The sequence below is a fragment of the Niameybacter sp. genome, assembly GCF_036655075.1.
Lineage (GTDB): Bacteria > Bacillota > Clostridia > Lachnospirales > Cellulosilyticaceae > Holtiella.
On the sequence record NZ_JAVVQU010000012.1, the window covers coordinates 8,644 to 65,408 of the forward strand.

The following is a 56,765-nucleotide window of genomic DNA, read 5'->3' on the forward strand; positions in this document are numbered from 1 at the left end:
CTTTTATCAACTACTATAAGCATTTTATTTATTCCCCATAGATATAAAGATACTGTTGGTACCAATCTTCACACAATGCCTCACTTAAATAATCCGCTGTCGTATAAAAGATTTCCTCTAAGCCATCCCGTTCCGCTATCACTTTTGTCTTTCCAAAGATCTGCTTGTCCTCTTCCATACAAAAGTACCAGCCACGCCATTCTAACTCTATCAAATACATACTGTTTGTCTCCTTTATATTCAAACCTATTTCCCTAGCAAACTCAACTGATTTACCACCGCAAAGTTTTGAACATTATAAAGCATCAATGCATCTTCAATACCATTTTCACGCATATATGTGCCAATCGGCATATTTAAAAATCTTAAATCTAGTACATGAATCTCTTCGAACTGTTCTGTTAAGAAAGGAATCATAGCATTGGCATAAGAATCTTTAATAACTGCTAACTTCTTCCCATTGTTGACATCAGATTTAATGGTAATAATCGGATGGTTTCCACCTAAGAATACGGTGTACTTATCCTTTTTCTCAAGTTGCTCCATTTCATATACCGTATCTGTTGTCTTGTTGTCTGCCATGTAGAAGACTTCTAGCTTTTCTGGGTCTTTAGGCACAAAGAGTTCCACTGTATCTGGCCTCGCAAAAGTGAAGTTTCCTTTTGAGAAGAGTGACCCATAGAAAGCATCACTTCCTATAACACGATCAAAGTCTTCCATTGGAAGTGGTTCTATACCGTATGCTTCACAAAAAGCAGTATAACCATAGTAGGCACCTAACGTACTCCAGTGGTGGTCTGTCTTATAGTATAGGTCCTCTGCTTCATGCGCTTCTAACTTATCTAAGACATCCACCTTATGGATTTTATCATTTAACCCATTGACTACTTTATCGATGAAGAATTTTTCCTCATAAGGCGTTGCATAGTTTGGGAGCTTATCTTCATATACTTTGGTTGCAGTAGGTGCCAACATAAAGTATAAATTGAAGTTCTCACCAAACTTATTGATATAATCAATATTTTTCTTCATTAATTCTAGATCAGGTGTTTCAAATTTTTGTAGGAAATAGTCATCCTTTCCAATGTACACCCCATTGTTTTCTTTCTTTTGCAAAAGGCGTTCCGTATTAGACTTGATAGCAATAAACTCATCTCTTACGGGGAACTGATCTGCTATATATGTCTCTACCTCTCTACCATAAGTTCCATCAAAGAATTTTTGGGTGGTAAACTTTGGTTTAGTGGCTAATGTTCTATTTTCAAGCTCAGAAAAAGTTTTGTCTTTGGTAATCAACTGAAGGGCAAAGAAGCCTCCAATATAGGTGACAAAACTCAGTGTCATAACAATTTGAAAGCTACGTCTCAAAGTGTCACCTCCTAAAATCTAAAATATAAAAATGGATTAAATGTAGAATCCACGAGATAAGCTGTACTTAATAGTATCACACCTACATAGAAAATGTATAACATCCAAGGCTTAAACTTACCTTGTATATGTTTCATAAGAGGTGTGGCAAAAATAACGCCTATTCCTATCACTAAGGCATAGTTTGAAAGTTGGTAAAGCGCTGTAGTATTGACCATACCTGCTTCGCCTAAGCCAAACATAGCTTTCAGGTAGGCTATAATATGACTACTTTCCTCTAAGGCAAAAAGTACCCAACTGATAAGCACTACACCAAGCAAATATAGATGACTTACAAAACGTGGCAATCTCTCTAAGATTTTAAGCAGTCCTGTACGTTCAACAATAATGAGAACACCAAAGAAAAGTCCCCAAATCACAAAGTTCCATCCTGCGCCATGCCAAAAGCCTGTTAAGAACCATACCACCATCAAGTTTCGATAGAACTTTGGCTTACTCACACGATTGCCACCTAGTGGAATGTATAGATACTCACGGAACCAGCTTCCAAGTGTCATATGCCATCTACGCCAAAACTCCGTCACGTTTTTAGAAAGGTAAGGGTAGTTGAAGTTTTCTGGGAACTTAAAGCCCATCATCTTCCCAAGCCCTATAGCCATATCTGAATACCCACTAAAGTCAAAATATAATTGAAGGGCAAAAGCAATAATCCCAAACCAAGCTCCTACAAAAGTAAGTTCTGGAGTCGGCAATGTGCGTGCCGCTTCCCATGCCATTCCAATGTTATTAGCAAGTAATACTTTCTTCCCAAATCCTTCAATAAATCGCATAATCCCTTCACTAAACTGGTCTAGTGTTTCTACTCTATGATTGAGCTCATGCTCAACAGTCTCATAAGTTACAATAGGCCCTGCAATCAACTGAGGGAACATGGCTACATAGGCTCCAAAGGAGATAATGTTTTTCTGTACTCCAATTTTTCCACGATATAAGTCAATGGTATAGGACATCGTCTGGAAAGTATAGAAAGAAATTCCGATTGGAAGTGCAATTTGCAAAAACTGAATGTCCAAGTTCAAGAAGTTATTGACATTATCAATAAAGAAGTTGGCATATTTGAAGAATCCCAACATCCCTAAGTTTCCTAGCATAGACACCCCAAGTGCCACTTTAGGAATGACCGAATGGTTGCGATTTGCATCAATCACACGCCCTACCGTATAATCCAGTACAGTTGAGAAAATCATAATGAGCACATAGACTGGCTCACCCCATGCATAAAAAATCAAACTCGCCATAAACAAAATGAAATTACGTAGTCCTCTTGGCGCTATATAATAAATCATTAAGAATATCGGTAAAAAAATAAACAGAAAAAGTAAACTGCTAAATACCATTTTTTATCCCTACTTTACTTGTGCATTGAAATTATTAATCATTGTATCTGCATAATCACTTATTGCAAGAATTACATAATTGCCTTTTGTTGCTGTTTTATAGTTTTGAACCAATTCAAATTGGTCTGGTAAGTAAGATTGCCATTGATTTTTAAGGCCTTCAACACGTTTTTCAATACCTGCTATGACCTTTTGGGCATCGGTTGCATTGTTCAGTTCAAAGATTGCTACTTCTGTTGCGTGAACCATCATCATAGGCATACGGACTTCATAGCTTTTAAGAAGTGAAGTCTCAATATCATATGTATCTTTGAAGAATGTTTCATCCATATTCGTTAACCCTGGAATATCCATACTACTTGTAAACACTTTACCCATAAGCTCTGTTGCAGTCATAGCTGTCTCTTCTGGCTTAACCTCTGGCTTTTCTTCTGGTTTAGGTTGTTCTGGCTTTGGTTGCTCTGGTTTTACCTCTGGCTTAGACATTTCTGGTTTTGGTTGCTCTGGTTTTGGTTGCTCTGGCTTCACTTCTGGTTTAGAAGTTTCTGGCTTTGTAGCTGGTTTATTGGGTTCTGGTTTGTTCTCAGGCTTTACTTCTGGTTTTGTTACTTCGGGTTTTACTTCCGGTTTTGTCTCTTCTTTTTTGTCTTCTTCTGGCTTTTCTTCCTCTTTTGGTGTTTCTTCTGTATCTTTGCCTTCTTCTGGTGTCTCTATCTCTTCTTCTAGTTTCTCTGTCTCTTCTTTTGGTGTTTCTATTACTGTATCGTCTGCTTGTAGTTGGTTGCTACTGCATCCAACAAGTGCCCCTCCTACTGTTAATGCAAGCATAAGTCCCATAAGTTTTTTATTAAGTTTCATTTTTAGTGTCTCCTTTTTCAGTCATCTTATTGATCATTTGTTTATTCAGACGTAAGTGCATAACAAAAAGTTCCGCTCTCTTATTTGGTATATATTACCATACTTAATCTAGTAGTAGTTACCTCACCCAAAGAGTAGATTTGCCACACTTTAACATCAAAAGTCTTAAGCCAATAACCTTATAAGCTATTATCGACTTAAGACTTTTAGTTTTTCTATGAGATAGTGGAACTTACACGCTTACTTAATCCAAGTACTAGGCCGTACTAACCTACTTGGTAGCTGTGTTTCTTGGTCTCCCTGGGCAGTATTTACTTGTCCTTGGGTGAGGAAAAGACTTTCTGATAGATTGGCACCACATATATTGGCATCTCTTAAATCTGTGCCAATCATTGTTGCACCTGTTAAGTCCACACCTTTTAAGTTGGCCGCTATTAATAGACTGCCTGACAAATTTGCACCAATTAAGTACGTCCCTGTTAAGTTGGCACCTATAAACTCATAGCCTGCCTTTAATGCCCTTTGCTTACCCGTACGACCCTTCCTTGCTTGTGCTTGCTTTCCAACTTCTTGACAGACCTGTCTTAAAAGAAGATTCACCTTTAATCTATGGTTTTCTAAATCTAACTTGAGTATCTCTTGTTGTGAAAGTTGTGTAAGTGCTGAAGTCTCGCTAACCATAGTCTCAAGTTCCTTTTTAAGCTCAGGCCTACTGAGCCGTGCTATACCTTCTGTCAAGTACCACAGCATTTCATGGAGTTTACGCATCTGCAAAAAGACTTCATACATTTCTTTTCCATGAGGCGTCCCTTTCCAACTTTCCCCTTGATAGGTCACTTGGGCTACTTGTTGTCCTGCCCCAAAACAATCATAAGCCATACACCCTTTTAAGCCTTTTGCTCCAAGTTCTTGGTGGATGGCACAATGAAATCCCTCTTCCAGGTTCCTACAAGGCACGCCTGCCTTTTTATCTTCTGGAAACCCGTCTGACGTTGAAAAATATAAAGCTACACAACATAAACCAAAACACTTCCCACAATCTATCTGTAAATGTGTATGCATGTTTATCCCTTTCTTTCTCTGCTATTTACGCCCTTTTTCTCTACGTTCTTGGGCTATATCTCTCGATGTGCCATGTAACATCTTAGCATATTTCTAAGCAGAACAAAATGAAAAGGTGATTTACATCTGATGGACTTCAACTTCCTTTCCAATGGCTACAAGTATGTTGACCACATCTTTGACTACCGTATTTTTCAAGTTAAAGTTAGCAGGAAAATCTGGATTTTGATGGGCTGGGTTAATGGCTTGCCCTACCCAAAATGTAATGTGGGTACTGTCTTCTACAAGCATCTTAGCCAGCCTAGATGCACCATCTAAACCACCTATCCGCACAACGCTAAGTCCTTTTTCTTTATCCTCTAAATATCTAGAAAGGATCTCTTTAGTAGCATTCAAAGTCAAAAGTCCTTCCGTCACTAAATCAATCCCTTCCATGTACCCCATCGGTGGCACTTTGGCATTGTAGTTCTTCAAATCAATTGTAATCGTCTCTTCTATCTCACGGGCTACAATATTCGCTGTTGTACCTCCACATAAGATAACTTTGCCACGGGCTTCTTGAATCTTCTCTATCATAACATGATCACTAGTCTTATTCTTAGGTGGCCCTGTAAACAAATCTAAGTAAGTCCTTTCCTGAAGCTTAATTGCCACAACCGTTGTATCGTCTCCAGGCCTTGAGTCATATAAATTTTCACAGACACCAAGTAAATCTCTTGCAATCATAGGCGCTTCTTGCTCAATCCTCACTAAGTCTTTTAGATACTGGTCAATATGCTCCCACTGCCAACCTAAGTTTAGCGTCATGCCCACGCCTGCATGGACAACACCATCACTAATCATGACTAATGTATCCCCTACACGCATCTTAAAATTACTTTCATAAATCACTTTATTATTAATCGTACGCTTTGTCTTGCGTAAAGGGAATGCCTCCCCTTTTCTGTAATAAAAGACAGGTGGATTGTCGTATTCCACCATATAGACTTCTCCCGTCTCTTTAATTTCTACAATAGTAAAGGTAGAGTAAGCCAACTTTCTTACCTGACACTCTGGAAGTGTATTGGCAATAGTAGAAATGGTCTCCTCAATGCTCGCCCCTTCCTTTAACATGGTGATGGCAATTTTAGAAGTAAGTGTAGCCAAAATATTAGCCTTTACGCCACTTCCTAGTCCATCAGACAAGACAACAATCATCCCCTCTTTTGTCTTAATGGTTTCGACATGGTCACCACAAAGTTCTTCTTGGTATTTATTCATACTATACTTTCCTATATCAATTGAATACCTCACTAGCGGTCACCTTCCTCACTTAATACCTTCTTAAGTTTCATAATGGCTACTTTCGTTTCGGCGGTTGTTTCACCCAATAAGCTCGCAATTTCTTGAGCCACTCGCATTTGCTTATCAATAATAGACTGGGTTACGTCCAAAGTACTTTCTTTCAAGCTAAGTACCTCTTTTTTACGTTTTTCTTCGTCCGTTATATCTGTAAAAATGACTAAAAGAGCTTTTTGCTTTTCTAAATAAATCATATGACGATAAGCAATAAAATCGTAGGTAGGCAATTCTACCTTCTCTTTTTGCGAAGAAGTCTTCGTTTTAAGGGCTACCTCAAAAGGTGTTTTGTCCATAATAATGCTCATGCTCTTACCCTTCATCAGATCCCCTTTATAGCCCAAACGTTGTTGGGCACTTGGATTCATATCTATAAGTTTACAATGTTTATCTAAGATTAAAATACAGTTAGGGGAATTGCAGAAAATTTCATTACTTAGACGCTCTGCTATACTTCTGGTATAAGGCAAGCACATATCAATCTGAGACATACCATGTAAAACAGCAATAGCTTTATCCCTACAGGTCTCATACCCACAAGCACCACAGTTTAACTCATCACTTTTTTCATTTTTTCCCATACTTTCTAAGACTTGTCGGATTTCTTCTTTAGTAGCAGTATAAATTTCTACTTGCTTGTTCTTAAAGTTACGTTCAAAAGAAACTTTTGGATCATAGCATTTCACCATTTCTTTTTCCATATAGGGCTTACGCATAAACTTTTGAATCGCACTAAGCCTTGTAAAGACACTGCCCTCTTGGTTGTGTCCACCAGGTCCTGCGATGCAGCTTTCACTACAAATATTCATTTCAATACAGACGTCTTTGAGCTTGCCTGCTCGTAAGTCGTTTAAAACCTCTTTGCAGTTTTCCATGCCATGGACACGTAGTACCTCTAAATGCTTTTGTTCAATCACTTCTCGAATTCCATTTAGGACACCCCCAACGACAGGGTACTTACTTCCTCTTAAAGTCCCTACTACATTAGGTTCATCTGGCTCCAAACTTTTATAGTCTATAGCTTGTTCTTGAAAGTAGTTGATGATTTCATCAAAGGTAAGCACCGCATCAATGTCACCTTCTACTTCTTCACTTAAGGCTTCACATATTTTAGAGATGCAAGGTCCAATAAAAACGGTATAGGCCTCCTTAGAAACTTCTTTAATCATTCGCCCATGGGCAACCATTGGGGATACAATGGGCATCATGTTTGGAATTAAGTCGGAGTAGTAACGCTCAATCAGTCTAACGGTAGATGGACAACACGTTGTAATAAGCTCTTGCCTCGTGGTTTCTTGTATGTACGTTTCATAAGCTTTAGAGACGACTTCTGCACCTACAGCAGTCTCCTCTATTTGTGTAAAGCCAAGCATGCGTAAACCTGCTATAACCTTACCACTTTCTTCAAAGTAAGCACGATACGAAGGGGCTAGAGACACGACTACCTCTCTCTTTTCTAAAAGGGCATGCTTTACTTGCTCTAGGCTAGACTTGACATCCCTTGCATTTTGAGGACATACAACAAGACAATGTCCACATGCTACACATCTTTCAGTTATAATATGCGCTCGGTCATCTTTGACTTCAATCGCCTTAACTGCACATGTTCTAACACATTTATAACAATTTTTGCAATTTGTACTTGAAAAATTCATTACTTGCATGGTCTCACGCTCCTATAGATTTGTTGGTCAAAAAAGTCCTTTACACCCTCTTTAGGTACACCATAAACCGTTCCATCAATTTCAACTGAAACAGCCTCTGTACAATGGCCTAGGCAAAATGCAGCCTTCAGTACAACTTGCTTTTCTAGATGATACATCTTAATAAATTCTTGAAGTGCTTCTATCACTTCATGAGATCCTTTTACATAACAAGCACTACCTACACATACTTTGACTTCCATAGACTCACCCCTGAATAGTCTAAATTTTAACAAACACTATGAATTCATTATAATCTTTCTTTCAAATCCAATCAACCCTTCTACCAATATTAGCCCATGTTATTTTTACATACTAAATAAGGGATATTACGCAACTTCAACCAAGTGTAACATCCCTTATTTCTATATGCTTTTATACTTTTTATTTAATGTTCAACCATATTATGAATCCATTTGTTAGACTTAAAGCGCCACATACAAAGGATTGATTTTACGACTTCTTCCATCACCAACATCATCACGACAAATTCTAATTGTAAGTTGAAGACATATACCCCTAAGAAAGAAAGGGGTACACCTATTCCCCACATAGTACAAGCCTCAAGAATAAGAGAGCACTTTGTATCCCCACCTGCTCTAAAGATCCCTACAATCATAACCACTGCATAAATTCTTGGAATGATGATAACTGCATTAATACGTAGGATATTCATAGTAACACTTGCCACTTCTGGTGTTACGTTAAAGCAACTTACAACAAGCGGTGCCGTTACCGCTATACTTAACGCAATAAATAATCCAAGACCGGTAGATAAAATCATAATACGTTTGGCATAGAGCTTCGCCTTTTCTATCTCACCTTCTCCAATGGCATTTCCTACTATAGTCAGTACTGCAGCTGCAATAGCAAAGATAACAACTAAGAAAAAGTTGGTAATCGTATTTACAATTTGAATACTTGTTACTGCTGCAGACCCAATATGTCCATAAGCCTTTGTATAGATAATTGTTCCAAGTCCCCAACATAACTCATTTACAGTAATGGTTAACATGAGTTGTGATGCTTTAGTAACCAAATCCTTTGGTATACTAAAAAGTTCTTTAAGTGTTGCTGCTAACTCATACTTTCTCACATAGACAGTCCCTACAATGATGACTGTTTCTACAATACGTGCAAGTAATGTAGCAAGTGCTGCTCCTGCTACACCCATAGGTTCTACAATGCCAAAACCAAAAATGAAAATGGCATTAAAGATAATATTGATAACTACTGCTACTGCACTTGCAGCCATGGGTAGCTTTGTACGTCCTATACATCTTAACCCATAGCTATAGGCAAAGGTTATGGCTGTGAGCACATAACTAAAAGATACTATTTTAATGTAGCTTGTTCCAAGCTCTAAAATTCTAGGCTCTTTGTTAAAGAAGCCTATCATTTGAGTCGGGAAGCTTTGTACCACCCATGTAATGGCTAAAGCATAAACTGCACCTACGCCAAGTGCTAGCCCTAACATACGCTTAATATTCGTTATATCTTTTTTACCCCAATATTGAGAGATAAAAACACCTGCACCTGCACAAATCCCTGTAAGTCCTACCATAATCAACAAGAAAATTTGATTAGCGAGTCCTACTGCCGCAATTTCTCCTTCACCCAATCTTCCTATCATTAGTGTATCTATCATATTCAATGATGAGCTAATAAGATTTTGAATCATAATCGGTATCGCAATGGTAAATAATAATTTAAAGAATTCCTTATCTTTGGTCATATCTTTTATAAGTCGTATCATCTTGTCTTCCGTCCCCCTTCATAGCCTCTTTCATATCAAACTCATTCTATATTAACCTAAATATGTATTACCGTCTAGTTTTTTCACTTTCTAAGTATACTTGTCTCTTTCTTTTATTGCTCTAGCCTATTGGAATTCACTTATCAGACCTAAAGTGCCCTATACACAATAGAACCTTAACTTCTTCTTGCAGCATCCTAACTAAAAAGGACCAGATACTTTATGTACCTGATCCCTTCAACACCCTATAGTACGGTAATGTCTTAACTTAATGACGGCGTCCTACATGGGTCATCTTTCTTTTACTTATTTAGTTGTAAGCCAAGACATTACTTTTGCTTTAATAGCAATTCGAAGCATTTTTCCTTCTTCTTTGGTAATTTGTTTATTTTTAACACCTTCATCAATGGCGTTGTAGTATTGTTTCAATAAAGCTTTTTTGAAGCGTGGCACTTTTATATTACGCATTTCAAGAACTTCTGGAAGCTTCTTACCTTCTTTAATCATGACTTCTAGCTCGTCATTTGGAATACCTAATTTGCAAAGTGCATTTTGAATCACCTTGAAGTTATCAATGACAAAAGGTGTTTGTTCGTTGCTTCTTGCTTCTTCTTTCTTAACTTCTTCTGGTGCTTGTTGTGCAGGTACTATCACTTTAGCTGGTACTGTTCTAGTATGTTTGTCTTCTTGTGGTGTTGGAACAGCTTCACTTATTTCTAGATTTATATAAGTAGTAGGTTTTGGAGCTGGTTTAGGCTTACTCACATTTGCCCTTGGTGTTGCTGTACAAGCCATTACTGAATTGATACACATAATCCATACAAAGGCCATACTTACGATTTTTAATGCAAATTTCTTCATCTTTTGCTTCACTCCTTTAGACTTAATATAGAGATAGGATATGGAAATTTATACTTTTTATCCTCCCAAAATCTAGAAATGTATATTTTACTAAATATTGGGCAATCTATATTTAAATCATTTACTTCTAATCGAGGTGTACGCTTATGCAAAACTATTTACGTTGTAAAAGTTGTGGCTATGATATGTATGGCCCTGAGTACCTTTCCAACACCATTGATCCCTTTGCTTACAGTAGTGACAGTTATTACCCACCCACTGCATTACTCAATCTTTCTACTAAGCCTGACAACCAAATAGAGTGTCCTTACTGTCATACTACAGGCAATTGGAGCCATTAAAATAAACTCACTTTAGAAGTTTCTTCTAAAGTGAGTTTATTTTAATGGGCTGATTTATAATTTAAAATAAGGCAATCATATTTATAGTAGCTAGAATAGTAAATTTCATTATTCTCTAGCTTTACTATTTCTTGCAAAATTTTATCTAGTGACCATTTATGGGTGCTTAAATTATAAAAGATAATATTCTTACTTAAACCTTTTTCCTGACTGAGCTGCCTCTTGAGGCTCGTCCACTCTGACTTAGAATCTACCTTATATACTCCTGCTAATTTGAGTGGGAGATTAATAGATAAATACTGATCACTTGTTGTCTTTGGATACTTAGCTTTCTCCCAAGTGTGTGTCAGTGCCATGTATTCATCCTTTTCATTGATATAATTATAGTAATTTCCTATATTATTTTGGTCTTGGTCCGCCCAAGTAACATCCACATGATAATAGGCACCATTAATTTTTACCAAGTTCCATGCATGAGGCTGATCTATATTTCCGCCATTTTCATCTATTCCTCTTGCCGTGCCTGTTACCATCTTCGTTGGAACACCCACACTATTTAAAAGGTACATCAGACTTTTGGCATAACCATCACATACTGCAACTTTGTCAACCAATCCTCCAAACATCATATGCTCCACTTCTTTTATACCTTTTCCATAGGATACATTGTTTACCAGGTAGTCAACAAATTTCCATTCTCTTTCATAGTCTTTCATATCGGTGCTTATCAACGTATTGATTAGTTTCTTCACTTGTTCATCTACTTGTTTAGAATACTGTAACAGCTTCTTTCTATCTTCTACTGCATACTTAAACGTGAGCATGACTTTGGGATTACGTTGACCATATACGGTCAATTTATATTGGTTATAGTAGATTTTGGGATACTCCATTACAAGGGCATCTAGCTCTGTACGAATCATCTGATTAAGCTGGTCAAGGGTATACGTACTGTTTTCAAAGTAGAGGGTAATTTCTTCTTGATAGGTTTGAAGGGCATTTTTCAAGACTTCTTTTAACTGACTAGGCTTTTGAATATGCCATTCTGTTGTAGATTCAATAGCCGGTATTGTAAAACACCTCATGTTGATTTCTCCTGCAAGCGTTGTTTGAGTCAAAAAATAAGTTCCTGGTAAAGTAATCATTGTCTTTGCCAAAACAGGTTCTGCTAAACTTCCATCTCTCGAAACAAGTGTTTGCTTACCTACACTTTCTACTACGTATGCTCGCACTGTCCCTAAGTCCTCAAAGCTCTTAGCTCCAGTTGTAATAGATATACTGCATACAAGTAGGAGCAGTACACCTATAAACTTAAACCGATACGCTTTTTTCACTAGTTTGCCTCCTATGGTGAGACATTCAAGTCCCTTAATCCTTTAGCGCCTTACTCTTATACGTCCTTTGACATCTGCTTGTCCACCTTTAACAGGATATGTCTCACCTTCTACTGTTATGACAACATATGTAGCATTGTAATAATCCCCTAATGTTTGAACCAAGCTCATCAATACCCCTTTTTGTTCTTGCTCATTATAAAGGGCATCCATAAATTCTCCACTTAAATCTACATATAAACACTTTTCATCATCTATAAAAATCTTTTCAATAATAACGCCGTTAGAAAGTGTGGTCACATACTCTGGTCCCATTACCTTTTTAAGTAAATCCGTTAAGAAGTGCTTAGGTTCCTCATTCGTCATAACAACAACTTTCTCTTTCACATTCTTTAACTTTCCTGTATTTTTTTCAGCTAAATACAACGAAACCTCTTCTTCTTGTGCCTTATTATTTTCAACTTCATAAAGCTCGAGTGTCTTTGCCGTTTTGTCATCCTCATAGGTAATTTCTACAAGTCCAACTTTTTCAGCATAGACTTCTATTACCTTATAATCATCATGCAAGGTAGTTACTTCTAAACTCCTTTGTTCACCTATAAGGGTATCATAGGGTCTATTCACCTGAGTAATCGTACGAATACTCCCATCTGACATCACCCAACTACTTCCTACTGTTAAAGGAAGCTTCAACACTACATCTTTATATTGTCTTAATGTCGTATAATTTTCTTTAATAGATACATCCTCTACAGTTGCTACTTCATAAATAGCATCTTCCTCTTCCATATATATTTTAACAAAACTTTCTTTTCCATCAAAAAATCTTATTTGCATGACATCGTTATTAATAAACTCTACCCAACTGACCATTTGCTCAAATTGATTTTTGCCTTCATAATGCCATACGGTATCTTTAATAATAGGGATATATGTATCTAAGGAAACACTAGGTTTTTGTGGTAAGTCTACTATTTCCTCTTCGACAAGAATATCTTTTTCCACTTGCCTTCTTGCAAATCCAAATTTAAATCCAATGCCTATGACTAGAACTGCACATATTATAGGAATGACTAATTGTTTTTTAAGTTTCATGTCTACACTCCTTTCCTTAAAACTAATTTCTTTCTTCCATATTACCTAAAAGTAAGCCTAAAAGCTAGTTTTTTATTGTATAATACCATCTTGCCCTACAATATGAAATCGGCCTTTTTCATCCATTGCAATTTTATACGACATTTCTATTAAGTAATCCTTAATCCATTCTGTACCATATACTCGTAGTTTTCCTGTAACAATAACAGTATTTTCTTCCTGCATATCTTTATTTTTAATCTCACGGATTGTAAAATCTAGTAAATCTCTTTTTACATGCTCTCCACCAATTTTCAAAAAGGCTTCTTCCTCATTGGTATAAATATACTCATTAACAAAGCACATTAAACTCTGGAGATAATATAAGTTGTTAATATCCAAGGTCACTTGTTTGAGATTATTGTAGTACTCCCCTTCCATATTATTGCGCCATTTATCCAGTACTTCTTCTTGACTCATTTCCCATCCATTAGTAAGCTTAAGCATACTGATTAAAATATCTTCTTCTATTTTGTCTACTTCACCCTTTAGCACTTCTAAGCCAAAAGGCATCATGTACAGCTCATCTTGGGTGGTTCTTTGCAAAATCATATAATAATGGTAAATATCTACCTTTTGTTGCTCATTAATCCCTACACCTTCAACTTTAACAAAATAACGGTCATGTCCATCTTGGCTAATTAAGTCCATCTGATGGTCTACCAATGCTACCTTACCTTTAAAAGTTTCTTCTAAGATACTATTTGCAAATTGAAATAAACGCTCTTTTTCTATGTCTCCTTCTAGATCCACATGGCTTGTCTCTTCTATAATTTTATGTTCTATAGATGTCAAGTCAGTTGAGGGTTGTTTCAAACAACCTATAATAAAAAATAGCCCCATAAGGCTTAAACAACCTATAATAAGCAAGCATTTTATACGCTTCACCGTGTGTCTCCTTTCTGGTTTTTTTACTTTTATGATTTTCCGAGTGCTTCTTCTATAGCAAGTTTCATGGCCCTAATTTCACTACGTTTAAAGACATTTACTAGTCCAAGTCCTACTAATATTCCTATAATACCAATGTCGCTTACCAATCCCCCTACAAAAAACATAAGTAATAGAACTGTTACAATGCCTCCTATTAAATAAGGTTTTTTAGAGTCTGACCACATGACTGGTACGGTATACCTGTTCTTTTTAAGTTTGATGACATAAACATACCAATCTGTCTCTACAAATGTTTCTCCTTTTGCACTGTGTGCGATTTTTATAATATGCTCATCTTCTAATCCTTTTTTTAAACGTCTTAAAATTTCTATCTGAGTTAATTTTTCCGTAAGATAGTAATTAATCATTTACGTCCCCTCTTCATTTGTCTAATTGTCTCTATTATGCCTAATAAATTTTAACACAATATTAATTTTTAGCAGATTATATGAAAAAAGAGGTAGCTCTGCATAGGCATGGCTACCTCTTTCTATTCGCTATTTATACACCAGCTCTAATAAGATGTGGATGGTCTAGCTGAAATTTATTTAAGTTGTGATTATTTACCACTTGTTCTAGCTCTAGCCCTACTTTTTCATACTCCAATACACTTTGATCATATTGGAGTTGTGAAATCATACCTTTTTCAAGATAAACTTTGTTCACACCTAGCTCTTTTTCTTTAAGCGCTAATTCAGAAGTAAGGGCATTATATTTTTGTTCAAGTTGTTTTGTATTTACATAGATTTCTCGAATTGCTTTTTCTAAGTTTTCTTCTGTCATCTTCTTAGAGTCTGCTGCAATTTCACGATTGGCACGCATAGTTACCACTTGAATATAATCAGAAGTCATAATGGGTGTTTCTAATGCCACCCTTAAGTCCTCTGTTGCTTTCCAAAGGTCAATATGCTTTTGTGCTTTACTACTTGCAAAGGCATTAAGATTTGCTACATCTTTATAGGGCTCAAATAGCGCCTCTGGTTCTTCAAGGGTATATCTACTCATTGTTACCCCTACCATATCCCCAAGTTGTGTATACTTTAAGTTTATCTTTTGTTCTAAGTCTGTTTTACTTTGTAAAGTTTGCATATAGGTCAAATCCTGTTGTTGTATAGCAAGGTCACTTTTCAACCCTCTATCTTTTTCAATTTGACTTTTTAAGTTTTGTTTCTGTAAAAGTGCTAAGTTACTATTCATCATCTCAAGTTGCTTTTCACTGAGCAAAATATCTTCATAAAGTGATGTCACACTAAGTGTAATTTGGTCTTTAATCACTTCTTCTTGTTTTTTCGTATATGTAGCTTGCACATTTTTTGCATCATATGCATAGTAACCACCTTGTAAGTAGGCCATATCTGCATTTTCTTTATCTAAGTTACTTTTTTTCTCAGTAATTTTAAGTTGTAAGCTTTTTGCTTGAGCTTGCTTAATGGCTGTATCTAAAGAGAGTATCTTTGTTTCTACCTCTTTGGCATAGGTCATGCTCCCTGCTTGCACCATCAAAGTTGCACCTAACAAACAGGCCAACATTTTCTTTGTATCCATCTTCTCACTCCCTTTGCTTCAATTTCTGTGATTCTTATTATTCGTATCGTAGTGCTTCAACTGGATCTAATTTTGCCGCCTGTCTTGCAGGATATACCCCAAAGATAATTCCAATAGCACTAGATGTACCTACTGCAAAAGTAATCATACTTGGTGTGAGTATAATGTTAAGTCCAAAGGCACTTCCAATCGCTGCTGCACCTACATAACCTAGTATCATTCCTATTATACCACCAAGTACTGTTAAGATCACAGCTTCAACCAAGAATTGTCGCATAATTTCTCCATTACTTGCACCTACCGCTTTACGAATCCCAATTTCCCTTGTACGTTCTTTAACCGTTACAAGCATAATATTCATAATACCAATACCGCCTACTAAAAGTGAGATAGCTGCTACAAAGCTAATAAATCCTGTTACAATACTCATTATAGTATCTAGCTGACCAATCATACTTGTTGCACTTTGTGTTCCATAGCCATTTTGTGTATTATGGCGCTTGTCTAAAAGACGCCCCACTTGATAGGCTGTTTCGTTTGGATCGTAGCCCTCTTCTGTCATAAATGCACCTGCATAACTACGTAAGTCTCCAAAGTTAGTAATTTGATCCATAGTGGTAAATGGGATATAGATAATAATAGGCATAAATTCTTCTGGCATTCCAGGGAAAGTCATTTGTTCTGCTAATCCAATGATTTCAAAGCTGTGCTTTTCCCCGGCAATATCTAGTTCTACCATTTCACCAATTGCACTTTTTCTGTCTGTTGAACCCATGATAGCCTTAGCATAAGTCTCAGAAACGACACATACATTCGCTTTTGCAAGTTCTTCTTTTTCAGAATACATACGTCCTTCTACAATGGTAAGTTTTTGTACAACATCCATATTATAAGGTGTACCCATAAAGACAATCATTTTATCTTCATCTTTATAATCTTTTAAGTTTCCATACCATTGTTCTGAGAACAAAATAGCTTCTTGAACTTCTTTCATACTATCTATAGCTGCTAAATCATCTTGGTTAATCATATACTCAGGAGACCAGTTATTGCTTTGAATAGTTACTGCACCTTTTCCAACATCTTTAAAGGTGCTCATCATCATCTCTTTAATCCCTGACCCAACGCCTAAAACCATAATAACAGAACCAATTCCAATAAACATTCCGAGCATAGTTAAGAAGGTACGCATTTTATTTCCAAGTAACTGGGCAATTGCACTTTTAATACATTCTATGAGATTCATCGTGTGCCTCCCATATTCAGTCTTTGTTGCTCAAGTTGTTTATCTTGAATAATTTTCCCATCTTTAAATACAACTGTTCTTTTGGTATAAGCCGCAATTTCTGGCTCATGTGTAACCATAACAATGGTTGCACCTTCATCATTTAACTGTTGGAAAATACGCATAATCTCTAAGCTTGATTTACTATCTAAGTTTCCTGTTGGCTCATCGGCAAATAAGATAGAAGGTCTATTTACAAGTGCACGAGCTATTGCTACTCTTTGCTTTTGTCCCCCTGAAATCTCATTAGGTTTATGCTTGATACGGTCTCCTAACCCTACACGATCTAAGGCTTCAAAGGCACGTTCACGTCTTTCTTTAGGTTTAACCCCTCCATACATAAGTGGTACTTCTACATTTTCTAAGATTGTAAGTTTTGGAAGTAGGTTGAATGCTTGGAAGACAAATCCTATTTTTTGGTTACGTAGTTTAGAGAAATCTTTATCTTGCAGTTCAGATACATTGACACCATCTAAAATGTATCCGCCTTCCGTTGCTTGGTCTAGACATCCAAGTATAGAAAGAAAAGTAGTTTTTCCTGAACCAGAAGGACCCATAATAGATACAAACTCTCCTGGTTTTACTTTAAAGTCTACATCAAATAAGGCTTGTAACTCTAAATGACCATTTTTATAGACCTTGTTCATCTTGTCAATTTGAATCATGCTTATTCACCTACCTCTTCAAGCAGCATATAGCTTACACTCATACCTGCTTCAAGTGCTTCAGTTGGATTCGTAACAACGATATCGCCATCTTCTATATCACTTACTTGTACAAGATGGTTATCTGCAGCACCTTGTTTCACCATGCGTTTTGAAAGGGTATTACCTGCTTCTACTACAAATAAGTAATTATTATCTTCTTTGTCTGTCATGGTTGCAAGAAGTGGTACTGCCACAACCCCTTTAACCTCTGATGTAACCACCTTAAGGTCTACTGTAAGCCCTTCTTTCAAGCCTTGGCTATTATCTATCGCAACTTTTACTGGAATAGCTGTACTTACAGCGCCTTTATCTTGTGCTGCCTTTTGGACTGCTACTGGAGATACCATAGAAATAGTTCCCTCTGTCTCTACAGTTGTAGAACCATTGTATTTCACTTTAACTGTAAGTCCTGTTTCAAGTTGTGCCGCGTAGTATGGTGAAATCTCCGCTTCTACCACCAACTTTTCTGGATTAATAATAGTCATAAGTTCTGCTCCAGGTGCAACAAAACTACCTTCTTTAGCACCTACGCGAGATACAACCCCATCTATTGGTGCGAGTACTTTTTCTTCTACTTTATCTAGTTGTTCTAACACACTTTCTTTTTGAAGCACTAAAGATGCAATTTCATTTTGTTTCATTGCAATATTTTGTGCCTTCGTTTCATCTTGCACCTTGTTTTGAAGTAAGTCTAAGTTATACTGTGCATTTGACTTTTGCATTGTAATAGTTTCAATATTCTTTTTAGAAGAAGCTACTTGAGTTTCTAAAGAACTTACTTGGTCTTTCGTTTTCATCACAGCTTTTTCAGCATCATCTAACTCTTTTTCGGCAGCTAAGCCTTCGTCAAATAATGTTTTTGTAACATCATAAGTTTTTTCTACTTGCTCTAAATCTTTTTGAGCAATCACCAAGGAAGTTTCAAGTTGACGAATCCCATCTTCTACGTCTAAAAGGTTCTTATCGATAGAAGCAATTTCTGTTTGTACTTGCATAATAGATTGTTTACTACCAGCTTGAAGTTGGCTTAAAGCAATACGTGCTGTTTCCATTTGAAGGTCTAATTTTTCTAAATCTCTTTGGAGTCCTTCTTTTGTCTCTACATCATAAGTTAAAAGGACATCACCCTTTTTAACCGGGTCGCCTACTTCTACTAAAAATGTTTCAACTTTAGTATTTGCCTCAGCAAATACTATTTCGCTTTCTTCAGCTTTAACTGTTCCTGTAGCTGAAATTTTTGTTTGAATATCTGTTGTAACCGCTTTACCTACATTTACAAACGTACCTTTTGGATCCCCTACTAATCCTTCTACAGTACTTTTCCCTTTTAACATTCCCGATATTAAAAAGATACCCATCATAACTGCTATAACAATTAGAATTATTTTCTTCTTATTTTTCATAATTTCCTCCCTGGATTTAACCAATATTATACTTTGTATAATATCTAATATAGAATGAGACTGGATATATTGTCAAATAATTTTCATTCATCATTTAGACAATAATCTAATTTTGTAAATGTTATCAAATTCTTGTTAATATAATATGAATGTTACTTTTTCAATAAAATGCTTTACCTACATAATATACATGACTTACTACCTCTATCTTCTATTATAAGGAATATTTTTTTCTTTTATCATTCCCTACTCATTCTTTCTATCTCTATTTCATATCTATTATTAAGCAGTAAAGCTCTATTTTCTTAAATATTTTAATATTTTTATAATATAATTTAATTATTAATACTAATTATATCAAATTATTATTTTTTTAATATTTATATTTATGCTTATATAAATAAATACGTTAAAAAAAGTACAAAGTTGGTTAAAATTATTTATTTGTATATTTTAATGGTTTGCCGTATAATATAATCCATAAGTTTTTATTTTGAAATGAGGTGCCCTTATGTATGCAAAGTTAGTTCAAGATGCTCGTGAAAATATAAAAGATGTCGTCTTAAAAACGCCCTTACTCCATAGCCCTATTTTCTCTCAACTCAGTGGCAATGACATCTATTTGAAATGTGAAAACCTACAAATAACAGGTGCTTATAAAATTCGTGGTGCCCTTAATAAAATTAGAAGCCTTTCTGAAGCAGAAAAAGAAAAAGGTGTTGTATGTTCTTCTGCTGGTAACCACGCTCAAGGCGTAGCTTATGCGGCTACTTTAAGTCATGTAGATGCTACAATCGTTATGCCAGAGACTACTCCTTACTTAAAAGTACAGTCTACAAAAGACTTTGGTGGCAACGTAGTCCTTCATGGAAGTTGCTATGATGATGCTTTCCAAGAAGCTTCTCGTATTGAAAAAGAAGAGGGTTCAACATTCCTTCATCCTTTCAACGATCCAGATGTTATTTACGGACAAGGTACTGTAGGCCTTGAAATTTTAGAAGATATGCCTAACTTAGATGTTATTGTTTGCCCTATCGGTGGTGGTGGACTTATTAGCGGCGTTGCCCTTTATGCCAAGTCTATCAACCCAAACATCAAAGTTATTGGTGTACAAGCTGAAGGTGCCAATGCGATGTACCGTAGTTTTAAATCTGGCACTTTAACTGCTCTTGACAAAGTAGATACTATTGCTGAAGGGATTGCAGTAAAAACACCAGGTTCTCTTACTTTCTCCTATATTAAAGACTATGTAGATGAGATTATTACAGTTAAAGATAGCACAATTGTAGATAGCTTACTTCTCTTAACAGAAAAACATAAGCTTTTAGCTGAAACATCAGGTGCTGCTTCACTTGCTGCGCTTAAAAGGCTTGACTTTAAAGGCAAAAAAGTAGCTGCAATTATCAGTGGTGGAAATATTGACATGCTTACACTTTCTGCGCTTATTCGCAGTGGCCTTGTATCTCGTGGTCGTCTTTTCTGCTTCACTATAGAACTTCCTAACACACCAGGTGAGCTTCTTGAAGTATCTAAGATTTTAAGCCGCATTAATGCAAACATCGTAAATCTTGACCACAACCAATTCAAAGCACGTAACCGTTTTAAAAATGTACTCTTAGAAGTAACCGTTGAGACAAATGGACCAGAGCATATCCACCTTATTAAAAATACTTTTGAAGAATGTGGATACTTCATTACACAACTTTATTAAACACAAAAACACATGTAATCAGTTAGTTCCCACCATCTGATTACATGTGTTTTTATTATTACTTATTTTTTTCGCTCAGCTTAAGCTTCGTAAACGACTGATTGATTGGGTTTCACATCGAGTGCATTAGCTTCATCTGTATCAATGTGTAATTCAAGCGTAAAGCTTGCATCTACACGTACTAATACATTGTTTAAAGTAGCACTTCTTTCACCTTCAAAATCAAGTGAGATAAGATCTTTATCTTTGAGTTCAAAGTTCATAGCGTCTTCTGTTGACATATGTACGTGGCGTTTTGCTACAATACATCCTTTTTCTAAGGTTACTTGTCCCTTTGGACCTACAAGTGTCACACCTGGTGTGCCTTCAATATCACCTGAATCTCTAAGAGGTGCTTGAAGCTTTAAGAACATTGTATCTGTCTTAGAAAGCTCTACTTGTGTATCACCTCTAAGTGGTCCTAAAACACGTACTGCTTCTATTTGACGGCCATTTCCACCTACAATAGTTACACGCTCATCTGCTGCGTATTGTCCACCCATTAAAGTTTTGATTGGATGAAGTGTGGCACCTTCACCAAAAAGTACTTCTAAGTCAGCAAGACATAGATGAATATGTCTTGCTGAAATACCCACTGGAATCTCAAATCTTTTCATGTTATATACCTCCGGATGTCAATAAAGGCTTATACATGATAAGCCTTCATTTATTTATCTATTTATTTATTAGTATCTCGTTTACTAATGCTTTGTTTAATCTTATGCTACAAAACTTTTAAGAACGGTTAAGTTACCTTTGATTTCGTAAGTCCCTGCTGTAGCTGGAATTAAGAAGCTATCACCAAGTTTAATTTCTGCTTCAAAGTCTTGGGCAACTAATGTGCCTTCTCCTTCTACACATGTGTAGATAAAGAATTTTTCTTCATTACTTGTATCTTGCATGCTGCCTTCGATTACGTGTTTTTCTACTGCGAAGAATTCGCCTTCACAAAGTAAGTTTTCACTGATTGCACCTTCTGGTTGAAGTGTGAAATCTGTTACTTCCATCGCTTTATCAAGGTGCATTTCACGTCCACGGTTGTAGTCATATACACGGTATGTGATATCACTACTTTGTTGGATTTCTGCAATGATTACGCCAGGCCCAATAGCATGGATTAAACCACTTGGGATGTAGAAGAAGTCACCTTTTTTAACTGGAATCGTGTTAAGGTGTGCATCAAGTGTACCTTCTAATGCTGCATTTTTGAAAGCATCTTTGTCAGTTGTTTTTGTACCAATAACTAAAGCTGCGCCTTCTTTTGCATCCATAACATACCAACATTCTGTTTTACCAAATTGGTTTTCTACACGTCTTGCATAGTCATCACCTGGGTGTACTTGAACTGAAAGACTGTCACATGAGTTGATAAGTTTTACAAGAAGAGGGAACTCTTTGCCTGCACATTTTGTTCCTACTAATTCAGCACCTAATGTGCTGGTAAGTTCTAACAAAGTTTTTCCTTGGTATTCGCCAAGTTTAACAACGCTCATACCTGCTGAATGTGCAGATACATCCCAACTTTCACCGATTACGCCTTCTGGCATATCATTTCTGTAGTTTTCAAAATCACGTCCACCCCAAATACGTTCTACGTATACTGGATTAAATACTAATGGTTTCATTGTGTTGTCTCCTTTTATGTCTTCATATAATCACTAAGCACTAGTGTTACTATAAGTTTTTTCTACACATGCTAAAAGCTCTATTTCTTACACGTATTCACTAATGTGCAAGAGCGGCTATAGCTGTTCCAATTAAGTTAAGGTCTTCACCTTGGATAAATTCATAGTAATGACCATAGTTTTTGCTTAAGTAAGCTTTCATGTAGTAATCTAACTTTTCTTTGTAATCTTTTAATTTGTAAAAGGTTGTGCCTTCACCTACAATAGCTACTGGTCTAGCTTGGTCACGACCTGCACCTGTTTTTAAGATACATGCAGAAAGCTTGATTGCTGAAATCTTAGCTGCACGTTCAATCATCGCATCGATTAATTCATACATTAATGTTGTATCAGTTGGCTCTTGTACGCATTTTACAAGCACATTTTCAGTGTTGTGTGGATGTGCTACAAATAAGCTTACATCAATAAGCTCTAAATTTTCTAAGCTCATAAGTTTTTCATTACATGTTGCTGAGAAGAGGCCTTCTTTAGCCGCACCTTTTAAAACAGCTTCTACAAGTGGTCCTAGGTATCTACCACTAATCATTTTTTCTAATTGGTAGTCTCCAGGGTTGTTAGAAGCCTCATCTAACGCTTTGTCCATCATACCACGAGGAAGTTTGTTGTAAGCACCTGACTCTGTATTGATGATCATTGTATCATCTTGAGCATCTGTGATTTTTGTAATTTTATTTGCATCTTCTATGTAACAAAGATTTGTTCCAGTTCCAAAAATAAAACCAATATAACCATCAAATTCACGCTCACTTGTAATCCCTTTACCACCAAGTAAAGTAGCTACAGTATCATTAAGAATTGCTACGTTACGGTCTTTGCCATCTACTGCTTTAAGACCACTTACTAAATTGGCACCAATCATTTCGCCCACTACTTCTGGTGCTTTAACTTCTTTAGACCATCTTAAAAGCAAGCCATCTTTATCTTTATTGATTTGTGTTGGGTAAGAGAAGCAGAAGCCAATCTCACTAGATTTTGCTGCAACCTCTTTTGTATAATCAACTAACGTGCCAAAGAATTCTTGTTTGCTAAGTTCACGTTCAATACCTGGCATTCTTGTTTTTGAAAAGTCATTAACGCTTGCTTTCATGTTGTCATCAAAGCTTACTAGCCCTACTCTAAAGTTTGTTCCTCCTGCATCGATAACAACAGCTGGTACATTTGTATCAATGTTGTTTTTTACAGAAAGGTATGTTGGAATCATATCAAGGCTACTACCCTCTGGGGATAACCCTTTTTCCATTTCAGCAATAAACTTTTGGCATTCTGTTTCAAAGTTAAGGTCGCCATAGTACATGCCTTGTTCACTTAAAAATTGTGTAATGATTGTCTTTGACATAGTCGTTCCCTTTCTTTCATGAAATCTACATTTATATTGTCTACTTTATCATATCATGTCCAGGCCTTATCGTTAAGTCCAAATTCGTATAAAATCCTGTATTTTATTTCCCTATTTATTTTATATCTTCTTTTATTGCTTTTTGAGATTCAAAAATGTATAATTGACACGTTGATAAATTCTGTAAACATTCAACTACTACATATTATATAACCAAAATAATGGAGACTTAAGGTGATGAATAGTAAGATTAAAAATGTATTATCAATTTTGTTTGGAACACTTCTCATGTCTATTGCAGTCAATGGGCTACTTGTTCCAAATCACATGCTCAGTGGAGGCATTAGTGGACTCTCTCTGTTTCTACATTTTCTTTTTGACTGGAATTTAAGTATCTTGAACGTCCTTTTTAACATTCCACTTTTTATACTTGCTTTTATTTTTTTAAAGAAACAATTTATTTATTTTAGTTTGCTTGGTATGATGAGTTTTTCTTTTTGGCTCGAGGTCACTCGTGGCATCATCATTCCTACTACTAGCCCTCTTACAATCATTCTAGTAGCTGGACTTCTCTATGGTATTGGCATGGGCATCATCTTTAGAAGTGAAGCTTCTGTAGGTGGTACCGACATTATTGCTAAAATCGTAAATAAGTTTTTCTCTATTAGTATGGGGAATGTCATTTTTGCCATCAATATGATCATTATGCTTACTTCTATTTTTGTATTTGGTCTTGATATTGCTATTTTAACCGCAGCTAGTATGTTTATAAGCAGCCAGACAACCAACTACGTTGTTGACGGACTCAACCGTAGACGTACCGTTTCCATTATTACTTCACCTGACACCGGACAAGATATTGCACGTGCCATTATGGATGGTATGCACAGAGGTGTTACCATTGTCCCTGCAATAGGCGGTTACACCCATCAAAATAAATACATTCTTTATGCTAATGTTAACTTACGCGAAGTGGCAAAAATCAAAAATATTGTTTCTACTTATGACCCTCATGCCTTTGTAACAGTTTCTGACGTTGCACAAGTTATTGGTAATGGACGTGGATTCTTACCACTTGAACAAAATGGCTGATTTTCTATATTAATAGATTGACATAAAAAAAGAGGCGCTCCCTCACCACTAGGTGTTGGCAGCTTCTCTTTTTTATCCTACTTATGATTTACAGTTTAAGCGCTATTTAAAACTCTAAAAGTGCTTTTGTAAATACTTCTGGTTGATCCATCATGGTTCCATGCCCTGCATTTGGTATACTAATAAACTGTTTAAATGATGTTTGAATCTTTTCAAAATACGCTTTCTAATAGCTACATTAACTCAAATTTAATGGTACTGACTTCTTCATACAAACTCATCTTGCTGACTACCTTATACTCTTCACTAAAAATAATATCTTTTTCAGACTTAGCACCCATTACAAAAGGCACCCCCATGGCACGAAGAACATACACTCTTGCGCTTTCACTTGTAAGTTGCTCGAAGTTATTGTGTATAAAACGCATGAGGCTTTGACATTCTGGGAGTGTCAGTTCCCCTCCTGCTAATTTATCTTTTAAAATCTTTGCACTTACAACTTGTTGCATTTGGTCAAGTTCCTTAAGTATCATCATTTCTTTATACATTTGTATCGCCTGCTCTGTTAAAACATTCTTTTTCACAAGACGGTCAAGATCAATACTACTATGCTCAATCTCTACACTAAACATCTTAGCTAAGTCATCTAATGAGGCCTCATCTTTCATATTGACAATCATTTCAATACGTTCTAGTATCTTGTGTTTAGGAAAGAATGTTTCTTGTCCTGTTGAAACTGATTTTTTAATAAACCACTCTTCGGGAATAATATTTTTTCTCTTCCATCTGTAAAGCTGCCCATAGGAAATACCTGTTTCAATGAGTAAATCTTTCTTTGAAATAAGTTCTTCTTCCATTGTCATCACCCTTTTCTTTCTGCTGTTATTTGTATAATCTCCCCGACTTTTGAGCCTTTATCAATAGAAATAGACTCTGTATATTCTACTTTATCAATACTACAATCTGGCCCTATTTCTACGTATTCCCCTCTTATGACCTCAACTTGCGCAGTATCTACATAAATGCGGTCACCTTCTATGACTTTGGCAATGAGGCTTCCCTCTGTATCGCCAAAGTTCATATTAATATTGTTATTAAACCATTTTCTAATACCGGTTTCATCACTTATAATAACCTTCTTACCTATTTCTACTTCACTTGCCCCAATCTCTTCTACCTGGCAAGCTCCCAATAATTGAATAAGTACCTTCTCACTATTAATGCGCCCAGCACCTTCTATAGCCCCTCTGACTAAAAAGTGCTCGGTCTCCACATCTTCTTGTAAATGAATCATACCATATGCTTTACAAGAGTCTGCTTTAATGCTTCCTCTAATTTCAGCTGCCCCTGCTGTTCTAATGGTTTTGCCTTCTAAACTTCCATCAATTTCAAAAAATCCTGCCGTTTTTAATTCATCGAAGTAAATATTTCCCTTAGCAGATGCTGAACCTGCACTACTTAGTTTATGACATGTAATGTTGCCCTCTAACTCTCCACTTCCTACTATACGGATTTTGTTATACTTACCTTCTATACATTTTCCATCTCCCATAATAAGTACATCACCTGTAGCCATCTTCTCAACCTCCTTAAAGTTTTATTACTTCGATTACTTCAGCCTGGTCACTTATTTGAATTGTCTCATGATATTCTAATTTTTCAATTCTACAATTTGGTCCTATGACCACGCGTTCTCCTCGTACAACTTTAATATGAGCATTTTCTACGTAAATGTCATCACCCTCTACTAAGTTGCCATTTATTGTACTGGTACCTCCTGTAAACATTCCAAAGATTTTATACAGGTAAGGTCTAGAACTTTCAGTATAACCATTAATAGAAATTTTACTTGCACCCATTTCATTAAAGGTACAACTTCCATTTCCAGCTCTACATTCTATACGAATCTTTTCTGCATTAATAATTCCAGAGTTTTTAATGCCTCCATCTATATTCACTTCTTCTGCTTCAATGTTTTTACCTACATTTAACATTCCTGAAGCCGATACCTTCTCACATTTAATATCTCCTCCAATGTTTGTAGCACCAGAACTGGCTAGTGTCCCACCTTTCATGTCTCCATCAATTCTACAAGATCCACTTACTCTTAGCTCTTTAGCTTCTACACTGCCAGTGACTTTACCAGATCCTGAACAGCCAAATCGGTCACATACTACACTTCCATTGACTCTTGCTGAGCCTGATCCTGAAAATCTAATGCATTTTAAGTCTCCATTAATTTTTCCTGCTCCACTGATTGATACTACATCAAATTCCCCTCCTGGATAACTCCCTGCGCCACTAATGTGCAAATCTCTATTTCCCATTTCATATACCCTCTTCTCTTTTAATTATTCTAAAATATATAGTCAAATTTATAATCTTTTTATTTATACTTATATAGTAGCACAACATTGTTTTGTTGTAAATATATTTTTGCAACATTGTTTTACTATATAAAAAGTCTTGTAGAACACGGTGTATTCTACAAGACTTTTGTATAGTTATTTTCTTTTTACTTTTCTATTTCTATTTGAAGTTCGCCTACTTGGTAATCCACTACGAATGTTGAGAATGGTTCCACTTCATTAGCAATGAGCATGCGTCCAATAAGAGTCTCTACTTTACGTTGTAAGAAGCGCTTAAGTGGTCTTGCACCAAACACTGGGTCAAATCCTTGGTCTGCAAGGTAAGTTTTCGCTTCCTGTGTCAGCCTTACAGTCAATTGTCTATCTACTAGACGTTTGTTAAGGTCTTTGATAAGAAGGTCCACGATTTGAATGATTTGTTCTTTCATAAGTGGTTTGTAGATTACAATATCATCTAGACGATTCAAGAACTCTGGTCTAAAATGCATCTTAAGTCTATTATTTACTCCTTCTTCTACAGTTGGTGTAATCTCACCTGTTTCTGTAATCCCTTCTAGAATCAGGTCAGAACCTATATTAGAAGTTAAGATGATAATAGTGTTTTTAAAATCTACAGTACGTCCTTTAGAGTCTGTAATACGTCCATCATCTAAGACTTGAAGGAGTACATTAAACACATCCGGATGGGCCTTTTCTACTTCATCAAAAAGAATAACAGCATAAGGCTTACGTCTTACAGCTTCTGTAAGCTGCCCGCCTTCTTCATAGCCTACATAGCCTGGAGGTGCTCCAATAAGTCTTGCCACTGCGTGTTTTTCCATATACTCACTCATATCAATACGAATCATTGCACTTTCATCATCGAAGAGTGCTTCAGCTAACGCTTTGGCAAGTTCTGTTTTCCCTACACCTGTTGGCCCAAGGAAAAGGAAGGAACCGATAGGTCTACGTGGGTCCTTTATTCCTGCACGTGCACGAATGATGGCATCACTTACTTTAGATACTGCTTCTTCTTGACCAATGACACGTTTGTGAATAATTTCTTCTAATCTAAGTAGTTTGTGACGTTCACCTTCCATGAGTTTCGTTACAGGAATTTGAGTCCATCTAGAGATAATTTTTGCAATCTCTTCTTCATTGACTTTGTCACGGAGCAAGCCTGCTTCACCAAGTGCATGCACCTTACCTTCTACTTCTTTTAGCTTTCTTTCAAGTCCTGGAATAATACCATATTTGTATTCCGCTACTTTATTTAAGTCATATTCTCTTTCATACTTTTGCATCATAGCCGTAGCTTGCTCTATCTCTTCTTTTGCATTTCTTACAGAAGTAATAAGTTCTTTTTCATTTTCCCATTTGACGCGCATAGCATTGAATACATCTTTAAGTTCTGCTAATTCTTTTCTTGTTTCTTTTAAGCTTTCTTTAGAGACTGCGTCATCTTCTTTTTTGAGTGCCGCCTCGGCAATTTCTAGTTGCATGACCTTACGCGCAATTTCATCTAACTCTGTTGGCATAGAATCCATTTCAGTACGGAGCATTGCACAAGCTTCATCTACTAAGTCAATGGCTTTGTCTGGCAAGAAACGGTCTGAGATATAACGATCTGAGAGAGTTGCTGCCGCAATAAGGGCATTATCTTGAATTTGTACACCATGATAAATCTCATAGCGTTCTCTAAGTCCACGTAAAATAGCAATGGTGTCTTCTACTGTAGGCTCGCTTACCATAACAGGTTGGAAACGACGTTCAAGGGCAGCATCTTTTTCAATGTATTGGCGGTGTTCATTAAGTGTTGTTGCACCGATACAATGAAGCTCTCCACGTGCAAGCATTGGTTTTAATAAATTCCCTGCATCCATAGAACCTTCTGTTTTCCCTGCCCCAACAATGTTGTGAATTTCATCAATAAAGAGGATAATGCGTCCTTCACTTTTCTTAATTTCATCTAGAACCGCTTTAAGTCTTTCTTCAAATTCTCCTCTGAACTTGGCCCCTGCAATCAATGCACCCATATCTAATGAGAATACCGTTTTATCTTTCAAGCTTTCTGGCACATCTCCATTTAAGATACGTTGTGCTAACCCCTCTGCAATAGCTGTCTTACCTACTCCAGGCTCTCCAATAAGTACAGGGTTATTCTTTGTCTTACGAGAAAGAATACGAATGACATTTCGAATTTCACTATCACGTCCAATAACAGGGTCTAGTTTTCCATCTCTTGCACGTTGCACAAGGTCATAGCCATATTTGGAAAGGACATCATAGGTCCCCTCTGGTGCATCACTTGTGACACGGCTCGCACCACGTACTTGTTTAAGTACTTCACCAAAGTTTTTCTTATTGATGTTATAAGCACGTAAGATATTGCCAACTTCGTAGTTAGCTGTTTCAATAAGCGCTAGCATAATATGCTCTACAGAGATATATTCATCTTGCATTTTATCTGCTAGCTTTTCACTTTTCACAAGCATTTTGTCCACATCTTGTGAGATATAAATCTTGTCTGCTTCACGTCCTGGGCCTGAAACTTTAGACTTTTTATTAATCGCTGAGATAACAGCTGATTTGACTACACCCACGTCACTGTTCATCTTTGTTAAAATACTTGGTATCAATCCATCTTCTTGGTCTAACAGGGCATAAAACACATGCTCTTGGTCTACTGCATTGTTCTGATGACTAATCGCCACACTTTGTGCATCATTTAAAGCTTCTAATGATTTTTGAGTAAATTTTTGCATATTCATACTGTTACCTCCTCAATATGTTGAAATCAATTTTATAAGATTTTATTTAAACACGAATAAAACATTGGCTTAAGTACTGTCCATAATGAGTACTTAATTCTTTATTTAAATAAGGTATATTCTCATTATATTCAAAATAGATTTTAATGCCTTTATCGATAGCTTTAATATAATCTGCTATAGCATTGGCTATGGCTTCACCATCATGCCTTCCTTCATCTTGCCGCATGAGCTCACGTGTCCATTTTCCACTTTGGTCCATTTGCCACCCTGGTAGTTGCATCTGATGCTCATACATACTCCACAACTCAAAAAATTGGGAGAGATAGTTTTGCAAAACGTCACTTTGTGTTCTAGAAATCATCTTCAACTCACCAATTCTTTGGCTATGTCCTCTATCTAATGTAATCGCATAACGAATGGTCGGATTATACTTATACCGCAAGACGCTTCGTATACTCATCATAGAATCTGCTGCTTGAGGTTGAATTTGAAAGTGACTATAACCATTTAAAAGTTTTTCCACTTGGTTAAACACATTTTTCATTTGCATCTCAGGGGTAATGAGTGCAACTTTTTCTGCAAGTATTTGATTGATTAAATTAGAACGACTTGTATTTAAACTATATGCTAAAGTATCAATGGCTTCTACCACATCATCCATAAGGACAATACTGTATACACTTTTTTTCATCTCATCACCTCTTTATAGTTATATTGTATGTGCTTTTATTTTTCTTGTCAACTATATTATATAATTATTTAATCAAATTATTATGGCATTTTTTTCCTTTTTCTTACTTTCCCTTGATATTACAGACTTTCTACTCCATATATACGGGATATCTTTTGCAACTTTGAAAGACTAGGTTTTCCCCTTTTTAGATTTTTTACTCAAAAAAAGCATGACTCTTTGATGTGGAGTCATGCTTTCTACTCAATTTATTAATCTTCGTAATCTTGATACTGTGCTTTCATTTCATAGAGTTTTACTTTGAGCGCTTCTACCACTTCACTGTACGCCGGGTCATCATAGGTATTTTGAACTTCTTCTCTATCACTTCTTAAGTCAAAGAGTTCCCATTGGGGCCATTGTTTATCTTCCACTTCTTTTAGACATACCCCACTAAAGTCTCTCGCTTCTTTTAAATAACAAATAAGCTTATAGTCTAGTGTACGAATACCATAGTGTGGAGACACGCCGTGTTCCCCTTTGTATACCCAGTATCTATAGTAAAGACTATTACTCCAATCCTCTGGTGTATTGCCTTCTAATATAGCTTTGAAACTACATCCTTGCATATCCTCTGGAATTTCAACCCCTACATAGTCTAAGAAAGTCTCTGCAAAGTCTAAGTTAGCAACAAGCTCATTAATCACTGTTCCTGCTGGAATAACTTTTGGATAGCTCATTAAAAATGGCATTCTAAGTGACTCTTCTAACATATAGCGTTTGTCAAACCACCCATGATCACCTAGAAAGAATCCTTGGTCAGATGTATAGACAACAATAGTATCTTCTAATATCTCCTCTTCTTCTAGATAGTCTAGCAGTCTACCAATGTTATCATCTACAGAAGCAATACATCTAAGGTAGTCTTTCATATAACGTTGGTATTTCCAATATTTTAGTTCTGCTTCAGTTAATCCCTCAGGGAAAGATTGTTTTAAGTCAAACTCTGTAAGTTCTTCTATTTTCATCAGATTGAATTTAACCGCATCACTACGTCCTTCGTAGGTATCATTAAAAGTATCTGGTACAGGAATCTCCACATCTTCATACATATCTTTGTGTTTTTCATCTGGTACCCAGTTACGATGCGGTGCCTTATGATGACACATCATGAAGAAAGGTTTTTCTTCATCTCTGTTTTTAATCCAATCTATAGTCAAGTCTGTTACGATATCTGTTGCATAACCTGTATATTGTTTAAGCTCACCCATATCATACATTGTTGGATTAATATATGCACCTTGACCTGGGAAGATGTTCCAGTAGTCAAATCCTGTTGGATCATTGTCTCCACCATGACCTAAATGCCACTTCCCAATAATACTTGTTTGGTAACCATTTGCTTGTAGAATTTTAGGTAAAGTCTGTTGACGTCCATCAAATTTATCTTGTAGAGTTTTAACCCCATTAAGATGACTATGTTTACCAGATAAAATAACTGCACGGCTTGGTGCACAAATAGAATTTGTACAAAAACAATTGTCAAACCTTGCACCCATATTTGCTAGACGGTCCATTTGAGGTGTTGTATTCACCTTACTTCCATAACAACTCATGGCATGGGCAGCATGGTCATCAGTCATAATAAAAAGAATATTAGGTTGTTTCTTCTTCATATGTGTCTCTCCTCTATATTGAATAGTGTATGGTTACTATAACAAATATTTGCCCTTATTTCTTTTCATTTTATACTGTGTTACAATATTATAAATCATTTTATCGTTATAGGAGTTTTTAATATGCCAATGCGCTTAGCAACCAAGAGAACCGTTATCGACTATACTTCTATTGATCCCTTTTTCAACTTTCAACTGGGGAAGGTATGTCACAATGCAGCCAATACCCCTTTAGAAGAACATGTTCACCCAAATGCTCTTGAACTTACTTACTTCGTCCGCGGGGAACAAGTTTATACTGTACATGCTACACCATATACCGTTAAAAGTGGTGAAGTTTTTCTCACTTTACCCAACGAACGTCATAGCTCTGGTCACTATCCTAAGGATAAATCTCAATTTTATTACCTAATTATAGACCAAGCTTTTCTAAGACAACTTCTTTTTAACGAATCAGAAAGTCTTACTCTACTAAATGCACTGATGCATATTGAACCCCGTTCCTTTAAGGTAAATACAAGCCTTACCGCTGATTTCGAGGCGCTTTTAGCTTGTGGGTTAGACTCTTCACCCTATCACAAAACAAGCATAAGTCTTCTTCTTTCTCATATTTTACTTCAGCTTGTACAAGCCAAAACCCACTGTTCCCCTCACCCAGCCGTTCCTATGCAAGAAGTTCTTGAGTATATTCAGCATCACCTTGAAGAACCCATCTCCTTATCTCAGCTTGCACGTATCGCGAATCTTTCTGAAGGACGCTTCAAAACCAAGTTTAAGCACTATGTAGGCACACCGCCTAGGGAATACATCTTAAGAGAAAAAGTGAAACAAGCTAAAGCACTTTTAGAGAACTCTGACCTTACAATTACTCAAATAAGTTATCACCTAGGTTTCTCTTCTAGCCAGTACTTCTCTACCGTATTCAAACGCTTTACTTCTACGTCACCTCTAGACTACCGTCACCAACATGTAATGGATTAATATTATTAATCCCACAAAAAAGAGGGGGTTACTTCCCCCTCTTTTGCATCTAAGTCTATATCTTTTTTGTAAAGGTATATCCTTTTTCTTCATATCCACTTTGCTTATAAAAAAGTTCAGCATCTGGTGTTTCTAGTCGGCTATTCATAACGATTCTATGTATGCATCGTTTTTGTGCATACCCTTCTACACCCAATAAAAGCTCCCTAGCGACTTTCTCATTACGGTACGCTTCTTGCACAGCTAATGCTGTAATTTCAATATATTCCTCATCAAAATCATAAGCCATAGACTTATGAAGTCCTACAAATCCTATTATTTCTCTTTGATTAAGTGCAACAAGCATATGATAATCTGGGTGCACTTGAAATCTTCTCAGGCGCGCAATAACTTGCTGCTGCGTTGAATGATTATATCCTAATTCCTTAGTAATTAATGATGCAACAGCAATTGCATCTTGCATCTCATAAGATCTAATTGTAATGTCCATTTGTTCCTCCTTACAGATAAAAGAACCTTCTCTTACATCCATTATAAGAGAAGGTTCTACATTAAGCTATCTATTTTTGTAAAATCCCAAATTATTTAGCTGTATTAGAGGCAATAAGGGCTACGTCCCACACCCCACTAAATGGTGGAGAGTAACATAAATCCATAAATCCAAACTCATCTACAGTAAGTCCTGAGTAAATTGCAATGGCATAGTAGTTTGCACGTGGCACAACTACACCAGCTCCAACTGTCTGAGCGCCTAAGATTTTTCTAGTCTCAGCATCATATACAAGTTTAATACTTACTTTTTCTGTACCGTAGTAAGAAGCGTAGCTATTACCTGTAATGAAGTTTGTTTTGTAGTTAAGACCAAGTCTTTTTGCTTCTGTTTCTGAAAGACCTACTTTAGCCGCATCTACTTCGAAAAGTTTGATTGCTGAACTTCCAATTAATTTGAAAGGTTTTCTTTCCTTGCCACCTAAGATATCTGCAATGATACGTCCTTGCTTATTAGCATTTGTTCCAAGTGGTGCATAAAGGAAAGCACCTGTAACAGCCGATCTCATAATGCTACAGTCACCTGCTGCATAGATATCTTCTACATTTGTTTCCATATCTTCATTTACAATAATTGCACCATTTCCTGCTTTTTCAACACAGTTAATGAAGTCTGTATGAGGTCTAATCCCTGCACAGTTAATCACCATATCTGCTGCAAGTGTCAATGTTTCGCAACCATTTGTTACAGTTACTTGTCGGATTGTATCTCCTGTTGCATCTAAAGCTTCAGCTTTATAACCTGTTAATACCTTTACATCATTTCTTTCAAGCTCTTCGGTAAGTACTGAAGTAATCTCTTCATCCATTGTACTAAGCACTCTATCTGCAAGTTCAACAAGTACTACATTTTTGTCAAACTTTCTACATGCCTCTACAATTTCTAAACCAATAAATCCTGCACCTACAACTACAACATCTTTAATATCTTCTGTTTGTAGACGCTCTTTGACCATTGTGCCATCTGCAACGTTACGAATTTCAAAAAGATTTGTATGAGGCTTGTTAAATGGAGCGAAACGATTCACACCTGCTCCACTTCCAATCACTAACTTATCATAAGCATCTGTAAAAGTTTCACCTGTTTTTAAGTTTTTAACTTCTACAGTTTTAGCCTTCTCATCTACTGATAGTACTTCATGATAAATTTTAACCGGAATACCACTTTCAGCAAATTGTTCTGCTGTACGTGCTATAAGATCTTTACCCTTTTTAATTTTATCAGAAATATAAAAAGGAATACCACAAGCTCCAAAGGATACTTCTTCCCCTTTTTCATAGACTACCAAATCAACTTGGTCACCTAAGTTTCTTTTTAGTTTTGTAGCTGTACTCATACCTGCCGCCACACCACCGATAATGACTACTTTCATTTCTAGCACCTCACTTCTAGTCTGTTAATAAAAGTATGTCACTTTGTAGGTGACATACTTTTGTCAAACTTATTGTTTATTTTAATAGTGTGCAATGACTCTATTAGTCTTCCATAGCATCTGCTTTATTTGCACCTGCATTCATATCTTTAAAATGTTCCATATTCATTTGACCTAATGTACGGTCAACAATAATAGCATTTGTAAGAGAACCTGTTACATTGAGTAATGTTCTACCCATATCTATAATAGGGTCAATGGCAAGTACTGGACTTACTACAGGGAATGAACCTGCAAGGCCTACACCTGAAAGAGCAACTGAAGCTGCCATTGTCGCAGTTCCTGGAATACCTGCAATACCAAGAGAACCTAATGCTACTACAATGATGGACATTGCAATAAATGTGACATCAATTGGCATACCATTTACATTTGCTACGAATACAAGAAGTAACGCCGGGAATACCCCTGCACAGCCTTGCATCCCTGCTGTTGTACCAAATCCACCTACGAAACTTGCTGTCCCATCGTTAACCCCTAATTTATCTGTAAGAGTTTCAATTGTAAGTGGTAAGCATCCTACGCTTGATCTAGAAGTAAAAGCTAAAATCATAACTGGAAGTGCTTTTTTCACATAAATAATTGGATTCACTCCAAAGATTGTAAGGGCAATAAGCTGAATTACAAACATAATAGCTACTGCTACGTATAGTGCAACAATGAAGATACCTACTTCTAAAATACTAGCAAGCCCTCTTTGTGCAATCGTATTTGCTAGTAATGCAATAACTGCATAAGGCATGTATTTAATAATTGTCATCGCTACACTCATAATAATTTTATGAAGTGCATTTGTTAAATCAAAGAATGGTTTAACAACGTCATAGTATTTTTTAGACATTCTTTTTGCACCCATCCCAAAGAATACTGAGAACATTACAAGTGCAATAATATTGACATCTACCATGGCTTTAACAGGATTTGCTGGGAGTAACCCTCTTAAGGTATCCACTACATTTTTTACTTCTTTAATTTCAGCGCTACCACCTGCCACTGCCATACCACTACCTACATTGAATAAGATTCCTACTACAAGGCCTACTACAACTGCAATAACAACCATTGTCATTGTTACAATAATAGAGTTCTTAGTCAATTTACCAATATTTGCACCCTCTTTCATGTTAATAATAACATGAACAATAGATACCATAACCAGTGGAATAACTAACATACGAATAAGGTCAATAAATCCATTACCAATTAACCCATACCATTTTGTTGTTTCTGCAACAAATGTAATATCCATTGGATTTGCAGCAAATCCTGATATGGCTTGAATTACTAGTCCCAGTATAAGACCTAGAACAGTCCCTATAATCATTCTTTTTGAGAAGTTTACCTTTTTCTTTTGCAATTTGTTCATCACTACAAACAATGCCACAAGTAAACCAATGCAAAGAAGTGTTTTGATGTCGCTTAGCATTAAAAAGTCTTTTAAAAATACGTTATCCATATTGTCTCTCCTTATGTCTGTTAATATTTTAAGTTGATCTATATAAATTAGGATTAACTTTCTAGCATGATATCCAAGATTACTTCATCCGTTTTTTGCATACCCACTCGAGCAAGCGTTCCAACAGCCGCTATTGTTTTTTCAACATCAGCCTTAACAAGGCCTGTCCCTGCTTCAAAAACATTACCTTCTAATGCCATTAAGTGACCCAATATTGCGGAATCTAAACTCGTTGCAATTTTAGCTGCGCATGAAGGTTTTGCCCCATCACACACCATACCTGATGCAATAGATAAAGCATTGGTTACTGTATCACTAATCACCTTAACATCTGCTCCTCTTTCTAAGTAGCTCATCCCACAGGCTGCGCCACAAGCTGCACTTACCGCTCCACAATAAGCTGATAACCTACCAATACCTGTCTTTTGATGAATACTCATTAAAAGACCCATTGCAAGTGCACGATAACACTGTTCCTCCGATGCATTTTTATATTTGGCATATTCAATAATTGGGAGTGAACATGTCATGCCTTGATTACCACTACCTACCACTGTGACAACAGGATATGGACATCCACCCATTCTTGCATCAGACCCAGCTGATCCCATAGTCTTAAGCTTTAAGTAAATATTTTCTTCTCCATAGTATTTAGAGATTGTTCTTGCTACTTCATTTCCATATTGTTCACTTAAACCTGTATTTGCAATTTCTGTGTTGTGTCTCATTACTTGGTCAAATAAGTTTTTAAGCTCCTCTACATCTACTTGTTCAACAAATTCACAGATACCCTGTACACTCATTATACTTCTATCTACGCTGTAACCTTTTGGGGACTGATCTTGAAGGTTCTCTTCAAATAGTATTTCCCCATTTTTCACAACCTTACTAATATTATTATGTGTACGTTTTAACTCAATCATAACTACATCTTCATCTTTTGTGCATTCTATAATGATGTGAAGTTTTTCCAATGTATCTAGTTTTTCTAATATAATAATATTTTTCTCTAATAGATTTTTTGTAGCTTCTAATTGCTCTAGTGTAACTTCCTTAAGAATTTCAAGCTCCTTGTCGCTTCCCTTAACAATAAAACCCAATGCTACACATGCTAAAATGCCTTTTAATCCATTTCCATTTGGAATTTCAACGCTTTTAGCATTTTTAATAAAGTTCCCACTGCATTTAATAACTACTTTTTCAGGATAACTTCCTAAGACCTCACTTGCTTTTGCCGCAGCATAGACTACTGCTATAGGCTCTGTACATCCAATGGCTACCACTAACTCTTCTTCTAAAATCGCTAAATATTCTCTCATCATATTCTTTCTCCTTGTGCCCTCTTCAGGTATTAAATTGATAGGTCTTTGACAACAATTTAAAAGCAATTCGCAACATAAGTTACTTTTTTCGTTAGATTACCCCTAAATTGTAGCCCTTATACACGCATTATGTCAACACATTTTCTACGTACAAAAAACGTTTTGTCATAATGTTGTAAATCTGACATTAATTTTTATTATTTTTTTATCATAACATATTTAAAAATGCAAAAAAAAGGTCTATCATTCTTATTTAAAGAAAAATAGACCATATTATTAAATTATATGTTATTTACTTTTTTGTTCAAGAAATTCATCATAAGTCATCATACGATCCACTACACCATCTTCTTTGATTTCAATAATACGGTTGGAAATCGTTTGAATAAATTGGTGGTCATGTGATGTAAAGAGAATATTTCCTTTAAAGCTCATAAGACCATTATTAAGCGCTGTAATAGACTCAAGGTCTAAATGGTTAGTAGGTTGGTCTAAAAGAAGTACATTTGAGCCTGATAACATCATGCGAGAAAGCATACAACGCACTTTTTCTCCCCCTGATAATACTTTAGCTGGTTTAAGTGCATCTTCACCTGCAAAGAGCATACGGCCTAAGAATCCACGGAGGTAACTTTCAGATTTTTCTTCTGAATATTGACGTAACCAGTTGATAAGGTCCATATCACAGTCATTAAAGTATTCATTATTGTCTTTAGGGAAGTATGATGTAGATGTTGTTACACCCCATTTAACCGTTCCTGCATCTGGTTCCATTTCACCTGCAAGAATTTTGAAAAGTGTTGTAACTGCAATTTCGTTTTCACCAAGAATAGCAATTTTGTCTTCTTTGTTTACACGGAATGTTACATTATCTAATACTTTTTCCCCATCAATTGTTTTTGAAAGATTTTCTACATGAAGAATTTCATTACCTACTTCACGATCTTGTGTAAATGCTACGAATGGATAACGTCTTGTAGATGCTGGCATATCATCAACAGAAATTTTATCAAGCATCTTTCTACGTGATGTGGCTTGTTTAGATTTAGATTTATTTGCAGAGAAACGTGTGATAAAGTTTTGAAGTTCTTTGATTTTATCTTCGTTTTTCTTATTTTGTGCTTTCATAAGAGCTTGAACCATTTGGCTTGATTCATACCAGAAGTCATAGTTCCCTACATACATTCTGATTTTACCGTAGTCAATATCTACAGTGTGTGTACATACTGTATTTAAGAAGTGACGGTCATGTGATACAACAATAACTGTCCCTGGGAAGTCTAAAAGGAAGTCTTCTAACCAGTTTACAGAAGCAATATCTAAATGGTTAGTCGGCTCATCGAGCAAAAGAATTCCTGGCTCACCAAATAACGCTTGAGCAAGTAATACTTTAACTTTATCTCCACCTTGAAGATCTTTCATAAGTGAATAGTGAAGGTCAATACCTACACCTAAACCTTGAAGTAATTGTGAAGCTTCTGATTCTGCTTCCCAACCATTCATTTCTGCAAATTCACCCTCTAACTCAGAAGCTTTAACACCATCTTCGTCCGTGAAGTCTTCTTTTGCATAAAGTGCATCTTTTTCTTGCATAATTTCATATAATCTTGCATTTCCTCTAATAACTGTCTCAAGTACAGGAGATTCATCATATTGGTAATGATCTTGTTTTAATACTGACATTCTTATATTAGAAGGGATACTTATTTCACCTGTTGAGCTATCAATTTCACCTGATAGAATTTTTAAAAATGTTGATTTACCAGCACCGTTAGCACCGATTACCCCATAACAGTTACCTGGAGTGAATTTTAAGTTTACATCTTTAAAAAGCTTGGTACCACCGTACTGTAAGCTTACATCTGATACTGTAATCATTGTATTCTCCTTTTTCGTTTAATATCGCAATGCTCATTATAGCATACTCTCTAGCAAATAGTAAACTTTCTTGTCATTTCTTCATGACGAAAATACAGTGATAACTAGCATCTGGATCAAAAGATATGCCACTAAAATCTCCATAACATCCCTGCACCTTAAACCCGGCACCTTGTACCATTGTATCTAATTCATCTTTAAGTAAAGGAAGAAGCATCGTCGTATGTTCTTCAACTTTATCTTTTAAATGGAAAGAAGTGTCAAAGGCTACTTGCTTTTTGTCTTCACTTACACGATAACTTCTGAAGAACTTTAGACCTACTTCTTCATTTGTAATAGGTGGAAGCTCTGAGATATCATGTCGCAAGACACGGTCATAGTTAACAATTTGAATAACTACTTTTGCCTCATTTTGCAAAATATCGTATAGGTCTTTTAAGAATTCTTGAATACGCGCTTTAGTTTCTAAATGCACAAGAGAATTCCCTATACAATAAGCACCTTCAAACTGTCCTTGTATAGCAACCTTAATCTCTTCCATACTACAATGGATAAAGGCTGTTTCACTGCCTTCTAAATCGGCTTTAGCTTTAGCACTTTCAATCATACCTGTATCTGCATCTAAGGCTGTAACCATATAACCTAGCTTAGCAAGTGCAAGGCTGTAGCTTCCTGTTCCACAAGCTATATCTAAAACTTGCTTAGGGGGATTCCCAAATGTTTCTTTTAAAAACTCTACTTGTGCACCGTAAGCTGGGAAAATATAATCATAGCAAGATGCTATTGAACTATAAAATGACATACTAATCTCCTTTTTAATGGGAATAATAATGTAAGACCCATATTTCTATAAATCTTCTTATATTTTACCCTTGAAAGAAGAATTTTAACAAACTTTATTTCTTGTAGAAGAAAGTTGATTTTTTAATTTAAAACCCTTATACTATTTACAGCGCTTACGCTAAGACAGTTCGAAAACCTCCTGTCTTAAAATAAAACTAGGTAAAGGAGAATAAAAATGAAAGAAAACTTTTCAACAAAAAGGCTGGTAACAGTCGCCCTCGTTGCTGCACTTTATGCTGTACTTACCGTTGCACTTGCACCGATTAGCTATGGTAACCTCCAGTTTCGAGTATCTGAACTTATGGTGCTTTTAGCTTTCTTTGACCCATTCTACATAGGAGGGCTCACTTTAGGTTGCTTTATTGCCAATCTTTTAGGCCCTAATGGTATTATGGACGTTATCTTTGGCACACTTGCCACTTTTGTAAGTGTATCGGCAATTAACCTAACTGCCAAGTATACAAAAGGAAGCAAATTAGGACTAGGTATTGCTTCTATCTGGCCAACCCTGTTCAACGGACTTATTATTGGTTGGATGCTTAACTACCTCTTTCAGTTACCTCTAGCACTCACTATATTAGAAGTAGGATTTGGTGAATTTGTTGTCGTTTCAATAGTAGGTGTTCCACTCTTTGTACTCATTATGCAAAGGTATCCACACCTTTTATCTATTCATAAAAAGAACCTAGCGTAAATCGCTAGGTTCTTTTAGGAAGGCACATCTTGTGCCTTTTTTTATACCATTATTCTATACAGCCACTTGATTGACCAAATAAATTTTCAATTGTTCTACACGGTTTGACTTTACTTTTGCAACTTCAAAGATAATATTTTTATAAGTAACCGAGATACTTTGCTTTGGAATCCATCCTATTAAATGCACCACAAAGCCACCAATGGTATCAAAGTGCTCACATTCAATTTGCAGTCCTAACTTCTTATTGACATCTTCAATATGCGCTAGACCATCTACCAAATAGGTATGCTCATCTAACTTGGCAATTTCTTCATGAGTTTGATGCTCATCCATTAAATCTCCAACAATTTGACTTACAATATCTTCTATTGTAATAATCCCTTGGAAATCACCATACTCATCCAACACAACCGCCATATGATTCTTTGTTGTTTGAAGTTCTTTAAATAGCGTGGCAATACCCTTTGTTTCAGGTACATAGTAAGCTGGCCGCACCAATGCTTCTATATTGACTTGCTCTATACCACTTTGAAGTGCTGCCTCATAAAGCTCTTTAGCGTGTAAAATCCCTATGACATTGTGAGGTTCATCTTTATAAACTGGAATACGCGAAAAGTTTTTGGCCATCGTTTGTGCTAAGATTGCTTGATTATCTTTTTTTAAGTCTATACTCGTTACAGTAGCTCTAGATGTCATAATTTCTGTAGCAGTTTTATCATCAAATGAAAATACACTATACAGCATTTCTTTTGCTGTTTCATCTATTACACCTTTTTCATTACCTTCATCAATGAGTGTTTTGATATCTTCTTCAGAAACTTGCTTCTTAAGCCTTCCTCCCTTTAAAATACTTAATACACGATTCCATGTTGAAATATGCCCAGGCCTCGGCTGGTCATCCACAGTAATTCCCCCTTTTAAATAAATAACTTTATACTCTATACATATGCTACATTTTATTTTTTTTGCCAGTTTGCTTCAATAAATCTTGCAACACCTGATTCATCGTGATGTCCAATAACTGCTGTACTTAGGTTTTTAATCTTTTCTACTGCATTTTCTACTGCGTAGCCCTCGTCTGCCAGCTCAAACATCTCAACATCATTATAGTTGTCTCCGAAACAAATGATTTTATCATATTTATATTGTTCTTGTAAAGTCTTAATAGCACTCGCTTTAGAGACAAGGTGACTATACACCTCTAAGTAATAGACATTCTTTTCATAGATGTCTTCATAATAAACTTGATTAAGATGATCATATGTTTTTAATATATCATATATTTCACGTATTTTATCTTGATCACCCATCAAAACAAAGTATAAAACTTTATCTTTGTTTTGTACAGCTTCATGCTTAAAGATTTTTCTCGGACTATTCTGTCTTTCTGCAAAAAATCTTTCTTCTACTGGATGACTAAATACACCATGATAGGCTATAAGTTGATTATCTTCTATACAGTAGGAAAAAGCTGTTTGCCCCTTCTCCTCTAATACTTTTTGAATCACTTCAGCCATTTCATGCCCTAAGTAATGAACTTGCTCGTAGATACCTTGTTCTATATTATAAATAGCTGCACCATTCATTACAACAACAGGTGCACTTAGTTTAAGCCCTTGTAACATATCTACAACTGTCGCAGGTGTACGGGCTGTAGCAATACTAAATTCTAGCCCCTCTTCTACTACTTTATTAATAACTTCCTTTGTGTAAGAAGTAATGTGTTTGTCTTTATTCAAAAGTGTTCCATCTAAGTCTGAAATCCATAATGTTTTTGATTGCATAAGGCCTCCTCAAAAGTTGTCTATTTTCATTATACCAGATTTTGGCCATATAGTTACTGGTATTTGCATACAATAAGAATACATGCTAAAATTATACCATCTTATTTATAGGAGGCTTCTATGACAGCGTTACTTATTCGACTATTTATCAAGACACCTGAAGATATAAAAAATCCATATATTCGTCAAAAGTATGGTCTTCTAGGCAGTTTTGTAGGGATTGGATGCAATATATTCTTATTCATAAGCAAATTGCTCATTGGTATCCTTTCTTCAAGTGTTTCCATTATGGCAGATGCAGTCAATAACTTATCAGATGCCGCATCTTCTATTGTCACTTTAATCGGCTTTAAACTTTCTGCTAAGCCAGCTGATGAAGACCATCCTTTCGGGCATGCTAGAGTAGAATACATTGCAGGGCTTGTTGTATCTTTTATTATTATTTTCTTAGGACTTCAACTAGGCCTATCCTCTGTGCGCAAAATCTTTTCACCTGAACCTATTCAAGTTTCTACTTGGACTATTGTTGTCTTAGTACTTTCTATTGGTGTCAAGCTCTGGATGAGTTTCTTTAATCGCCATTTAGGAACGGCTATTAATTCCTCAACTTTAAAGGCTACTGCAACGGATAGTCTAAACGATGTACTTGCTACAAGTAGCATACTCGTTTCTCTAGGCATCTTTTACTTTACTTCTTTAAACCTAGATGGATTTATTGGATTTTTGGTAGCTTGCTTCATTATTTATTCTGGTATCAATATTATCCGTGAAACGATTAATCCTCTATTAGGCGAAGCGCCTACCTTAGAACTTGTTGAACAGATTCAAAATAAGTTACTCAGCTACGAAGGTATACTTGGTATTCATGATCTAATGGTACATAACTACGGTCCAAACCGTTGTTTTGCCTCTGTACATGCAGAAGTTTCTGCTTCTGAAAATATCCTTGTAAGCCACGACCTTATTGACTCTATAGAAAGAGACTTTATGATAGATCTTAGTATTCACTTAGTTATACATTTAGATCCTATTATCAAAGATGATGCACTTTCTAATAGCTTACACGAACTTGTGAATACATGTATTAGTGAAATTGACCCACTCTTATCCATCCATGATTTTCGAGCTGTTCAAGGTGTCACCCACACTAATCTTATTTTTGACGTAAGTGTTCCCCATCACCTTAAAACCTCCGATAAGGAACTGGCTTACCTTATTGATACCCGCATAAAAAAATACGATGGAACCTTCCACTGTGTCATCACAGTAGATCGCAGCTATCTTTCTACCACAATAAACACCACAAAGTAATCACTTTGTGGTGTTTTGTTTTTTACTTGTTTGATGAGAATATGAGCCACAAGGACACGGAAGTACTTCCACTTCATAAATCACACGCTTCCTTATGCGAGACATCCGTTTCTTATCTACATAATCAGCGAATATCTTATATCGCCCTTCCTTGATAGCTTGAATCAACCAAACATGCTTATTATCTTCATTAACATCCTCTTGGGCCACTTTTAACCCCTTAGGTACAGTAAGTTGCCATACAAATCTACCTTTTGCCTGCTCATCTCGCTCGATTTTCATAGTCTGTCCCGCAGTCGCTTGGTTATATCCAGGCAAAAGTTGATATTTAACCTCTTCTACTTTTTCTTCTGTATGTCGAAATTCACTTAACTGTTCTTCTGTTTGATTCATAATAGAAAAAAGTGTCCATGCCGCTATTGCTGTCTGCATCTGAGTATTCATATTGAGTGACCTCCTAGCCTAGACAAAACATATTACCACTCATATCCTATTCTCACTCTATACTTTTTGCACCTTTTCCCTATAAATTTATAAAAAACAAGGCCCACACCCCAATGTGCTGACCTTGTTTTGATTGATCTATAAATTAGAATCCTAGCGGAATACCAAAGCTAAAGAATCCAATAAGTAAGGTTGTCCATATAACTAAAAAGGCAATGGAATAGGGTAGCATTAATGCAATCATATCTCCAACTGTATATTCTGGTTTATACTTTCTCATGAATACAAGTACAACCCCTGCATAAGACATAAGTGGTGTAATAATGTTTGTTGAAGAGTCAGCTACTCTAAACGCTGCTGCTACGACATCTGGTGTCATTCCTGAATGTACTTGGAATAACATTGGTACAAAGATAGGACCTAAAAGCATCCATTTTGATGTTAAACCACCTACGAACAAGTTAATAATCGCTGTTACAAGAATAAATCCAATGATTAATAAAATGGGTGAATTATCAAGGCCCATTGATTGAAGACCTTTTGCACCTAAGAATGTAATATATGTTCCAAGGTTTGAATTACTTAAAAGTGCTAAGAAGTTATAAGAAACAAATGTTAAAACAAGTACATAACCCATATTACCCATTTGTTTTGCCATTGCTTTGATAACATCTTGAGCTGACTTGAACATCCCTACTTTAATACCGTAGAATAAACCTGGTACAAAGAAAATGAATGTAATCATAAGGATAATATTATCCATAAATGGTGTTACTTTTGTGCCTTCTTCTGTTACGAAAGAAGCTAAAGGACCAAATCCCATAGCAGCTACCAGAGCACCTGCTATTAATAACCCAAGTCCTGCCCATCTTAAAGCTTTATTTTCTTCTGGTTTTACCGTGAAGTCGCTTAAATCGATATCTTCTGGAATAACATAATCTTGTTTTTCAAGTTTTGGTTTAATAAATTTGATTGTTACAAATGCACCTACAATAGAAAGTACAATTGTTGATGCCACTACAAAGAAGTAATGCATAGTTGGTGCATTAAGTGCCTCACCTGCTGCATTTACAAAAGGTACACCTTGACTCTCTGCAAAGAGTTGAGCATTTTTACCAATAATAATATCAATTGGTGTAGCCGGAATAAGGTTCGCACTGAACCCTGCTGAAACCCCTGCAAAGGCTGCTGCCATACCTATTAATGGATTCTTTTTAAGCCCTGCATATAAAAGTCCTGCAAGTGGAATAAGAATGAGGTAACCTGCATCAGATGCAATACTACTCATAATCCCTAAGAACACTAATACAAATGGCAAAAATTTATCTGATACTTTAAGGCCTACCTTTTTAATAAGTGTTGTAAGAAGACCTGACTCTTCTGCAATTCCAACACCTAACATAACGATAAGGATTGTACCAAGTACACCACCACCGTAGCCTAACCAGTTTGTAAGTAATGCATTGTCAAAGATCCATCTAATATTTTCTGCAGTAAACATGTTTTTTATTTCATGTACAATACTGCCCCCATCAGCTCCCATTGTTTCAAATGTATTTCCACCTAATACAAGTGTCAATAACATTGTTGCTGCATACAGCCCTAGGAAGATAATAACTGGATCAGGAATTTTCTTACCAATCTTTTCTATAAAAGATGTACGTGATTTTTTTTCTGCTTTCATCTTTATCCCTCCTGTTTACCTAGTTGTCTATTTTTCGTCTATCATTAACCTTATGTTAACTTTATTGTGTTCTTATCATATCATCATTTTTGCAAGTTGTAAACCCCTCTTGTGCATTTTCTTATTAAAAGTATAATTTAGATTCTTTGATTTTATCTTCTTACAACATTAAATTTATTTGTATATTAGAATCATAATCCATTTATCTTAACTCACCAAAATCATTGATATTTCTATATTTTTTCTTATTTCTTATTCATATAAATATGTATACTTCTTTATAAAGATAAAAAAATAAGCACCTTAATATAGATGCTTATTTTTGGAAAAGATTAACTTTTTGAATTTTACTTATTTTATTTATGCAAGAATTAGCAACGCTTCTTGCAACTTATCATTCTTATGTTTAAATTTTTCAACTTGTGAGATATTTCTTATGTATACTGTTTTACTTTAATGACTCATACTATATTTGAGATTCATCTATTCTTCTTACTGTAAAACCGCCTTCATTAAGTGCCTGAATAAGAGCCTTTACATTTTTTGTATCTACACGTAAAATGATCTCTCTTAAATTCATAACTTCTATATCAATTTCCGCAATACTAATAATGTTTACACCTTGCTTGGTTATAATCTCAGTCAACGTGGCAAGTCGACCTTTAACATCTCTAGTTGTCACTTCTATTCTTGTATGCCCTACACCTAAAATTTTATTAAAGGTCTTAAAAATTGCCTTGTGAGTCACTATACCTACAAATTGATCTTTCTCATTTTCGACAGGTACAAACTGTAGATTATGTTCAGCCAAAACTTGTCCTGGCACCTCTACAAGATCTCTTTCTTTTACAGCTGTAATTTTTGTTTTCATCATTTCTTCAATAGACCGTTTTAAAAATATTTCTTTTTCTTCTACATCATTAAAATATTCTTCAAATATATATTTTTTGGAAATAACTCCTATAAATTTATCGCCTGCTACAACAGGTAAAGATAATAAATGGTTCATATCAATAAGTGCTATAGTATCTTTAATACTTGTGTGTAAATCTACAACTGTAAGTTTTTCTACTGGAATCATAATATTTTTAACTAGCATAAATCAGCCCCCTTAATTATTCTATCCATTATAATTATATCACAATATTCAAATCTATTCACTCATTCACATTAAACACTTTAATTATTTATATTAAATTTAATAACTTAGTATAATTTGACTATTTAATTTCATTATGATATAATACAGCTATGTGCTGGAGTAGCTCAGTAGGTAGAGCACATCACTCGTAATGATGAGGTCGTGAGTTCGATCCTCATCTCCAGCTTTCTTTACGCTTAAACAATTGTTTAAGCGTATTTTTATTGTGTTCCATACTAAAAAAGCGTGTAACGGCCATTACACGCTTTTTCTCATTATCGTTAACTTTAAATAGTATCTATTTTTAATATTTCAATTTGTTATCGATCTCTATAGTTATATTCTAAAATAATTTTTTTATTCTTTTTCTAAAATCCTTGTAATGCACTCTTCTATAGAGTCTACAGTATACTTCACATAGCTCTTAAGGCTCTCTTCCGCCCCATTAAATGTAAAGGATAAAGGATAATGTTCAAACATACTTAAGTCGTTCCAAGAGTCCCCTATTACATAGATCTGTTCTTTTTCTGCCTGCAAGCGCTGTGCCACCTTTTCAATTCCCGAAGCCTTAGAGCACCCTTTAGGCACCACATCAATAAACACTTGGTTACGATATGCCACAATAGTTTCTCCATAGGTTTCATTCAATTGATTCTTTAATGCTTCAATTTCTTCTATAGCGTTACTCATCACAACCAGTGAGATAAGTTTTATATTTCCAAATTTCTCTTTCATTTCGCAAGGTGTCACCTTCTGCACTCGAAGTGCCATTTCATCAATACCATCAGGCCACCTATCCATATAGGTGTTGTAGCCATCGATATATGCCACATAAAATCCTTCTTGCTCGTTAAACAAACGATATAACTTCTCAACGACATGTCTTGGGATATTTTGCTCAAAATAGGCATTAAATCCTTCATCTAGCACAAAAGCACCATTGCAAAGTACAAGGCCATCGGTCTTAATATTATATTTTTCAAAGACTTGTTTTGTATTAGAAAAGTCTCTTCCTGTACATAATACCAAACCATGCCCCGCCTCTTTTAACTCACTAATACTTTCTAAGGTTGTAGTCTTAATATTTCCCTTTATAAGCAAAGTGCCATCTATATCTGATGCTAAAATTCTTTTCATCATCTTCCTCCATCTTAAAGCTCTTCTATATGTCGAACACCATTTGCACTGCTTAATAGGCTTAAAAATGCTATGTGCTCCATTCTATTAGGAGCCTTAATTGTCAATAATGTAATAACTTGGGTATCCGTCTTTAACTTGGGTTTAATAATATCTATTTCTGCTACTTGAAGCTGATTTGCTTTAGCAAAATCAAAAAAGTCACTGACGCTACTCATATTAAAAAACTCCATGTACACATTAATCACTTTAGATTTAGCCGTTACTTTACGTGTTACACTATGCAACGCAGTCATAGCAAAAAAGATATAAATATACGCAATAATAGCTCCACTGTAAAATCCTATACCAATAGCTAGACCCATGCATGCAGATGCCCAAAGCGCCGCTGCTGTCGTCAATCCCTTGACTTGATTGCGGCCTGTAACAATAATCGTACCTGCCCCTAAAAAACCTATACCACTAATAACTTGAGCACCCATTCTGACCGGATCTCCGCTTAACCCCCATGTCTCAAACACATATTGATTGGTAATCATAGTTAGTGCTGCGCCCATACATACAAGCATATATGTCCTAAAACCTGCAGGTCTTTTCTTCTTGACTCTTTCAAGTCCTAGTAATCCACCAAAAACAAGCGCCATTCCTAATCTTACACTAATAGATAAAATGTTAATGCCAGCTAAAGTCTGCTTCAATGTCTCCATATTTTTTCCCTTACTATGCATTTTTCTTATTACTTTTATAGTATAGGCTATTTTATATTTTTCATCCTATTTATTATAGAAGCAAAGAAAAAAGCACAGTAAATATCCCAGTCATTCCAATCGCCATTCCTGACATTGCACCTTCTAGCTCACCAATTTGTATTGCCTTACTTGTTCCCATAGCATGACTTGAAGCACCTATGGCAAGTCCCGCAGCTATTGGGTATTTTTCTAATCTAAGTAATTTAATCATGCTTGGTGCAATAACTGCCCCCAATATTCCTGTCACCACAACAGCTGCTATTGTAACACCTACAATACCACCTTGTTTGCTCGCTACTTCTACAGCAATAGGCGTTGTCACTGACTTAGGTATTAATGATGCCATGAGGGTGTCTTCTAGTCCAAAGACCTTACAAAGGCCAATCACACTAATAATAGAGGTTATGGCACCTACCCCGGTAGCAATCAAAATAGGCAGACTATTTTTCTTTAGCGTATCTAACTGCTCATACATAGGAATTGCTAATACAACGGTCACCGGTCCTAAAAACATATTAATCATAGCCCCACCTTGATTGAAAGCTTCATAAGGTATGCGTCCTACCTGCAAAACTATAATGACAATACCAATAGCAATAAGAAGTGGATTTAACAAGTCAATATGGGTCTTCTTATTGACCTTTAACCCTATCTGATAACTTACCAAACAAAGTACAATTCCTACAAAAGGTGAATTGATCAACTCGCTCATCACTTTTTACTCCTCTCTTGTAATTTAATAACTCCTTTAGCTGTAAATGCCGTTGCCGTAAAGGTAATAAGTGTTGTTAAAATACAAATGACCAAAATAGGTATTAAGTCACCTTTTACTTCTTCTATACTTTGTATAATAGATACCCCTGCTGGTATAAAGAAAAATGCCATATTTTGAAGTAAAAACCTTCCAAGGGTTTGAATATCTTTAAGCTTGATCCATTTGAGCAAAAGCATTACGAATAGGGCAACCATTCCTATAATATTTCCTGGAATAGGCACTGGCAAAAGTTTTGCTATACTTTCGCCTCCTAGATAAATACTAAAGAGAATTAAACATTGTATAAAAAAATGAGTATTCATAAAAACCTCCTTATCTCAATCGTTTATATTATTATACTATAATTTATCATTATATTTATATATTTTTATTTTAATCTCATATATACTCTTGAATAATTTTTAAAACAGCCTCTTTTAAATAAATAGCAAAATAAAAACTCAATAAAAAAAGGAACTCTTTTAAAAGAGTTCCTTTTTATTCACATCTATTAAGACATGTAAGATACAACGCCACGTGTACTATCCATACAAACTGTTGTACCATTTTTTAAGATTTTAGTTGCATTTGATGCACCTACGATTACAGGAATATCTAGAGCCATTCCAACGATTGCCGCATGTGAGTTAACACCTGATTGCTCAGTAATGATACCCGCTGCTTTTTTAATAAGAGGGAAAAGTTCATTTGAAGTTTGTGGAACAACTAAGATGTCCCCTTCATTGAAGTTCTTTTTCACATCTTCTTCAGTGTGACAGATACATACGTTACCGTTTACACTTTTTTCGTTAAGGCCTGTTCCAGATACTAAGATCTTTCCCACAACGTCAACCTTCATGATATTTGTTGTACCAGATACACCAAGAGGCATACCACCTGTAAGTACTACTAAATCACCTTTTGATACGATTCCTGTTTGTTCTGCAGCTTCGATAGCTGTTTCGAATAAATCAGTTGTGTTTTCTTTTTCTTCCATAAGAACTGGAATAACACCCCATGTCATAGCAAGTTGGTGATAAGTTTCTTTAGAAGTTGTACATCCAATGATTGGACATGTTGGACGGTATTTAGAAATCATGTGTGCTGTACGTCCTGATTTTGTTACAGTAACGATAGCTTTTGCACCAAGATCATGTGCTGCTGCACATGTTGAGTTAGAAATAGCATGTGTTACGTTTTGTACTTCCACATCTTTTCTGTGTTTGAAACGACTTACATAGTCAATATCTCTTTCTGTTTGAAGTGCGATACGAACCATGATTTTTAATGCTTCTACTGGGTAAAGACCTGCTGCAGTTTCACCTGAAAGCATGATTGCGCTTGTACCATCGTAAATAGCATTTGCAACGTCGTTAGTTTCTGCACGTGTTGGTCTAGGATTTTTCATCATAGAGTCAAGCATTTGTGTTGCAGTAATAACTTGTTTACCTGCATTGTAAACTTTTTTGATAATCATTTTTTGAAGAGCTGGTACTTCTTCAAGCGGGATTTCTACGCCCATGTCACCACGCGCAACCATTACACCATCTGCTACGCGAATGATCTCATCGATATTGTTAACACCTTCACGGTTTTCAATTTTTGCAATGATTTTGATGCCATTTCCGTTATATTCTTTAAGAATTTTACGAATTTCTAAGATATCCTCAGCTGTTCTTGTGAAAGATGCTGCGATGAAGTCAAATCCTGTTTTAGCACCAAAAATAATATCTTCTCTATCTTTTTTACTAATGAATGGCATAGAAAGACTAGCTTCTGGTAAGTTAACCCCTTTATTGTTTGAAAGTGCACCATCATTAATAACTTTACAGACAATATCTGTGTTATCTTTAATCTCGATAACATTTAATTCGATAAGACCATCATCTAAAAGAATTGCAGAACCTACATGAACATCGTTTGGCAAGTTTTTGTAAGTTACACTTACGATTTCTGTTGTTCCTTCTAATTCTCTTGTTGTAAGTGTAAATGTATCACCTTTTGTAAGCATGATTTTTGAATCTTTGAATTTACAAATACGAATTTCTGGACCTTTTGTATCAAGCATAGTTGCTACTGGAAGCCCTAATTGCTCTCTAAGCTTTACAACGGTGTCAAATTTTAATTTGTGACCTTCGTAATCACCATGTGAAAAGTTGAAACGTGTAATATCCATACCTGCAAGCATTAATTCACGTAATACTTTTTCATCATCAGTTGAAGGCCCAAGTGTACATATGATTTTTGTTTTTCTCATGTTTTTCACTCCATTACTCTAGCTGTCTAATCTATTTTGTTTCCTTTACATCATACTGTATATAGGCCCCTATATTCAAGTGCGAATCTAGGGATTTGTTAATTTTGTAGATATTTATATAGTATGCCTAATTATTTTACATTTATTTAGTGCTTCTGTTATCTAGTTTTTTACATTTTTGTACATTTTTTATTTATTTTCTTTGTCAAATATAGTACTGTAAATATATGGAAACAACGAGATTCCTACGAAAAAAAGTGTTTTTTTTGCTTAACCAGGATACTTAGCCTAACTTTCACACCCATGTTACTCGCTTCCACTTCTCTTGAAAAACTAGATTATGCTACCTATCACAACGGGGAACGTCTTACTTTTGCAGACACTTTTAAAGATGTCAATTTCAACAAAAAAAGGGAGCTGACTAGTGCAACTCCCTTTCTTTATTCACTTTTATAAGTGCAGGTAACAGGACTTGAACCTGCATGAAGAAACCCTCAATAGAACCTGAATCTATCGCGTCTGCCATTTCCGCCATACCTGCTTATGAATGGATTGATACTTTTTATTTTAGCACTTTTTAATTCAACAAGCAAGATAGCTTTCTAAATTTTATATTTAATTTGTCATTTATTAATCAATTATTTTATTATCTTTATTTTATAGCTACCCCCATTATATAACCTACCAATATAAATCCTAGGTTCCACAGTGTAATACCACCTATAGAATAAATTGTAAAGCTCCACATTTTCATTTTTCCTGTTCCTGCTATTAAGGAAATAAGTGTCCTCGCTATAGGAATCAGTCGACTTACAAATACACCTTTATTACCATAGCGCTCAATATATCCAAAGCTTTTATCAATAGCTGGCCTAGATTTTTTATATTTCGTATAGACTTTATCCACTACCGGACTTCCTATAAAGTATCCCATTGCGTATAGACTATAACTCCCTAAGATTCCCGCTATAATAGATACCACTAAAGCATAAATAAAATTAATATCACTGGTTGCTACTAAAAAACCTGCTGCCGGCATAATAATACCTGCTGGCAACCCTGGTAAATTCAAATACTCTAAGTATACAATCACAAACAAGAAGATTATCCCATAATCTTTCATATATTGTATCACTACGTCTATGTTCTCCATCTTTTATCCTCATTATGTCTAATTTTTATTTTCCATACTCTTATTATAGATAGTTTAACCAGAATTATAATCCTATACAATATACTTTAGTAAAAAAACATTAAGAAAGCATAAAGATTGCTTCCATTTTTCTAAAGTGCTTGATATACTTATCCTATTGCATCTTTAGAATGAATGAATTAATTATTTGTGTACTAAAAGGAGTTGAACTTATGGCAATTAAAATTGTAACAGATAGTACCTCTTATATACCAGAGTCACTGGCTAAACTTTATGATATTTCTATCGTTTCACTAAACGTTATATTAGATGGTGTTAGTCACCGTGAACTAGAACTCTCAAATGACAGCTTCTATACTCAAATGGCTGCCACACGAGAAATTCCTACTTCTTCTCAGCCTATTCCTGAAGAAATGATGACAACTTTTGAGGCACTTATTAAAGAGGGCCACAGTATACTAGGAATTTTTCTCTCTTCAGAAATGAGTGGTACTTATGCAAGTGCTCACTTGATGCGTGACATTGTTCTTGAAAAATATCCTGAAGCTGACATCCACTTTTTTGACTCACTTACAAACTGCATGCAAATGGGCTTTATTGCTATTGAAGCAGCCAAAGTTGCTGCATCAGGCGCCTCTATGGAGGTAGTCCTTGAGCATTGTTCTTATGTCCGTCAAAATAGTCATTTTGTTTTCACCCCTGAAGTATTAACTTACCTACAAAAAGGTGGTCGCATTGGTGGGGCTGCAGCTCTTCTTGGTAACTTTCTTCAAATCAAGCCTATTTTAACAGTAAATATAGATGGTAAAACAGATGTTTATACCAAAGTTCGAACTAAGAAAAAAGCCGTGTCCAAACTGATTGAAATTATGCTAGCTGACATAGGTACTAAAGAAAACTTAGAAGACATCATTGTACACCATATCAATTGTGAAGAAGAAGGCCTAGCACTTGCACAGGCACTCGAGCTACACCTTGGCAAAACTGTATCCATCCAATCAATCGGTCCTGTTATTGGCCTTCATGTAGGCCCTGGTAGCCTAGGCATAGCCTACCATTATAAGACACATTAAAGATGTGTGCTTATAACTTATTAAGTATTAGTAGCCTCAATAAATAAAACGAGCTATAAAACTAGAAATTAAATTCGTTTTATAGCTCGTTTTATTTACATCAACCTTTAAATAAGAATTCGAAAGCTTTAATAATCCTATTTTAATGACATCCAACTGCATTGTACCGCCTAAATCCTCCTACAAGGATCTGTACACAACAGGTGCAGCTGGCTGTGCAAAATATAGATATAATAAGTTGGACCTTGGTACGAACAAAAAGCAGTTATTGTCCTTCTTTCTCCAAATGTAGCTCATGTATTAGTCAACAACTTTGGCATTGCTGGTATTCAAACTGTAGAAGATGCCTGTCATGTACATGGCTTAGATGTTGAAGTGCTCCTTTCCAAACTTCAAACTTAAACTTTCTTTATTTTTTTAATAGGTATAACCTATTCTATTATTTATATCTTTGTATTTACTTTGCGACTTTTCCTTCTCTTAACTTAACAAAAGCTACCCATAGTAAACTTGCTATAAAAATCCCCATTGTATCTACACTTAAATCCAGTATATCCATTGAACGACTTGATGCAAAAAGTTGCATAAACTCTGTAGACCCTGCAAATACAAAAAGACAGGCTACTGCATAATACCATACAGGTAACTTTTTATTGTTCATTAGATATTCTAAGTAATATACCCCTGTAAGTACAAAGAACATGCCAAAATGCACAACTTTATCTAGTCCTGGTATACCTACTTGTGGCACACTCTCTCCAGGCATTAAAATACCTATCAGAATCAATATGACTACACCCATTGTAAACTTATAACGGATTACTTTACTTTCACATTTTTTCAACATCTTATTCCCCCTCTAACTTTGCTACTTCTATTGTAAAGGGAGGCTGTCCATTTCGCAACTCCTATTCTCATTTTCGTAGCTTGCAACAAGCTCCGCACTTACTTTAAATAAGTCTCCATCTATTTCTATTGCAAGACTGCCTTGTTGAATCTCTACCAAGCTCTGCTTTAGACATATTTTTAAAGACAAAAAGGCTACGTCCTTTGTCCCTATCTTATTTCTTAGCTCTATATTTTGTTCTTCATACTCACCCAAATATGTTGTGTCACTAGAATTAACTCTATAACCGGTTTGTAAGAAGAAATGTTTTAAATAATAAGACTTAACTGTAGGTTCTTCTGCCAATTCTATATAAAGTGGTTCATTGGTATTGTATTTATCTATATTATGATAAATTTCATTTCTAGCTTCATTTGCGACATCTGCACCAAAGCTAAGTCTCGCAATTTCATCAGTACTCTCACTTTTTGCTGAAAGCATAATAATTGGCACATTATACTTTTGTCTCATCTTATAAGCTGTGGACATACCATCTAACTTAGGCATCATAATATCTAATACAACAAGATGTACTGTCTCCACATCGAGTAATTTTAGACATTGCTCCCCGTCATAAGCTTTCAAAACACGATAACCTTCTTGTAATAAGTAAATCTCTATCGCTTCAACAATTTTCTCATCATCATCACATACTAAAATCGTCTCATTCACTTTAATTTCCCCTTACCCTACTTTTTTCTTCAATTATATCTTATAGGCTGTTTATTTAAAACATTTAGGAGCATATCTTAATATTACACTTTCTTTCTTAAAATTTTTTCTCTTTATTTCTTAAGCTTTTCTTCATAATTGAGTATCTATTTGTTTGCTTTACTCCTATCTAAGCTAACAGGAGTTTGACTCCTTACATCACAAAAGG

53 protein-coding genes and 2 tRNA genes are annotated in these 56,765 nt (G+C 35.7%); 8 read left to right on the forward strand and 47 right to left on the reverse strand.

All coding sequences use genetic code 11. The features are described from left to right. Positions 1 to 28: 28 nt before the first annotated feature. The 10 genes from RRY75_RS04980 to RRY75_RS05025 all read right to left on the reverse strand — a co-directional run bounded on the left by RRY75_RS04980 (position 29) and on the right by RRY75_RS05025 (position 10,343). Positions 29 to 220 (reverse strand): hypothetical protein, encoded by a 192-nt coding sequence (locus tag RRY75_RS04980; protein ID WP_332494319.1) that lies wholly within the window; start codon positions 218 to 220, stop codon positions 29 to 31. A gap of 26 nt (positions 221 to 246) precedes the next feature. Beyond that, a complete protein-coding gene (locus tag RRY75_RS04985; RefSeq protein WP_332494317.1) occupies positions 247 to 1,368 on the reverse strand; it encodes a DHHW family protein in 1,122 nt (373 codons plus the stop codon). 11 nt (positions 1,369 to 1,379) lie between these two features. After that, positions 1,380 to 2,765, reverse strand: coding sequence for an MBOAT family O-acyltransferase (locus RRY75_RS04990; RefSeq protein ID WP_334309875.1), 1,386 nt, complete (start codon positions 2,763 to 2,765; stop codon positions 1,380 to 1,382). A 9-nt stretch (positions 2,766 to 2,774) separates the two neighbouring features. Further along, the gene (locus tag RRY75_RS04995) at positions 2,775 to 3,623 is read right to left on the reverse strand and encodes a DUF4358 domain-containing protein (protein WP_332494313.1); all 849 of its coding nucleotides are present in this window, start codon (positions 3,621 to 3,623) and stop codon (positions 2,775 to 2,777) included. Positions 3,624 to 3,863: 240 nt separating this feature from the next. After that, positions 3,864 to 4,685, reverse strand: coding sequence for a pentapeptide repeat-containing protein (locus RRY75_RS05000; RefSeq protein ID WP_332493714.1), 822 nt, complete (start codon positions 4,683 to 4,685; stop codon positions 3,864 to 3,866). Between the two features lie 120 nt (positions 4,686 to 4,805). Next, positions 4,806 to 5,945 carry a SpoIIE family protein phosphatase gene (locus tag RRY75_RS05005; protein ID WP_332493712.1) on the reverse strand — a complete coding sequence of 380 codons (1,140 nt, stop codon included), beginning with the start codon at positions 5,943 to 5,945 and terminating at the stop codon, positions 4,806 to 4,808. A gap of 32 nt (positions 5,946 to 5,977) precedes the next feature. Continuing rightward, on the reverse strand, positions 5,978 to 7,687 hold the full coding sequence (locus RRY75_RS05010; RefSeq protein ID WP_332493711.1) for a [Fe-Fe] hydrogenase large subunit C-terminal domain-containing protein: 1,710 nt from the start codon (positions 7,685 to 7,687) through the stop codon (positions 5,978 to 5,980). Next, a complete protein-coding gene (locus RRY75_RS05015; RefSeq protein WP_332493709.1) occupies positions 7,678 to 7,929 on the reverse strand; it encodes an NAD(P)H-dependent oxidoreductase subunit E in 252 nt (83 codons plus the stop codon). Before RRY75_RS05015 ends, RRY75_RS05010 begins: the two co-directional genes overlap by 10 nt. A gap of 185 nt (positions 7,930 to 8,114) precedes the next feature. Beyond that, positions 8,115 to 9,482 carry an MATE family efflux transporter gene (locus tag RRY75_RS05020; protein WP_332527443.1) on the reverse strand — a complete coding sequence of 456 codons (1,368 nt, stop codon included), beginning with the start codon at positions 9,480 to 9,482 and terminating at the stop codon, positions 8,115 to 8,117. A 306-nt stretch (positions 9,483 to 9,788) separates the two neighbouring features. Next, the gene (locus RRY75_RS05025) at positions 9,789 to 10,343 is read right to left on the reverse strand and encodes a hypothetical protein (protein ID WP_332493707.1); all 555 of its coding nucleotides are present in this window, start codon (positions 10,341 to 10,343) and stop codon (positions 9,789 to 9,791) included. Between the two features lie 146 nt (positions 10,344 to 10,489). Here RRY75_RS05025 and RRY75_RS05030 point away from each other — a divergent pair, with 146 nt between their 5' ends. Further along, complete coding sequence (locus RRY75_RS05030; RefSeq protein ID WP_332493706.1) at positions 10,490 to 10,684, forward strand: hypothetical protein; 195 nt, start codon at positions 10,490 to 10,492, stop codon at positions 10,682 to 10,684. A gap of 41 nt (positions 10,685 to 10,725) precedes the next feature. Here RRY75_RS05030 and RRY75_RS05035 read toward each other — a convergent pair whose 3' ends face one another. The 8 genes from RRY75_RS05035 to RRY75_RS05070 form a co-directional block, all read right to left on the reverse strand. Further along, positions 10,726 to 12,018, reverse strand: a complete 1,293-nt coding sequence (locus RRY75_RS05035) for a transglutaminase domain-containing protein (RefSeq protein WP_332493705.1) — start codon at positions 12,016 to 12,018, stop codon at positions 10,726 to 10,728. 42 nt (positions 12,019 to 12,060) lie between these two features. Then, the gene (locus tag RRY75_RS05040; RefSeq protein WP_332493704.1) at positions 12,061 to 13,113 is read right to left on the reverse strand and encodes a GerMN domain-containing protein; all 1,053 of its coding nucleotides are present in this window, start codon (positions 13,111 to 13,113) and stop codon (positions 12,061 to 12,063) included. Positions 13,114 to 13,185: 72 nt separating this feature from the next. Then, positions 13,186 to 14,040 (reverse strand): hypothetical protein, encoded by an 855-nt coding sequence (locus RRY75_RS05045; protein WP_332527444.1) that lies wholly within the window; start codon positions 14,038 to 14,040, stop codon positions 13,186 to 13,188. A 29-nt stretch (positions 14,041 to 14,069) separates the two neighbouring features. Further along, complete coding sequence (locus RRY75_RS05050; protein ID WP_332493702.1) at positions 14,070 to 14,450, reverse strand: hypothetical protein; 381 nt, start codon at positions 14,448 to 14,450, stop codon at positions 14,070 to 14,072. A 133-nt stretch (positions 14,451 to 14,583) separates the two neighbouring features. Beyond that, positions 14,584 to 15,627, reverse strand: a complete 1,044-nt coding sequence (locus tag RRY75_RS05055; RefSeq protein ID WP_332493701.1) for a hypothetical protein — start codon at positions 15,625 to 15,627, stop codon at positions 14,584 to 14,586. A 37-nt stretch (positions 15,628 to 15,664) separates the two neighbouring features. Then, a complete protein-coding gene (locus RRY75_RS05060; protein WP_332493700.1) occupies positions 15,665 to 16,873 on the reverse strand; it encodes an ABC transporter permease in 1,209 nt (402 codons plus the stop codon). Beyond that, positions 16,870 to 17,577, reverse strand: coding sequence for an ABC transporter ATP-binding protein (locus RRY75_RS05065; RefSeq protein ID WP_332493699.1), 708 nt, complete (start codon positions 17,575 to 17,577; stop codon positions 16,870 to 16,872). The genes RRY75_RS05060 and RRY75_RS05065 overlap by 4 nt, the downstream gene beginning before the upstream one ends. Positions 17,578 to 17,579: 2 nt before the next feature. Further along, complete coding sequence (locus RRY75_RS05070) at positions 17,580 to 19,022, reverse strand: efflux RND transporter periplasmic adaptor subunit (protein WP_332493698.1); 1,443 nt, start codon at positions 19,020 to 19,022, stop codon at positions 17,580 to 17,582. A 511-nt stretch (positions 19,023 to 19,533) separates the two neighbouring features. On the opposite strand from RRY75_RS05070, the gene ilvA reads away from it, so the two are divergent. Then, the gene (ilvA, locus tag RRY75_RS05075; protein ID WP_332494088.1) at positions 19,534 to 20,733 is read left to right on the forward strand and encodes a threonine ammonia-lyase; all 1,200 of its coding nucleotides are present in this window, start codon (positions 19,534 to 19,536) and stop codon (positions 20,731 to 20,733) included. An 80-nt stretch (positions 20,734 to 20,813) separates the two neighbouring features. Here ilvA and pduL read toward each other — a convergent pair whose 3' ends face one another. The 3 genes from pduL to RRY75_RS05090 all read right to left on the reverse strand — a co-directional run bounded on the left by pduL (position 20,814) and on the right by RRY75_RS05090 (position 23,793). Next, on the reverse strand, positions 20,814 to 21,389 hold the full coding sequence (pduL, locus tag RRY75_RS05080; RefSeq protein ID WP_332494090.1) for a phosphate propanoyltransferase: 576 nt from the start codon (positions 21,387 to 21,389) through the stop codon (positions 20,814 to 20,816). Between the two features lie 102 nt (positions 21,390 to 21,491). Beyond that, complete coding sequence (locus tag RRY75_RS05085) at positions 21,492 to 22,397, reverse strand: type I phosphomannose isomerase catalytic subunit (RefSeq protein WP_332494091.1); 906 nt, start codon at positions 22,395 to 22,397, stop codon at positions 21,492 to 21,494. Between the two features lie 100 nt (positions 22,398 to 22,497). Continuing rightward, a complete protein-coding gene (locus RRY75_RS05090; RefSeq protein ID WP_332494092.1) occupies positions 22,498 to 23,793 on the reverse strand; it encodes a hexokinase family protein in 1,296 nt (431 codons plus the stop codon). A gap of 237 nt (positions 23,794 to 24,030) precedes the next feature. On the opposite strand from RRY75_RS05090, the gene RRY75_RS05095 reads away from it, so the two are divergent. Beyond that, positions 24,031 to 24,885 (forward strand): YitT family protein, encoded by an 855-nt coding sequence (locus RRY75_RS05095; RefSeq protein WP_332494093.1) that lies wholly within the window; start codon positions 24,031 to 24,033, stop codon positions 24,883 to 24,885. Positions 24,886 to 25,118: 233 nt separating this feature from the next. Here the strand turns inward: RRY75_RS05095 and RRY75_RS05100 are convergent, their stop codons facing one another. The 6 genes from RRY75_RS05100 to RRY75_RS05125 form a co-directional block, all read right to left on the reverse strand. Then, on the reverse strand, positions 25,119 to 25,742 hold the full coding sequence (locus RRY75_RS05100) for a DUF4004 family protein (protein ID WP_332494094.1): 624 nt from the start codon (positions 25,740 to 25,742) through the stop codon (positions 25,119 to 25,121). A 5-nt stretch (positions 25,743 to 25,747) separates the two neighbouring features. Continuing rightward, complete coding sequence (locus RRY75_RS05105; protein WP_332494095.1) at positions 25,748 to 26,461, reverse strand: hypothetical protein; 714 nt, start codon at positions 26,459 to 26,461, stop codon at positions 25,748 to 25,750. Between the two features lie 13 nt (positions 26,462 to 26,474). Next, positions 26,475 to 27,212 (reverse strand): hypothetical protein, encoded by a 738-nt coding sequence (locus RRY75_RS05110; RefSeq protein WP_332494096.1) that lies wholly within the window; start codon positions 27,210 to 27,212, stop codon positions 26,475 to 26,477. A gap of 188 nt (positions 27,213 to 27,400) precedes the next feature. After that, on the reverse strand, positions 27,401 to 30,004 hold the full coding sequence (gene clpB, locus RRY75_RS05115) for an ATP-dependent chaperone ClpB (RefSeq protein ID WP_332494098.1): 2,604 nt from the start codon (positions 30,002 to 30,004) through the stop codon (positions 27,401 to 27,403). A 46-nt stretch (positions 30,005 to 30,050) separates the two neighbouring features. Then, positions 30,051 to 30,698 (reverse strand): hypothetical protein, encoded by a 648-nt coding sequence (locus RRY75_RS05120; protein WP_332493243.1) that lies wholly within the window; start codon positions 30,696 to 30,698, stop codon positions 30,051 to 30,053. A gap of 251 nt (positions 30,699 to 30,949) precedes the next feature. Further along, the gene (locus RRY75_RS05125) at positions 30,950 to 32,353 is read right to left on the reverse strand and encodes a sulfatase family protein (RefSeq protein WP_332527311.1); all 1,404 of its coding nucleotides are present in this window, start codon (positions 32,351 to 32,353) and stop codon (positions 30,950 to 30,952) included. A 123-nt stretch (positions 32,354 to 32,476) separates the two neighbouring features. Between RRY75_RS05125 and RRY75_RS05130 the strand changes: the two genes are divergently transcribed. After that, the gene (locus RRY75_RS05130; protein WP_332493241.1) at positions 32,477 to 33,334 is read left to right on the forward strand and encodes an AraC family transcriptional regulator; all 858 of its coding nucleotides are present in this window, start codon (positions 32,477 to 32,479) and stop codon (positions 33,332 to 33,334) included. Between the two features lie 55 nt (positions 33,335 to 33,389). On the opposite strand, the gene RRY75_RS05135 is transcribed toward RRY75_RS05130, so the two are convergent. The 6 genes from RRY75_RS05135 to RRY75_RS05160 all read right to left on the reverse strand — a co-directional run bounded on the left by RRY75_RS05135 (position 33,390) and on the right by RRY75_RS05160 (position 40,774). After that, positions 33,390 to 33,824 carry a GNAT family N-acetyltransferase gene (locus tag RRY75_RS05135; RefSeq protein ID WP_332493240.1) on the reverse strand — a complete coding sequence of 145 codons (435 nt, stop codon included), beginning with the start codon at positions 33,822 to 33,824 and terminating at the stop codon, positions 33,390 to 33,392. A 91-nt stretch (positions 33,825 to 33,915) separates the two neighbouring features. Beyond that, the gene (locus tag RRY75_RS05140) at positions 33,916 to 35,256 is read right to left on the reverse strand and encodes a CoA-disulfide reductase (RefSeq protein WP_332493239.1); all 1,341 of its coding nucleotides are present in this window, start codon (positions 35,254 to 35,256) and stop codon (positions 33,916 to 33,918) included. A gap of 103 nt (positions 35,257 to 35,359) precedes the next feature. Next, positions 35,360 to 36,772 carry a cation:dicarboxylate symporter family transporter gene (locus RRY75_RS05145; protein WP_332493238.1) on the reverse strand — a complete coding sequence of 471 codons (1,413 nt, stop codon included), beginning with the start codon at positions 36,770 to 36,772 and terminating at the stop codon, positions 35,360 to 35,362. Positions 36,773 to 36,825: 53 nt separating this feature from the next. Beyond that, positions 36,826 to 38,094, reverse strand: coding sequence for an L-cysteine desulfidase family protein (locus RRY75_RS05150; protein ID WP_332527310.1), 1,269 nt, complete (start codon positions 38,092 to 38,094; stop codon positions 36,826 to 36,828). A 288-nt stretch (positions 38,095 to 38,382) separates the two neighbouring features. Next, on the reverse strand, positions 38,383 to 39,972 hold the full coding sequence (locus tag RRY75_RS05155; protein ID WP_332493236.1) for an ABC-F family ATP-binding cassette domain-containing protein: 1,590 nt from the start codon (positions 39,970 to 39,972) through the stop codon (positions 38,383 to 38,385). A gap of 73 nt (positions 39,973 to 40,045) precedes the next feature. Continuing rightward, the gene (locus RRY75_RS05160; RefSeq protein ID WP_332493235.1) at positions 40,046 to 40,774 is read right to left on the reverse strand and encodes a class I SAM-dependent methyltransferase; all 729 of its coding nucleotides are present in this window, start codon (positions 40,772 to 40,774) and stop codon (positions 40,046 to 40,048) included. 216 nt (positions 40,775 to 40,990) lie between these two features. Between RRY75_RS05160 and RRY75_RS05165 the strand changes: the two genes are divergently transcribed. Further along, entirely contained in the window at positions 40,991 to 41,509 is a 519-nt protein-coding gene (locus RRY75_RS05165) for a QueT transporter family protein (RefSeq protein ID WP_332493234.1), read from the forward strand. A gap of 54 nt (positions 41,510 to 41,563) precedes the next feature. Here the strand turns inward: RRY75_RS05165 and RRY75_RS05170 are convergent, their stop codons facing one another. Both RRY75_RS05170 and RRY75_RS05175 read right to left on the reverse strand, forming a co-directional pair. Further along, positions 41,564 to 42,415, reverse strand: a complete 852-nt coding sequence (locus RRY75_RS05170) for a hemolysin family protein (protein WP_332493233.1) — start codon at positions 42,413 to 42,415, stop codon at positions 41,564 to 41,566. A gap of 53 nt (positions 42,416 to 42,468) precedes the next feature. Beyond that, positions 42,469 to 43,296, reverse strand: a complete 828-nt coding sequence (locus RRY75_RS05175; RefSeq protein WP_332527308.1) for a Cof-type HAD-IIB family hydrolase — start codon at positions 43,294 to 43,296, stop codon at positions 42,469 to 42,471. Between the two features lie 120 nt (positions 43,297 to 43,416). Here RRY75_RS05175 and RRY75_RS05180 point away from each other — a divergent pair, with 120 nt between their 5' ends. Next, the gene (locus RRY75_RS05180) at positions 43,417 to 44,607 is read left to right on the forward strand and encodes a cation diffusion facilitator family transporter (protein ID WP_332493231.1); all 1,191 of its coding nucleotides are present in this window, start codon (positions 43,417 to 43,419) and stop codon (positions 44,605 to 44,607) included. Here the strand turns inward: RRY75_RS05180 and RRY75_RS05185 are convergent, their stop codons facing one another. The 3 genes from RRY75_RS05185 to RRY75_RS05195 all read right to left on the reverse strand — a co-directional run bounded on the left by RRY75_RS05185 (position 44,608) and on the right by RRY75_RS05195 (position 47,834). Further along, complete coding sequence (locus RRY75_RS05185) at positions 44,608 to 45,051, reverse strand: hypothetical protein (protein ID WP_332493230.1); 444 nt, start codon at positions 45,049 to 45,051, stop codon at positions 44,608 to 44,610. Between the two features lie 145 nt (positions 45,052 to 45,196). Further along, positions 45,197 to 46,735, reverse strand: a complete 1,539-nt coding sequence (locus tag RRY75_RS05190; RefSeq protein ID WP_332493229.1) for an AbgT family transporter — start codon at positions 46,733 to 46,735, stop codon at positions 45,197 to 45,199. A gap of 466 nt (positions 46,736 to 47,201) precedes the next feature. Further along, positions 47,202 to 47,834 carry a CBS domain-containing protein gene (locus RRY75_RS05195; protein ID WP_332527307.1) on the reverse strand — a complete coding sequence of 211 codons (633 nt, stop codon included), beginning with the start codon at positions 47,832 to 47,834 and terminating at the stop codon, positions 47,202 to 47,204. A 156-nt stretch (positions 47,835 to 47,990) separates the two neighbouring features. On the opposite strand from RRY75_RS05195, the gene RRY75_RS05200 reads away from it, so the two are divergent. Continuing rightward, positions 47,991 to 48,063, forward strand: a tRNA-Thr gene (locus tag RRY75_RS05200). 170 nt (positions 48,064 to 48,233) lie between these two features. On the opposite strand, the gene RRY75_RS05205 is transcribed toward RRY75_RS05200, so the two are convergent. The 7 genes from RRY75_RS05205 to RRY75_RS05235 form a co-directional block, all read right to left on the reverse strand. Next, entirely contained in the window at positions 48,234 to 49,013 is a 780-nt protein-coding gene (locus RRY75_RS05205; RefSeq protein WP_332493227.1) for an HAD family hydrolase, read from the reverse strand. A gap of 14 nt (positions 49,014 to 49,027) precedes the next feature. After that, positions 49,028 to 49,720: an MgtC/SapB family protein gene (locus RRY75_RS05210; RefSeq protein ID WP_332493226.1), complete on the reverse strand. Its 693-nt coding sequence runs from the start codon at positions 49,718 to 49,720 to the stop codon at positions 49,028 to 49,030. Positions 49,721 to 49,793: 73 nt separating this feature from the next. Then, positions 49,794 to 50,474: an LrgB family protein gene (locus RRY75_RS05215; protein WP_332493225.1), complete on the reverse strand. Its 681-nt coding sequence runs from the start codon at positions 50,472 to 50,474 to the stop codon at positions 49,794 to 49,796. Further along, entirely contained in the window at positions 50,474 to 50,839 is a 366-nt protein-coding gene (locus RRY75_RS05220; protein WP_332493224.1) for a CidA/LrgA family protein, read from the reverse strand. The genes RRY75_RS05215 and RRY75_RS05220 overlap by 1 nt, the downstream gene beginning before the upstream one ends. 188 nt (positions 50,840 to 51,027) lie before the next feature. After that, the gene (gene pyk / locus RRY75_RS05225; protein WP_332493223.1) at positions 51,028 to 52,773 is read right to left on the reverse strand and encodes a pyruvate kinase; all 1,746 of its coding nucleotides are present in this window, start codon (positions 52,771 to 52,773) and stop codon (positions 51,028 to 51,030) included. Between the two features lie 457 nt (positions 52,774 to 53,230). Then, a tRNA-Leu gene (locus RRY75_RS05230) sits at positions 53,231 to 53,314 on the reverse strand. A gap of 111 nt (positions 53,315 to 53,425) precedes the next feature. After that, complete coding sequence (locus tag RRY75_RS05235; RefSeq protein WP_332493222.1) at positions 53,426 to 53,926, reverse strand: DedA family protein; 501 nt, start codon at positions 53,924 to 53,926, stop codon at positions 53,426 to 53,428. A 212-nt stretch (positions 53,927 to 54,138) separates the two neighbouring features. Between RRY75_RS05235 and RRY75_RS05240 the strand changes: the two genes are divergently transcribed. Next, positions 54,139 to 54,999, forward strand: a complete 861-nt coding sequence (locus tag RRY75_RS05240) for a DegV family protein (protein WP_332493221.1) — start codon at positions 54,139 to 54,141, stop codon at positions 54,997 to 54,999. A gap of 457 nt (positions 55,000 to 55,456) precedes the next feature. Here RRY75_RS05240 and RRY75_RS05245 read toward each other — a convergent pair whose 3' ends face one another. Together RRY75_RS05245 and RRY75_RS05250 are read right to left on the reverse strand one after the other, a co-directional pair. Continuing rightward, positions 55,457 to 55,846 (reverse strand): VanZ family protein, encoded by a 390-nt coding sequence (locus RRY75_RS05245; RefSeq protein ID WP_332493220.1) that lies wholly within the window; start codon positions 55,844 to 55,846, stop codon positions 55,457 to 55,459. Between the two features lie 27 nt (positions 55,847 to 55,873). Next, positions 55,874 to 56,557 (reverse strand): response regulator, encoded by a 684-nt coding sequence (locus RRY75_RS05250; RefSeq protein WP_332493219.1) that lies wholly within the window; start codon positions 56,555 to 56,557, stop codon positions 55,874 to 55,876. Between the last annotated feature and the right edge of the window lie 208 nt (positions 56,558 to 56,765).

Coding starts and splice junctions, on each gene's coding strand:
- RRY75_RS04980 (WP_332494319.1), bottom strand. CDS start 220: ATGTATTTGATAGAGTTAGAATGGCGTGGCTGGTACTTTTGTATGGAA.
- RRY75_RS04990 (WP_334309875.1), bottom strand. CDS start 2,765: ATGGTATTTAGCAGTTTACTTTTTCTGTTTATTTTTTTACCGATATTC.
- RRY75_RS04995 (WP_332494313.1), bottom strand. CDS start 3,623: ATGAAACTTAATAAAAAACTTATGGGACTTATGCTTGCATTAACAGTA.
- RRY75_RS05000 (WP_332493714.1), bottom strand. CDS start 4,685: ATGCATACACATTTACAGATAGATTGTGGGAAGTGTTTTGGTTTATGT.
- RRY75_RS05005 (WP_332493712.1), bottom strand. CDS start 5,945: ATGAATAAATACCAAGAAGAACTTTGTGGTGACCATGTCGAAACCATT.
- RRY75_RS05010 (WP_332493711.1), bottom strand. CDS start 7,687: ATGCAAGTAATGAATTTTTCAAGTACAAATTGCAAAAATTGTTATAAA.
- RRY75_RS05015 (WP_332493709.1), bottom strand. CDS start 7,929: ATGGAAGTCAAAGTATGTGTAGGTAGTGCTTGTTATGTAAAAGGATCT.
- RRY75_RS05020 (WP_332527443.1), bottom strand. CDS start 9,482: ATGATACGACTTATAAAAGATATGACCAAAGATAAGGAATTCTTTAAA.
- RRY75_RS05025 (WP_332493707.1), bottom strand. CDS start 10,343: ATGAAGAAATTTGCATTAAAAATCGTAAGTATGGCCTTTGTATGGATT.
- RRY75_RS05030 (WP_332493706.1), top strand. CDS start 10,490: ATGCAAAACTATTTACGTTGTAAAAGTTGTGGCTATGATATGTATGGC.
- RRY75_RS05040 (WP_332493704.1), bottom strand. CDS start 13,113: ATGAAACTTAAAAAACAATTAGTCATTCCTATAATATGTGCAGTTCTA.
- RRY75_RS05050 (WP_332493702.1), bottom strand. CDS start 14,450: ATGATTAATTACTATCTTACGGAAAAATTAACTCAGATAGAAATTTTA.
- RRY75_RS05055 (WP_332493701.1), bottom strand. CDS start 15,627: ATGGATACAAAGAAAATGTTGGCCTGTTTGTTAGGTGCAACTTTGATG.
- RRY75_RS05060 (WP_332493700.1), bottom strand. CDS start 16,873: ATGAATCTCATAGAATGTATTAAAAGTGCAATTGCCCAGTTACTTGGA.
- RRY75_RS05065 (WP_332493699.1), bottom strand. CDS start 17,577: ATGATTCAAATTGACAAGATGAACAAGGTCTATAAAAATGGTCATTTA.
- RRY75_RS05070 (WP_332493698.1), bottom strand. CDS start 19,022: ATGAAAAATAAGAAGAAAATAATTCTAATTGTTATAGCAGTTATGATG.
- ilvA (WP_332494088.1), top strand. CDS start 19,534: ATGTATGCAAAGTTAGTTCAAGATGCTCGTGAAAATATAAAAGATGTC.
- pduL (WP_332494090.1), bottom strand. CDS start 21,389: ATGAAAAGATTTGAGATTCCAGTGGGTATTTCAGCAAGACATATTCAT.
- RRY75_RS05085 (WP_332494091.1), bottom strand. CDS start 22,397: ATGAAACCATTAGTATTTAATCCAGTATACGTAGAACGTATTTGGGGT.
- RRY75_RS05090 (WP_332494092.1), bottom strand. CDS start 23,793: ATGTCAAAGACAATCATTACACAATTTTTAAGTGAACAAGGCATGTAC.
- RRY75_RS05095 (WP_332494093.1), top strand. CDS start 24,031: ATGAATAGTAAGATTAAAAATGTATTATCAATTTTGTTTGGAACACTT.
- RRY75_RS05100 (WP_332494094.1), bottom strand. CDS start 25,742: ATGGAAGAAGAACTTATTTCAAAGAAAGATTTACTCATTGAAACAGGT.
- RRY75_RS05105 (WP_332494095.1), bottom strand. CDS start 26,461: ATGGCTACAGGTGATGTACTTATTATGGGAGATGGAAAATGTATAGAA.
- RRY75_RS05110 (WP_332494096.1), bottom strand. CDS start 27,212: ATGGGAAATAGAGATTTGCACATTAGTGGCGCAGGGAGTTATCCAGGA.
- clpB (WP_332494098.1), bottom strand. CDS start 30,004: ATGAATATGCAAAAATTTACTCAAAAATCATTAGAAGCTTTAAATGAT.
- RRY75_RS05120 (WP_332493243.1), bottom strand. CDS start 30,698: ATGAAAAAAAGTGTATACAGTATTGTCCTTATGGATGATGTGGTAGAA.
- RRY75_RS05125 (WP_332527311.1), bottom strand. CDS start 32,353: ATGAAGAAGAAACAACCTAATATTCTTTTTATTATGACTGATGACCAT.
- RRY75_RS05130 (WP_332493241.1), top strand. CDS start 32,477: ATGCCAATGCGCTTAGCAACCAAGAGAACCGTTATCGACTATACTTCT.
- RRY75_RS05135 (WP_332493240.1), bottom strand. CDS start 33,824: ATGGACATTACAATTAGATCTTATGAGATGCAAGATGCAATTGCTGTT.
- RRY75_RS05140 (WP_332493239.1), bottom strand. CDS start 35,256: ATGAAAGTAGTCATTATCGGTGGTGTGGCGGCAGGTATGAGTACAGCT.
- RRY75_RS05145 (WP_332493238.1), bottom strand. CDS start 36,772: ATGGATAACGTATTTTTAAAAGACTTTTTAATGCTAAGCGACATCAAA.
- RRY75_RS05150 (WP_332527310.1), bottom strand. CDS start 38,094: ATGATGAGAGAATATTTAGCGATTTTAGAAGAAGAGTTAGTGGTAGCC.
- RRY75_RS05155 (WP_332493236.1), bottom strand. CDS start 39,972: ATGATTACAGTATCAGATGTAAGCTTACAGTACGGTGGTACCAAGCTT.
- RRY75_RS05160 (WP_332493235.1), bottom strand. CDS start 40,774: ATGTCATTTTATAGTTCAATAGCATCTTGCTATGATTATATTTTCCCA.
- RRY75_RS05165 (WP_332493234.1), top strand. CDS start 40,991: ATGAAAGAAAACTTTTCAACAAAAAGGCTGGTAACAGTCGCCCTCGTT.
- RRY75_RS05175 (WP_332527308.1), bottom strand. CDS start 43,296: ATGCAATCAAAAACATTATGGATTTCAGACTTAGATGGAACACTTTTG.
- RRY75_RS05180 (WP_332493231.1), top strand. CDS start 43,417: ATGACAGCGTTACTTATTCGACTATTTATCAAGACACCTGAAGATATA.
- RRY75_RS05185 (WP_332493230.1), bottom strand. CDS start 45,051: ATGAATACTCAGATGCAGACAGCAATAGCGGCATGGACACTTTTTTCT.
- RRY75_RS05190 (WP_332493229.1), bottom strand. CDS start 46,735: ATGAAAGCAGAAAAAAAATCACGTACATCTTTTATAGAAAAGATTGGT.
- RRY75_RS05195 (WP_332527307.1), bottom strand. CDS start 47,834: ATGCTAGTTAAAAATATTATGATTCCAGTAGAAAAACTTACAGTTGTA.
- RRY75_RS05205 (WP_332493227.1), bottom strand. CDS start 49,013: ATGAAAAGAATTTTAGCATCAGATATAGATGGCACTTTGCTTATAAAG.
- RRY75_RS05210 (WP_332493226.1), bottom strand. CDS start 49,720: ATGGAGACATTGAAGCAGACTTTAGCTGGCATTAACATTTTATCTATT.
- RRY75_RS05215 (WP_332493225.1), bottom strand. CDS start 50,474: ATGAGCGAGTTGATCAATTCACCTTTTGTAGGAATTGTACTTTGTTTG.
- RRY75_RS05220 (WP_332493224.1), bottom strand. CDS start 50,839: ATGAATACTCATTTTTTTATACAATGTTTAATTCTCTTTAGTATTTAT.
- pyk (WP_332493223.1), bottom strand. CDS start 52,773: ATGAGAAAAACAAAAATCATATGTACACTTGGGCCTTCAACTGATGAT.
- RRY75_RS05235 (WP_332493222.1), bottom strand. CDS start 53,926: ATGGAGAACATAGACGTAGTGATACAATATATGAAAGATTATGGGATA.
- RRY75_RS05240 (WP_332493221.1), top strand. CDS start 54,139: ATGGCAATTAAAATTGTAACAGATAGTACCTCTTATATACCAGAGTCA.
- RRY75_RS05245 (WP_332493220.1), bottom strand. CDS start 55,846: ATGTTGAAAAAATGTGAAAGTAAAGTAATCCGTTATAAGTTTACAATG.